Annotated in this window: 54 protein-coding genes and 3 pseudogenes (1 of these 57 only partly in view); 30 read left to right on the forward strand and 27 right to left on the reverse strand. The window is 64.3% G+C overall.

The genetic code is table 11. The features are described from left to right. Positions 1-141, reverse strand: a pseudogene (locus QZY01_RS07320) (electron transfer flavoprotein subunit beta/FixA family protein); the annotation flags it as partial. A 46-nt stretch (positions 142-187) separates the two neighbouring features. Beyond that, entirely contained in the window at positions 188-655 is a 468-nt protein-coding gene (locus tag QZY01_RS07325; RefSeq protein ID WP_294535262.1) for a MaoC family dehydratase, read from the reverse strand. 581 nt (positions 656-1,236) lie between these two features. On the opposite strand from QZY01_RS07325, the gene QZY01_RS07330 reads away from it, so the two are divergent. Then, the gene (locus QZY01_RS07330; RefSeq protein ID WP_294535264.1) at positions 1,237-1,605 is read left to right on the forward strand and encodes a cyclic nucleotide-binding domain-containing protein; all 369 of its coding nucleotides are present in this window, start codon (positions 1,237-1,239) and stop codon (positions 1,603-1,605) included. Between the two features lie 27 nt (positions 1,606-1,632). On the opposite strand, the gene QZY01_RS07335 is transcribed toward QZY01_RS07330, so the two are convergent. Next, on the reverse strand, positions 1,633-2,181 hold the full coding sequence (locus tag QZY01_RS07335) for a cytochrome b (protein ID WP_294535266.1): 549 nt from the start codon (positions 2,179-2,181) through the stop codon (positions 1,633-1,635). Between the two features lie 123 nt (positions 2,182-2,304). On the opposite strand from QZY01_RS07335, the gene QZY01_RS07340 reads away from it, so the two are divergent. Further along, the gene (locus tag QZY01_RS07340) at positions 2,305-2,919 is read left to right on the forward strand and encodes a dienelactone hydrolase family protein (RefSeq protein WP_294535268.1); all 615 of its coding nucleotides are present in this window, start codon (positions 2,305-2,307) and stop codon (positions 2,917-2,919) included. 527 nt (positions 2,920-3,446) lie between these two features. On the opposite strand, the gene QZY01_RS07345 is transcribed toward QZY01_RS07340, so the two are convergent. The 3 genes from QZY01_RS07345 to QZY01_RS07355 form a co-directional block, all read right to left on the reverse strand. Then, positions 3,447-4,025 (reverse strand): hypothetical protein, encoded by a 579-nt coding sequence (locus QZY01_RS07345; RefSeq protein WP_294535270.1) that lies wholly within the window; start codon positions 4,023-4,025, stop codon positions 3,447-3,449. A gap of 335 nt (positions 4,026-4,360) precedes the next feature. Next, positions 4,361-4,594: a hypothetical protein gene (locus QZY01_RS07350; protein WP_294535272.1), complete on the reverse strand. Its 234-nt coding sequence runs from the start codon at positions 4,592-4,594 to the stop codon at positions 4,361-4,363. A gap of 225 nt (positions 4,595-4,819) precedes the next feature. Beyond that, positions 4,820-5,431 carry a hypothetical protein gene (locus QZY01_RS07355; protein ID WP_294535274.1) on the reverse strand — a complete coding sequence of 204 codons (612 nt, stop codon included), beginning with the start codon at positions 5,429-5,431 and terminating at the stop codon, positions 4,820-4,822. Positions 5,432-5,661: 230 nt separating this feature from the next. On the opposite strand from QZY01_RS07355, the gene QZY01_RS07360 reads away from it, so the two are divergent. The 4 genes from QZY01_RS07360 to QZY01_RS07375 all read left to right on the forward strand — a co-directional run bounded on the left by QZY01_RS07360 (position 5,662) and on the right by QZY01_RS07375 (position 13,868). Continuing rightward, complete coding sequence (locus QZY01_RS07360) at positions 5,662-7,644, forward strand: autotransporter assembly complex family protein (RefSeq protein WP_294535276.1); 1,983 nt, start codon at positions 5,662-5,664, stop codon at positions 7,642-7,644. Beyond that, entirely contained in the window at positions 7,644-12,047 is a 4,404-nt protein-coding gene (locus tag QZY01_RS07365; protein WP_294535278.1) for a translocation/assembly module TamB domain-containing protein, read from the forward strand. Before QZY01_RS07360 ends, QZY01_RS07365 begins: the two co-directional genes overlap by 1 nt. Positions 12,048-12,199: 152 nt before the next feature. Further along, positions 12,200-13,012, forward strand: coding sequence for a uridine kinase (locus QZY01_RS07370; protein ID WP_294535280.1), 813 nt, complete (start codon positions 12,200-12,202; stop codon positions 13,010-13,012). A 10-nt stretch (positions 13,013-13,022) separates the two neighbouring features. After that, entirely contained in the window at positions 13,023-13,868 is an 846-nt protein-coding gene (locus QZY01_RS07375; RefSeq protein ID WP_294535281.1) for a molybdenum storage protein subunit alpha, read from the forward strand. Between the two features lie 18 nt (positions 13,869-13,886). On the opposite strand, the gene QZY01_RS07380 is transcribed toward QZY01_RS07375, so the two are convergent. The 9 genes from QZY01_RS07380 to madL are packed head-to-tail and all read right to left on the reverse strand — an operon-like array spanning position 13,887 to position 21,105. Then, on the reverse strand, positions 13,887-14,795 hold the full coding sequence (locus QZY01_RS07380) for an acyltransferase domain-containing protein (RefSeq protein ID WP_294535283.1): 909 nt from the start codon (positions 14,793-14,795) through the stop codon (positions 13,887-13,889). Then, positions 14,792-15,643 (reverse strand): triphosphoribosyl-dephospho-CoA synthase MdcB, encoded by an 852-nt coding sequence (gene mdcB / locus QZY01_RS07385; RefSeq protein WP_294535285.1) that lies wholly within the window; start codon positions 15,641-15,643, stop codon positions 14,792-14,794. Before mdcB ends, QZY01_RS07380 begins: the two co-directional genes overlap by 4 nt. Next, the gene (mdcG, locus tag QZY01_RS07390) at positions 15,640-16,326 is read right to left on the reverse strand and encodes a malonate decarboxylase holo-[acyl-carrier-protein] synthase (RefSeq protein ID WP_294535287.1); all 687 of its coding nucleotides are present in this window, start codon (positions 16,324-16,326) and stop codon (positions 15,640-15,642) included. The genes mdcB and mdcG overlap by 4 nt, the downstream gene beginning before the upstream one ends. Continuing rightward, positions 16,313-17,017, reverse strand: a complete 705-nt coding sequence (mdcE, locus tag QZY01_RS07395; protein ID WP_294535289.1) for a biotin-independent malonate decarboxylase subunit gamma — start codon at positions 17,015-17,017, stop codon at positions 16,313-16,315. The genes mdcG and mdcE overlap by 14 nt, the downstream gene beginning before the upstream one ends. Before the next feature lies 1 nt (position 17,018). Next, positions 17,019-17,894 carry a biotin-independent malonate decarboxylase subunit beta gene (locus QZY01_RS07400; protein WP_294535291.1) on the reverse strand — a complete coding sequence of 292 codons (876 nt, stop codon included), beginning with the start codon at positions 17,892-17,894 and terminating at the stop codon, positions 17,019-17,021. After that, a complete protein-coding gene (gene mdcC, locus QZY01_RS07405; RefSeq protein WP_294535293.1) occupies positions 17,891-18,208 on the reverse strand; it encodes a malonate decarboxylase acyl carrier protein in 318 nt (105 codons plus the stop codon). The genes QZY01_RS07400 and mdcC overlap by 4 nt, the downstream gene beginning before the upstream one ends. Before the next feature lie 7 nt (positions 18,209-18,215). Beyond that, positions 18,216-19,859, reverse strand: a complete 1,644-nt coding sequence (gene mdcA, locus QZY01_RS07410) for a malonate decarboxylase subunit alpha (protein WP_294535294.1) — start codon at positions 19,857-19,859, stop codon at positions 18,216-18,218. Positions 19,860-19,885: 26 nt separating this feature from the next. Next, positions 19,886-20,650: a malonate transporter subunit MadM gene (madM, locus tag QZY01_RS07415; protein ID WP_294535296.1), complete on the reverse strand. Its 765-nt coding sequence runs from the start codon at positions 20,648-20,650 to the stop codon at positions 19,886-19,888. Between the two features lie 11 nt (positions 20,651-20,661). Further along, a complete protein-coding gene (gene madL, locus QZY01_RS07420; RefSeq protein ID WP_294535298.1) occupies positions 20,662-21,105 on the reverse strand; it encodes a malonate transporter subunit MadL in 444 nt (147 codons plus the stop codon). 154 nt (positions 21,106-21,259) lie between these two features. Between madL and QZY01_RS07425 the strand changes: the two genes are divergently transcribed. The 9 genes from QZY01_RS07425 (at position 21,260) to QZY01_RS07465 (ending at position 30,215) form a co-directional block, all read left to right on the forward strand. Next, complete coding sequence (locus QZY01_RS07425) at positions 21,260-21,967, forward strand: GntR family transcriptional regulator (RefSeq protein WP_294535301.1); 708 nt, start codon at positions 21,260-21,262, stop codon at positions 21,965-21,967. 19 nt (positions 21,968-21,986) lie between these two features. Beyond that, positions 21,987-22,736, forward strand: coding sequence for a sulfite exporter TauE/SafE family protein (locus QZY01_RS07430; protein ID WP_294535303.1), 750 nt, complete (start codon positions 21,987-21,989; stop codon positions 22,734-22,736). A gap of 255 nt (positions 22,737-22,991) precedes the next feature. Continuing rightward, a complete protein-coding gene (locus tag QZY01_RS07435) occupies positions 22,992-23,939 on the forward strand; it encodes a family 2A encapsulin nanocompartment shell protein (RefSeq protein ID WP_294535306.1) in 948 nt (315 codons plus the stop codon). 196 nt (positions 23,940-24,135) lie between these two features. Continuing rightward, complete coding sequence (locus tag QZY01_RS07440; RefSeq protein ID WP_342394884.1) at positions 24,136-26,247, forward strand: family 2A encapsulin nanocompartment cargo protein cysteine desulfurase; 2,112 nt, start codon at positions 24,136-24,138, stop codon at positions 26,245-26,247. A 197-nt stretch (positions 26,248-26,444) separates the two neighbouring features. After that, a complete protein-coding gene (locus QZY01_RS07445; protein WP_294535311.1) occupies positions 26,445-26,993 on the forward strand; it encodes a peroxiredoxin in 549 nt (182 codons plus the stop codon). A gap of 120 nt (positions 26,994-27,113) precedes the next feature. Continuing rightward, positions 27,114-27,635 (forward strand): rhodanese-like domain-containing protein, encoded by a 522-nt coding sequence (locus QZY01_RS07450; protein WP_294535313.1) that lies wholly within the window; start codon positions 27,114-27,116, stop codon positions 27,633-27,635. A gap of 32 nt (positions 27,636-27,667) precedes the next feature. Next, positions 27,668-28,588, forward strand: coding sequence for a dienelactone hydrolase family protein (locus QZY01_RS07455; protein ID WP_294535315.1), 921 nt, complete (start codon positions 27,668-27,670; stop codon positions 28,586-28,588). A gap of 75 nt (positions 28,589-28,663) precedes the next feature. Beyond that, a complete protein-coding gene (locus QZY01_RS07460; protein WP_294535317.1) occupies positions 28,664-29,182 on the forward strand; it encodes a cytochrome c in 519 nt (172 codons plus the stop codon). 226 nt (positions 29,183-29,408) lie between these two features. Further along, positions 29,409-30,215 (forward strand): cytochrome b/b6 domain-containing protein, encoded by an 807-nt coding sequence (locus tag QZY01_RS07465; protein ID WP_294535320.1) that lies wholly within the window; start codon positions 29,409-29,411, stop codon positions 30,213-30,215. Between the two features lie 30 nt (positions 30,216-30,245). Here the strand turns inward: QZY01_RS07465 and QZY01_RS07470 are convergent, their stop codons facing one another. The 6 genes from QZY01_RS07470 to QZY01_RS07495 form a co-directional block, all read right to left on the reverse strand. Further along, positions 30,246-30,488 (reverse strand): hypothetical protein, encoded by a 243-nt coding sequence (locus QZY01_RS07470; protein ID WP_294535322.1) that lies wholly within the window; start codon positions 30,486-30,488, stop codon positions 30,246-30,248. Positions 30,489-30,497: 9 nt separating this feature from the next. After that, the gene (locus QZY01_RS07475) at positions 30,498-30,890 is read right to left on the reverse strand and encodes a hypothetical protein (protein WP_294535327.1); all 393 of its coding nucleotides are present in this window, start codon (positions 30,888-30,890) and stop codon (positions 30,498-30,500) included. A 74-nt stretch (positions 30,891-30,964) separates the two neighbouring features. Continuing rightward, a complete protein-coding gene (locus tag QZY01_RS07480) occupies positions 30,965-31,435 on the reverse strand; it encodes an Hsp20 family protein (protein ID WP_294535329.1) in 471 nt (156 codons plus the stop codon). Positions 31,436-31,749: 314 nt separating this feature from the next. Then, complete coding sequence (locus tag QZY01_RS07485; RefSeq protein ID WP_294535332.1) at positions 31,750-32,160, reverse strand: hypothetical protein; 411 nt, start codon at positions 32,158-32,160, stop codon at positions 31,750-31,752. 86 nt (positions 32,161-32,246) lie between these two features. Further along, a complete protein-coding gene (locus QZY01_RS07490) occupies positions 32,247-33,686 on the reverse strand; it encodes a DUF1501 domain-containing protein (protein ID WP_294535335.1) in 1,440 nt (479 codons plus the stop codon). A 30-nt stretch (positions 33,687-33,716) separates the two neighbouring features. Then, entirely contained in the window at positions 33,717-36,449 is a 2,733-nt protein-coding gene (locus QZY01_RS07495) for a DUF1549 and DUF1553 domain-containing protein (RefSeq protein ID WP_294535338.1), read from the reverse strand. 639 nt (positions 36,450-37,088) lie between these two features. On the opposite strand from QZY01_RS07495, the gene QZY01_RS07500 reads away from it, so the two are divergent. From QZY01_RS07500 to QZY01_RS07510, 3 genes are all read left to right on the forward strand, one after another. Next, the gene (locus tag QZY01_RS07500; RefSeq protein ID WP_294535341.1) at positions 37,089-39,686 is read left to right on the forward strand and encodes a TonB-dependent receptor; all 2,598 of its coding nucleotides are present in this window, start codon (positions 37,089-37,091) and stop codon (positions 39,684-39,686) included. A gap of 94 nt (positions 39,687-39,780) precedes the next feature. Continuing rightward, the gene (locus tag QZY01_RS07505) at positions 39,781-40,440 is read left to right on the forward strand and encodes a c-type cytochrome (protein WP_294535345.1); all 660 of its coding nucleotides are present in this window, start codon (positions 39,781-39,783) and stop codon (positions 40,438-40,440) included. A gap of 71 nt (positions 40,441-40,511) precedes the next feature. Continuing rightward, positions 40,512-41,120 carry an XRE family transcriptional regulator gene (locus tag QZY01_RS07510; protein ID WP_294535347.1) on the forward strand — a complete coding sequence of 203 codons (609 nt, stop codon included), beginning with the start codon at positions 40,512-40,514 and terminating at the stop codon, positions 41,118-41,120. Between the two features lie 105 nt (positions 41,121-41,225). Here the strand turns inward: QZY01_RS07510 and tolR are convergent, their stop codons facing one another. The 3 genes from tolR to QZY01_RS07525 all read right to left on the reverse strand — a co-directional run bounded on the left by tolR (position 41,226) and on the right by QZY01_RS07525 (position 43,286). Then, positions 41,226-41,663 (reverse strand): protein TolR, encoded by a 438-nt coding sequence (tolR, locus tag QZY01_RS07515; RefSeq protein ID WP_294535351.1) that lies wholly within the window; start codon positions 41,661-41,663, stop codon positions 41,226-41,228. Continuing rightward, positions 41,644-42,384, reverse strand: a complete 741-nt coding sequence (locus QZY01_RS07520; protein WP_294535353.1) for a MotA/TolQ/ExbB proton channel family protein — start codon at positions 42,382-42,384, stop codon at positions 41,644-41,646. Before QZY01_RS07520 ends, tolR begins: the two co-directional genes overlap by 20 nt. Positions 42,385-42,512: 128 nt before the next feature. After that, entirely contained in the window at positions 42,513-43,286 is a 774-nt protein-coding gene (locus tag QZY01_RS07525; RefSeq protein ID WP_294535355.1) for an energy transducer TonB, read from the reverse strand. A 310-nt stretch (positions 43,287-43,596) separates the two neighbouring features. Here QZY01_RS07525 and QZY01_RS07530 point away from each other — a divergent pair, with 310 nt between their 5' ends. From QZY01_RS07530 to cysE, 4 genes are all read left to right on the forward strand, one after another. Next, positions 43,597-44,031, forward strand: coding sequence for an Rrf2 family transcriptional regulator (locus QZY01_RS07530; RefSeq protein ID WP_294535357.1), 435 nt, complete (start codon positions 43,597-43,599; stop codon positions 44,029-44,031). A 103-nt stretch (positions 44,032-44,134) separates the two neighbouring features. Continuing rightward, positions 44,135-44,626 carry a heme-binding protein gene (locus QZY01_RS07535; protein WP_294535359.1) on the forward strand — a complete coding sequence of 164 codons (492 nt, stop codon included), beginning with the start codon at positions 44,135-44,137 and terminating at the stop codon, positions 44,624-44,626. A gap of 221 nt (positions 44,627-44,847) precedes the next feature. Further along, positions 44,848-45,111 (forward strand): hypothetical protein, encoded by a 264-nt coding sequence (locus QZY01_RS07540; protein WP_294535362.1) that lies wholly within the window; start codon positions 44,848-44,850, stop codon positions 45,109-45,111. Between the two features lie 12 nt (positions 45,112-45,123). Further along, a complete protein-coding gene (cysE, locus tag QZY01_RS07545; RefSeq protein WP_294535365.1) occupies positions 45,124-46,005 on the forward strand; it encodes a serine O-acetyltransferase in 882 nt (293 codons plus the stop codon). A 56-nt stretch (positions 46,006-46,061) separates the two neighbouring features. On the opposite strand, the gene QZY01_RS07550 is transcribed toward cysE, so the two are convergent. Further along, complete coding sequence (locus QZY01_RS07550; RefSeq protein ID WP_294535367.1) at positions 46,062-46,604, reverse strand: Lrp/AsnC family transcriptional regulator; 543 nt, start codon at positions 46,602-46,604, stop codon at positions 46,062-46,064. Positions 46,605-46,786: 182 nt separating this feature from the next. After that, positions 46,787-47,950, reverse strand: coding sequence for an aminotransferase (locus QZY01_RS07555; RefSeq protein WP_294535370.1), 1,164 nt, complete (start codon positions 47,948-47,950; stop codon positions 46,787-46,789). A gap of 312 nt (positions 47,951-48,262) precedes the next feature. Here QZY01_RS07555 and QZY01_RS07560 point away from each other — a divergent pair, with 312 nt between their 5' ends. The 6 genes and pseudogenes from QZY01_RS07560 to QZY01_RS07585 all read left to right on the forward strand — a co-directional run. Beyond that, positions 48,263-49,357 (forward strand): ABC transporter substrate-binding protein, encoded by a 1,095-nt coding sequence (locus QZY01_RS07560; protein WP_294535372.1) that lies wholly within the window; start codon positions 48,263-48,265, stop codon positions 49,355-49,357. 132 nt (positions 49,358-49,489) lie between these two features. Further along, positions 49,490-50,419, forward strand: coding sequence for an ABC transporter permease subunit (locus QZY01_RS07565; RefSeq protein ID WP_294535433.1), 930 nt, complete (start codon positions 49,490-49,492; stop codon positions 50,417-50,419). After that, on the forward strand, positions 50,413-51,207 hold the full coding sequence (locus QZY01_RS07570; RefSeq protein ID WP_294535375.1) for an ABC transporter ATP-binding protein: 795 nt from the start codon (positions 50,413-50,415) through the stop codon (positions 51,205-51,207). Before QZY01_RS07565 ends, QZY01_RS07570 begins: the two co-directional genes overlap by 7 nt. Positions 51,208-51,339: 132 nt before the next feature. After that, entirely contained in the window at positions 51,340-52,125 is a 786-nt protein-coding gene (locus QZY01_RS07575; RefSeq protein WP_294535378.1) for an enoyl-CoA hydratase, read from the forward strand. 80 nt (positions 52,126-52,205) lie between these two features. Next, positions 52,206-52,529: pseudogene (locus QZY01_RS07580) on the forward strand (CoA-binding protein); the annotation flags it as partial. 129 nt (positions 52,530-52,658) lie between these two features. Continuing rightward, positions 52,659-53,948: pseudogene (locus QZY01_RS07585) on the forward strand (O-acetylhomoserine aminocarboxypropyltransferase); the annotation flags it as partial. An 11-nt stretch (positions 53,949-53,959) separates the two neighbouring features. On the opposite strand, the gene QZY01_RS07590 reads toward QZY01_RS07585, so the two are convergent. Further along, entirely contained in the window at positions 53,960-54,655 is a 696-nt protein-coding gene (locus QZY01_RS07590; protein WP_294535380.1) for a VIT family protein, read from the reverse strand. A gap of 261 nt (positions 54,656-54,916) precedes the next feature. Here QZY01_RS07590 and QZY01_RS07595 point away from each other — a divergent pair, with 261 nt between their 5' ends. Both QZY01_RS07595 and QZY01_RS07600 read left to right on the forward strand, forming a co-directional pair. Next, entirely contained in the window at positions 54,917-55,099 is a 183-nt protein-coding gene (locus QZY01_RS07595; RefSeq protein WP_294535383.1) for a CsbD family protein, read from the forward strand. Between the two features lie 341 nt (positions 55,100-55,440). Further along, positions 55,441-55,470, forward strand: the beginning of a protein-coding gene (locus tag QZY01_RS07600; protein ID WP_294535386.1) for a hypothetical protein. It continues 285 nt past the right edge of the window; the window shows 30 of its 315 coding nt (coding positions 1-30); its start codon is at positions 55,441-55,443; its stop codon lies off the right edge, out of view.

The following is a 55,470-nucleotide window of genomic DNA, read 5'->3' on the forward strand; positions in this document are numbered from 1 at the left end:
CAGAGCCTCTTCCACGGCGATTTCGTCGAACGGGTTCATCGACATCTTGACATTGGCCAGTTCGACGCCCGAACCGTCCGTCCTGACCCGGATCTTGACATTGTAATCGACCACCCGTTTCACGGGCACGAGAATTTTCATTTTTTTAGAACTCCATGCCAAGGCGGCGGGAACGCGTTTCGCCGGCTTAAACGCCGGCCGCCGCCAGTTTCTTCTTTTCTTCGCGCTTTTTCGACGAGCCGACCTTGACCCTGGCTTCCCCGGAAATGACGTCCTTGCCGCCGACGCGGCAGATCGTCTCCAATACGACGTGGCCGCGCTCCGCGATGACTTCCTTGACGGTGACCGTGGCGTTGACGGTGTCGCCGGGACGCACGGGCGCGAGGAAGCGCAGTTGCTGCTCCAGATAGATCACGCCGGGACCGGGCAGCTTGTTGGCGATGGTTGCCGAAATCAGGCCGGTGGTCAGAATGCCATGGGCGATGCGGCCGCCGAAAGGCGTGGTCGCGGCATATTCCTCATTGAGGTGCAGCGCGTTGATGTCGCCGGAAATGCCGGCGAACAGTCCAATATCGGATTCCGTGACGGTCTTGCCGAAGGTCGCGGACATGCCCGGTGAAAGATCCTCAATGTCATAGCCGTTCAAATCGTTCATCTTGCTCACTCCCGGTCTATTGTTCTCTGGCGTTCAGCCGGTCTTCGCCTGTCTTGCCGCACCCCGCCTACCGTAAAACCCGGCGCCAACCGGCCCGGAACGAACTCCGGACGCCCTCGCCGCCCTCAGGTCATCGGTGGAAAACGGGCCGGCGCGACTGAGTCCGGCAAGACATACGCCGCGACGCGACGCCTGAAAACCATTTTTCGCGCGAAGGCGTCAAGGCTCCCCGACGTCGGCAAGCGGCGGAGAACCGCCTTGCGCCGACCCTATCATGGCCGCCGCCTGCTGCAAACGGAGGAAGGCGCGTTTCAAAGCGAAGTTTGCCGACGCTGGCCATTGGCCGATTTTCATCGGAATAACCGTCGCGAACGATCCGGCGCCTGTCGGCCCGGCTTGAGCGAAGTTCCAGCCTGGCGGGACGCCGCTTGTTATGACGGTTTGTTGACAGAAGCGACGAAAGCGGCGACGTTTCATCCGAGGGATTCCAAATCGATCCGGCGGAAATCATGCCGGGTGGACCTTGTCCGGGACAGGTCCGGGCGCCATTAAAGGTTGAGGTTTTTTGAGAGGTCGCAAATATGCAACAAGCGGTCGACTTTCGAGAATTTGCCCGCGCGCTCGGCACGGTTGTGCGCTATGGACCCGGCGACATCATCTTTCGCGAGACCGACCCTCCCTCCTGCATGTATATTATCTTGACCGGAAGCGTCGAACTCACCGCGCATGACAAAGTCATCGAAACCTTGAGCGAAAGCAGGGCGATCGGGGTGCTTTCACTGGTGGACGGACAGCCTCGCACCGCCACGGCCCGCGTCACGGAACCGACGGAACTGGCGCTGATGGACGGCAAGAAATTCAGATATATGGTCGAGGAAGTGCCGAACTTCGTCTGGTACGTCATGTCCGAAATGGCGGAACGGCTGCGCGCGACCAACGCCGCGCTGTGAACATGGCGCCCGGCGCGGTCGCGGGTTTCAGCGCCATTTCATCCGCATCAGAATGTCGTCGCGGTCGATGAAATGATGCTTGAGCGCCGCGAGGATGTGGCCGAGGACCATAAGCCCGCAAAACCACGCGGTATAATTGTGAACCAGCCGGGCCGTCGCGACGAGGGCCTTGTCCGGCTCGGTCAGCAGCGGCAGGTGGATGAAACCGGCCAGCAGAATCGGCTTTCCGGCGAAGGAACTCAACAGCCATCCCGAGATCGGCAGCGCGATCAGCGCGACGGCGTAAAGCAGCAGATGGCCGAAATGGGCGAATAGTTGCGTCAGGGGCGACATGGTCGCGGGCAAGGCCGGCGGACTGTGCCCGAACCGCCAGAACAGGCGAAAGACGGTCAGAAAGACGATGGTGCTGGCGACGGATTTATGCAGGAATGTCAGCACAAAATCGGGATTCAGCGCCTTGCCGCCATGCGCCGCCGTGAAGCCGAGCGCCCAGGCGACGATCCACAACAGCGCCATTCCCCAGTGGAAAAACTTCGCAACCGGCGTATAGGCCACGGCGGGCTGAATTTTCGACATGGTTTTGGCGCCCAATATCTGGAGACGACGCCGACTCTATCCCGGTTCCGCCTCGATGGCGGCTGGTCAAAAAGTACAATTCCGCCCGACAATGTCCTGTCCCCCGCCGGCCCCGAGGCGCGCATGAAGCTTTCCCTTGTCATTTTTCTGCATGGCGTCAACGCCGATGGCGCCGACCTCGCCCCGATTGGCGATTTATGGCGCGGCGCCCTGCCCGACGTCGCCTTCGCCGCGCCGGACGCGCCTTTTTCGTCAGGCTATGGCTATCAATGGTTCAGCCTCGACGCGATCACGCCGGAAAACCGGCCCGGCCGCATCGTGGCGGCGCGGGCGCCGTTCGACAAGGTTTTGGCGGATATTTTGACCGCGCACGCACTCGAGGACCATCCCGAATGCGTGGCTTTGGTCGGCTTTTCGCAAGGGTCGATGATGGCGCTCGACGCTCTGGCCTCGGGGCGCTGGCGGTTTGGCGCCATCGTCGCCTTTTCCGGCCGCCTTTCCACGCCGCCGCCGCTGGCGCCGGCATTGACCACGCCGGTCCTGCTCGTCCACGGCGAAGACGATTCGGTGATCCGCAGCGAGGAGAGCCGGACAGCCGCCGTTTTGCTGCGGGATTGCGGCGTCGATGTGGGGCTTCATGTGCTGCCGGGCGTCGATCATTGCATTTCGCCCGAAGGCGCCCGTCTGGCGCGGGACTTTCTCGTGCAAATCGACCGGTCCGGCGACGCTACGGCATGAACGCGGCGCTTGAAGCGCATTCCAGCAAAGCGGAACCTCGGATCGCGTCAAGACCTGCGGGGCCGGGTTGCGAATGCGAAAAAACAACACGCCTTGCCCATCGGGTTATCGTCGACGGCCACTGCATCCGGACTTGGCGGCGTGCCAGGCCGAGACTGACCGATCGACCGCTTTCGGCTGCCTCTGACCTTCCCGATCAGGTCCGCGACCGTCCCGGCGTAAACCGATGGCGGCTATCATGCAGAGCAAAAATCGGCAAATCCAAATCGTCCATTTCGCGCTGAATATCGGGCGATTTTGCCCGATATTCGCGGCGCGCGCCTCGCGTTCCATCGCTTTGTCGGAAACGCCGACTATAGAGGACAGCCGGAGATGTCACCGTTTCGCCCGTTATGAGATGTCATTCCCGGCGCAGGTTTTGGGCGCTTTGCCGGCATGGACGAATGACCGAACCAGACCGAGGGTGGGCAGCGAGTTCAATGACGGCCCCATCCGCAGGAAATGGATGGGTTATTTCCAACGCCGCCTCAGGCGGCGTGAACTGTTTTGTCGCGGCGATAACTGGCGACGCCGAGGCCGCCGAACCCGAGCAGCATGAGCGTCCATGTCGAAGACTCGGGCACGGGGGAACCAATAACAAGCCTGTCCATTCCAGTGGACGTCGCAAGCATATAGGTTCCCGGGTTAAAGGTTGCGTCATAGGGACGTCCGTGGTTCGCGCTCAGGCCGCCGGTGTAAGTGAAGATCGGCGTTCCCGTATCTTCGAAAACGATGTAACCGCCACCGGAGCCGTAAGAGCCCGTTTTGCCGACAAGAATGCCCAGGCCGGTTCCCGCATAGGGCCCCTTGTTCCACCATTCCTTCGTGGTCAAGAGATTAGCCAGGTTCTGGGAATTGGTCGTGGTCAATTTCGAAAAAATCCAGTCGCCCTGACCCGCCGTAAAGACGTTTTCGAGAGTCGAAATCGTGGAGTTCGACTGCCAGGAAATCCCGCTCCCGACATCCTTGCCGGTAATCGTGAAATCGAGAACGGCGGATTGCGCCGCCGAGATCATGGTGAGCGCGGCCACACCGGTAAAAAAGGCAAATTTGCGGAACATTCTCATGGTGCAAGTTCCCAATCCAATAATGCAGAAATTCTTCGACCATCCGTCGCAACAACCGCGCCATCCGGCGAAAATATTGATTGTCCAGAGCATTTGACGGTTATCCGGAATCGGAAAAACGCCCTGACGATCCGCGAAATATCAGATTCTTATCCGAAAAAGTCATTTCATCGGGGAGGTTTTCTAGCTTAAATCATTGAAATTATTGATGGAATTAGCGAGTTGGGGTTATAGCATAATTGCATAATGCAATTCCGCCGCAAATTGGCTTTGCATAATGCAACCGAAATTGACCTGCGCTTTTTTGCAATTCTCCGCCCACGACCGAATTCGGCTCAGGCTTCGAAATCGCGCAGGTTTGGTGAGAACTCGAACGCCTGCTGACCAATCCGGCTTTCTTGGATTTTTCGTCTGTTTTGAGCGTCCGGAAGCCCGACGTTGGCAACAATTTTTTTGGAGTGAGCCTGCTTTCGGCTCAGACGAGGTTTTTTACAATGTTCGCAGCAATTTTGCACCGATCGCTCGGCCAGCCCGATTGGTGGGGTGGGCGGTTCAGAAAACAGGCGCAAGTCTTTGCCAAGGTCCGCAATTTGGCGCCAGGCCGCGCTTGCAGACCGCGCTCGATGCCGCCCACTATCCGCCGATCTCCGCCGTTCCAACGAGCGCAAGCCCCTCGATATGCCGTTGGCTGACCGCTTTAACCGGATAGGCGCGCAAATGGCCCAGATCCCCGATCCGAATCAATCGGATCGGATAAAGGCTCCAGCCGCAATCCGGCGCCACAAGGCCCGGATTCACTGGCCGTCGGCGTGGGCGGGGCGGCGGGTCTTGCGGGCGAGATAGGTGACGATCATGTCTTCGTCCTCGATCCGGACCTCCGGTTGCAGGTGCAGGGCCTTCGACACCGCGTCGCGCGCGCCCGCATCGGCCACGAGTTGGCGGACGAGGCGCATCCGGGCCGGCGGTTCGGCGCCGCTGGACGGCGAAGGGCGGGCGGCGCCGTCCTGGGAAGGGATGCCGACGATTTTCGCGGTCCACAGCACATAGGCGCCGGGGAAATCGCGCCACAGGGCGAGGTCGGGGGCGATCGCCTCCCAATGATCGACATTTTCGCGCAGGATGAACTGATGGAAATCGGCCAGCGCCGCCGTCGCCGCCAGCAGCTCGTGGGCGTCGCGCTTTTTCGAGACGATGTCGAAGGCGTCGGCGCTGCCGGGGTCGCCGGTCACGACCTCGCCCGGCGCGACCAACGACGGAGCCGGCCTGAACTTTTTCCGGAAGGATTTGAGGAAATAGGACGGATCGAGTTTTAAAAAATCGATCAATTCCTGCGCCGAAAAGGATTTCTTCCGCGTGTCGATCAGATGCAGCGGAAACCTGAAGGAGGCGAGCGTTGTCGTCTGCATGACGCGCAATTCCTTGTCTGGCGGGTTTGTCATAAAACACCGGTCCCTTGCAAGACTGGCGCCGCGCGGCCCGTATGGCAAGGCCTCTTCTGCACAACTCCTGCTCCATCCCCGCCGAAATGCCGGGCGCCAAGAAACGGGCGACTTGGCCGCTGGTCTTATGTTAAGGCTTCGATGCAATAATCCGCAAAACTATTGGCTCCATTGGCGCCGATCGCAGAAGTTGGTTGATGGTCCGGTTTCGTGTCGCCTCCGTGATTCTGATTGTGCTGGCGGCGCCGATCTGGGCCGGCCAGGCGCGCGCCGATTGGCTTCGCCCCGATTGGCTGCGCGCCGACTGGCTGTTCGGCCTGTTCGGCGGTTCCGAGCCGGAGCCGAAGCCGCGCCCGGATGCGGCTTCCTACAAGGTCGAAATCGAGGTCGCGAACAAGGATGTGGCGAGCATCCTGCAGGACGCCTCCAATCTCTACCGCCTTCGGCAGGACCCGCCGGAAACCGGCGAAGGCCTCGCCCGCCGCGCCTCCGCCGACCTGCCCCGCCTCGTCGATGCGCTCTGGGCCGAAGGCTATTACGACGCCTCGGCGCGGGCTGTCGTCGCCGGCCAGCCCATCGCCATGGGCGGCGCCGGGCTGGAAGCCGCCGCCAGCGCCGCCGACCGCGACATCGGCCGCCGGGTCGTTCCGGTGCGGCTGGTGGTCGAGACCGGCGTGCAATACAGGATCGGCGAAATCCGCGTCGTCGCGTCGCGCGCGGGCGAGTCGCTCGACGCCGACCTGTTGCGGCCGCATGTGCTGCGGCTGCGGCCTGGCGATCCGGCCCGCGCCAACGCCATTCGCGACATGCAGTCGCGCCTCGTCGACGCCCTGCGCGCGCAATCCTTTCCGCTCGCCAAAATCGCCGAGGCCAAGGCCATCGTGCGCCATCCCGAGTTGCAAGTCGATGTGCTGGTAAGCGTCGATTCCGGCCGGCGCGGCGGCATCGGCCCGGTGACGGTGACCGGAACCCGCAATCTCGACCCCGAAGTCGTGCGCTCGTTCATCTATGTCGAGGAAGGCGATCCCTATTCGCCGCAGAAAATCGCGGCCATGCGCAAGTCCCTGCTGCAACTGGAGGCGATCGGCTCCGTGCGCATTCTCGAAGCCGACCGTTTCGACGCGCAGGGCAACCTGCCGATCACCATCGTGATCGACGAGCGCAAGCAGCATTCGGTCAGCGCCGCCGCGCAATATTCGACGCTCGACGGCCCTTCGCTGCGCGCCGACTGGGTGGACCGCAACATGTTCGGCGGCGGCGAGCGGCTGCGGCTCGGCGCGACGCTCGGCTATTCGTCTGAAAACGGCGGCCAGAACAACAAGGGCGGCTGGTTCCAGCCCGACCGGCTGATCGGACGCGCCAACGCCAATTTCATCAAGCCGGCGCTCTACGGAAGCCGCAACGACTATATCGCCGACGTCACTCTGGCGCGCGAGGTCACCCAGAGCTACAACGCCGAATACGGCAACACCACCCATGTCATCCGCCACCGCTTCGACGAGACTTTTTCGATCCAGGGCGGGCTGGAGCTGGAGCGCGGCGCCTCCAGCGATTATTTCGGCAAGACCAATTATCTGCTGGTCGGCGTCAATGCCGGCCTGCGCTACGACACCACCGACAATGCGCTCGATCCGACCAAGGGTTTTCGCGTGGTGTTCACCGGCGGGGCCTATCCGACCTTTCTCGGCTCCAGCCTCGATCTCTATCAGGGCCTCGTGCTGGCCTCGACCTATTATGCGGTCGACGAGGACAGCAAATATATAATCGCCGGGCGCGTCGGCCTCGGCGCCATGGGCGGAGCGCCGATCCTCGACATTCCCGACAACCGCCGGTTTTTCGCCGGCGGCGGCGGCTCGGTGCGCGGCTACGCCTGGCGCACGCTGGCGCCGCTCGGCGCCAATAACCAGCCGATCGGCGGCGAAAGCCTGTTCGAGGCCTCCATCGAGGCGCGGGTCAAGATCACCGATTCCATCGGCGTTGTCCCCTTCGCCGACGCCGGCACGGCCTTCGCCTCGTCCTTCCCCAATTTCATGCAGGACATGCGCTATTCGGTTGGCCTTGGCCTGCGCTATTATACCGGCTTCGGGCCGATCCGGCTCGACGTCGCGGCGCCTCTGACGCGCGCGCCCGGCACGAATTCGCCGGTGGCGGTCTATATCGGCATAGGGCAGGCATTCTGATGGCGCGCATCACCCGATTTCTGGCCCTTGCGGCGGTGATCCTCGCGGTCCTCCTCGGCGCCGGCTTCGCGGGGCTGGTCTATTACGCCCGCCAGACGGCGCCGACGACGGCGACCGGCGGACAGGCCGGAGCGCCCTCGGCCAAGGGCGAAACCAGCGGCGGCGACGAAAAAGGCGTGCTTGCCGCGATCATCGAGAGGGCCTTGTCCTCGCCCGGCATGCGAGTCAATGTCGGGGCGGTCGATGGCGCGCTGTCATCCGACGCCCTCATTCGCGATGTGACGATCTCCGACGAACAGGGGGTCTGGCTGCGGCTCGACCGGGCGCGGCTGATCTGGAGCCGCTCCGACTTGTTCAGGGGCCAGCTCCTCGTCAACAAGCTCGAAATCGGCCACCTCGAAATCCTGCGCAAACCCGCGCCTTCCGGCTCGGAGCCAACCCCGGAGACGCCGGCGCCGGAAGCCGCGTCCTCAGGCGGCGGGTCAGGTTCGCTGCTGCCGAGCCTGCCGGTCAAGGTCGTCGTCGATGAATTCGCGCTCGCCGACCTGTCGCTCGGCGAGGACGTGGTGGGCGTAGCGGCGCGCCTCAGCGCCACCGGCCACGCCAGTCTTGGCCGCGCCGCCGACGGGCTCGACCTCGCCTTCGACCTGAAAAGGCTCGACGCGCCGGGCGTGATCGATCTGCGCCTCTCCTTCGACCCCAATACCAATGCGCTCAAGATCGGCGCCGCCGCGCATGAGCCGGCGGGCGGCGTGGTCGCCCATGCGGCAAAACTCGACGGCCAGCCGCCGCTCGATTTCGAACTCAACGGCGACGGCACGCTCGACGCGTTTCAGGCCAAACTGGCTTTCGACGCCGGGGCGCTGGCCTCGGTTGCGGGCGGCGCGCGGCTCGACCGGCGCGGGAATGAGCGGGCGCTGTCGCTCGATCTCGCCGGCACGATCGAAAAATTGCTGCCGCCGCTGCTCGGCCCGGTATTTCAAGGCCAGACGACGGTCGGCGGCGCCGCGGCCTTCGGCGACGACGGCGCGTTCGGCCTCGATGGCTTTCACATCGTCGCCCGGCAGGCGCGGCTCGACATCGACGGCAGACTCGGCGCCGATCAGGCGATCGCCGGCCATGTCGATCTGCGCTCGCTCGGTTCGAACGGCCATGGCGCGCGTTCGGGCGACGCGGAGATCGGCGCGCTGGAGCTCAAGATCGACGCCGCCGGCCAATTGCAGGCGCCGAAAATCGACCTGAGCCTGCATGTCGCCGACGCCCGCGCGCCGGCAGGCCGCATTGGCAGGCTCGACGCCAAATTCAACGCCAACCCCAATGGACCCGTCGCCGATCCGGCGACGCGCATTGCGCTTGCCGCCGACGCCAGCGGCGAGGGACTGAGCTTCGCGCAGAAAGGGCTCGCGGAGGCGCTTGGCGGGCGCCTCGATCTGACCTTGCGCGCCAGCGCCGCGCCCGATGGCGAGACCGAGGTCACGCTCGCAAGGCTCAAGTCGGCCAGCGGCGAACTCGGCGCCGCCGGCCTGTTCGGCCCCAATCGGGTCAAGGGAAAAGTCAGTTTCGACCTGCCGGAACTCAAACGCTTTGCCGAACTCGCCGGCGTGGCGCTAAAAGGCGCGGCCAAGGGCGAAGTCGATCTCGCCGGCGACCCGCGCGCGCGCCTCGACGCCAAAATCGATATCGACGCCGACAGGCTGGCGACGGGGATTGAACTCGCCGACGGGTTGATCGGCGGCAAGACCCGGATTTTTGGCGGCGTCGCCAAGCTGCGCGACGGCTACGCCTTTGACGGACTGGCGCTGGCCGCGCGCAATCTGACGGCGCTGCTCGACGGCGAGGCCACCCGCGCCAAGGCCGATGTCCGCTTTTCCGCCGATGCGCCCGATCTGGCGCGCGTAGCGAAGGATCTGGCCGGCAAGGCGCAGGCGCAAGGGCGGCTGACCGGCTCGCTCGTTCATCCCGACGCCGCCTTCACTTTGAACTTTGCCGACGTGCGCTCGATGGGCCGGTCGATCCCGCGTCTGGCGCTCGACATCGTCGCGAAAGATATTGTCGCCGCGCCCGATGCGAAAATCGGCATGGACGGCGTCATTGGCGGCAAGCCGGCTTCCGGCGCGCTGGCGCTGGCCCGCCGCGCCGATGGCGGCTGGGCCTTCAAGTCGGAGGATTTCCGCATCGGCTCGGCGGCGCTCGTCGGCGCGGGGGGCCTCTCGCCGGGCCATCTTCTCGACGGCGCCTTCGATCTCGACGCCGACGATCTCGACGATCTGACGCCGCTGGCCTTGCGGAAGCTCGCCGGGCGGTTGCAGGCCAAAGTCGCTTTCGACGCGGCCGGGGGCAAACAGGCGCTTTCCGCCAAGGTCAAAGCTGCCGGCCTGCGCGCCGCCGGCGCGACGCTCGAAAAGCTCGATATCGACGCCAGCATCGCCGATCTGTTCGGCGCGCTGAAAATCGACGGAAATGCTTCGGTCGAGCGCGCATCTTTCGGCGCGCAGACGATTCCGCGCCTGCGGGCCGTGGCCAAATCCGGCGCCGACGGCAGCGATTTCACCTTGTCCACGGAAGCGCGCGGCATCCAGGTCGAAAGCCGGGGACGGCTTGTCGCCTCGACGCCATTGCGCGTCGATCTCGCCGCATTCGAGGCCAGAGGCAATGGCCAGAGAATCGCTCTGGCCGGACCGGCGCGGCTGGCGTTTCCGCCGCAATCCGTCGAGATCGGCGGACTCGTGCTGGTTTCCGGCGCAGGGCGGCTTTCGGTCGAGGGCAAGGTCGGCGAAAAGCTCGACCTGACCGTTTCGGCCAAGGCCCTGCCGCTGGCGCTCGCCCGCATGGTCGCGCCCGATCTGGCTTTGGGCGGGACGCTCGACGCCTCGGCGAGGCTCGGCGGGTCGGCTTCCGCGCCCACCGGCGACTGGCGCCTCGATGTGTCCAAACTGGCCGCGCCGCAATTGCGGCAAGCGGGCCTGACCTCGCTGGATATTCGCGCCACGGGCCGACTGGAGGGGACCCGCACGACGCTCGACGCCCAGACCACCCTGCCCCGGGGCGGCGCCCTGCGGATCGCGGGAAATGTCCCGCTCGATCCCGAGGGCGCGATGGACCTCGCCGTGCGCGGATCGCTCGACGCGGGACTCGCCAATGTGGCGCTCGCCGACAGCGGTCGCAGCGTCCGTGGCAAGCTCGCTCTCGATCTGCGGGCGCAGGGGTCGTTCAGCAAGCCGCAAGTGTCGGGCACGGCGGCCCTGACCGGCGGCGCCTTCGCCGATCCGCTGGCGGGGATAAAATTCGACCGTATCGACGCGCTTTTGCGCGCGCGAGGGGACCAGGTGACGATCGAGCGTTTCAACGCTTTCACGCGCGGCGACGGGACGGTTGCGCTCGCCGGAAATATCCGCATCGATCCCGCCGACGGCTTCCCGGCCTCGATCCGCATAACTGGCCGCAAGGCGGAACTGGTCTCCAATGATATCGTCACCGCCATCGCCGATCTGGCGCTGGACCTGAGCGGCCCGCTGGCGCAAAGGCCGCGCGTCAACGGCAAGATTTCGTTCCAGTCGATCGACGTCCGCGTGCCCGACCGCATTCCGGCTTCGAGCCGCCCGCTCGCGAACACCGTCCACATCGAGCCGAGCCGCGCGGCGGCGGCGCGGCTGGCGCTGGCGGCGAAGAAAAGCCGGCAGCGCAGGACCGCCCCGCCCCCCTTCAACGCCGATCTCAATGTCGCCATCTCCGCGCCCTCGCGGATTTTCGTGCGCGGACGCGGCATTGACGCCGAACTTGGCGGCGACCTGACGCTGGCCGGCGACCTCGCCCGGCCCGTCGTCAAGGGCGCATTCGCACTGCGGCGCGGCGCCTTTTCCATCGCCGGCAAGAGACTGGATTTCACGCAAGGCAACATCCTGTTCGTCGGCGACGCCATTCCCAATCTCGATTTTCTGGCCCAGACCCAGACCGGCGACGTCACTGCGCAGGTCGCCATTTCCGGCCCGGCGGACCAGCCTTTATTCACCTTCTCCTCGATCCCGGAACTGGCGCAGGACGAGGTGATTTCGCGCCTGCTGTTTTCCAGCGCCTCCGGGAGCCTGACGCCGATCCAGGCGCTGATGCTGGCGCAGACGGTGGCGGAATTGAGCGGCGACGGCGGGCCGGGCGTGCTGGAGAAAATGCGCCGGTCGCTCGGCGTCGATTCGCTTGACGTTCAGCTCGGGCCGGACGGCAGTCCGCGCGTCGGAATGTCGCGCTATATCATGCCCAATGTCAGCGTCGGCGTGCGCACGGGCGCCAAGCCGACCGACAGCGCCGCGACCATGTCGGTGGACGTCACCAAACGCGTGCGCGTCCAGGGCGAGGCCGGCGCCGACGGCAGCGCCACCGCCGGCGTCGCCGTGCAATGGGATTATTGAATTACGGGCAATTCCCCGTTCTCACGATCCTCCGACGCTGCGCCGTCCGGTGAGGAAAAAAACACCTGATATTCCCGGGTTGCGAAGAAAATCCGGACGGTCTATCGCAACAAGCTAACAAGATTTTTCCCGGCACAGACGAAAGGCGCCCAATGGCCAATACGACAGCGGAGCTTGAAGCGCTCCTGATGCAGCGGTCGCTGACCGACGCCCAGCTTCTGAAAGCGGCGGAGGCCTCGGCGGATTTCAGAATTCTGCCGCAGGCGACGGTGCTCAAGATCGGCGGACAGAGCATCATCGACCGTGGCCGCGCCGGTCTTTATCCGCTCCTCGACGAGATCGTCGAAGCCCGCAAGAAGCATCAGCTGCTGATCGGCACCGGCGCCGGCACCCGCGCCCGTCACCTCTATTCGATCGCGGCAGGGCTCAACCTGCCGGCGGGCGTGCTGTCGCAACTCGGCGCCTCGGTTGCCGACCAGAACGCCGCGATGCTCGGCCAGCTTTTGTCGAAATACGGCATTTCGACGGTCAGCGGCGCCGGCATGTCGGCGGTGCCGCTCTATCTCGCCGAGGTCAATGCGGTGATCTTCAGCGGCATGCCGCCTTATGGCCTGTGGACGCGTCCCGCCGCCGAGGGCGTCATCCCGCCCTATCGCACCGACGCCGGATGTTTCCTGCTCGCCGAGCAATTCGGCTGCAAGGCGATGATCTATGTCAAGGACGAGAACGGCCTTTACACCGCCAATCCGAAAACCGCGAAGGACGCCAAATTCATCCCGAAAATCTCGGTGGACGAGATGAAGGCCAAGGGCTTGCAGGACTCGATTCTCGAATTCCCGATGCTCGATCTGCTCAAGGCGGCGCGCCATGTCCACCAGGTGCAGGTCATCAACGGCCTCGTGCCGGGCAACCTGACCCGCGCGCTCGCCGGCGAACACGTCGGCACGATCATCACCGCGAGCTGAAGAGAGCGTCATGACCAAGACTCCCAACACCATCAAGCACGTCGCCTCGCCGCTCGCCCGCCAGACCCTGCTCGACAAGGATCTGACCCGCCCCGTCGCCGGCCGGCGTCCGGTGCGCATCCTGCCCTGGCTTCAGGTCGTCAAGATCGGCGGGCGCTCGATCATGGATCGCGGCCATGAGGCGATCCTGCCGATTGTCGAAGAGATCAGAAAACTGCTGCCCGAGCATCGGCTGCTGATCCTGACCGGCGCCGGCATCCGCGCGCGGCACCTTTATGGCGTCGGCCTCGACCTCGGCCTGCCGGTCGGGTCGCTCGCCCCGCTCGCGGCGAGCGAGGCCGGCCAGAACGGCCATATCCTCGCGTCGCTGCTCGCGCCGGAGGGGGTCTCCTATGTCGAGCACCCGACCATCGCCAGCCAGCTGGCGATCCATCTCTCGGCGGCCCGCGCGGTGGTGGGCAGCGCCTTTCCGCCCTATCACCATCACGAATTCCCGAATTCGCGAATCCCGACCCATCGGGCGGACACGGGCGCCTTCCTGCTCGCCGACGCGCTCGGCGCCGCCGGCCTGACCATCGTCGAGGACGTGGACGGGGTCTATGATAGAGATCCGAACGGCGCCGAGGGCAAGAAGGCCAAGCTGATCGGCGAGACGACCGCCGCCGAACTCGCCAAGAATCTAGCCAAATCCAAGGGCACCTCGCCCTTCGACCCGGCGCTGCTCGAAGTCATGGCGACCGCGCGCCATCTCGAACATGTGCAGATCGTCAATGGCCTGAAAGCCGGACGGCTGACCGCCGCGCTGCGCGGCGAACATGTCGGGACGATCATCCGCACTGGCGCAAGCAAGGCCTGACGCGGCTTTCTCGAAGCCCTATCCAAGTTCGCGCAAAACCCAGTCCCGCGCGCCAACAAGGCTGTTGAATTCGGCGACCGAACGCGCCGGGATGTCTGGCGCCCGGTCCCGCGCCATGCGCGCGAGCCCGGCGCCGGGGCCGAGTTCGAGCAGAACCTTGCAGCCCCTTTCGCGCAAGCCGTCGAGGCAGGCGGCCCAGTCGATGGTTTGCGCCAGTTGCGCGGCGAGGGCCTCGCGCGCCGGCGCGGGCGCGAACACCGGCGCGCCGCTGACGCCCGCCAGCACGGGCGCCGAGGGCTTTCGCCAGACCGCCTGTTCGAGGGCGCGGCGGAATGGTTCGACCGCCGGCCGCATCAGGCTGGTGTGGGAGGGAATGCGGATCGCCAGCGGCGTGGCCTTGGCGCCGCTCGATTGCGCCTCGACGCCGCAGGCCGTGACGGCGTCCGGCGCGCCGCCAACCACGAGGCGGTCGTCGTCGTTGACGATGGCGATTTCGACGCCGTGGCGGGCGCATAGCTTGTCGATTGTCGCGCGGTCGAGGCCGCGCAGGGCCAGCATGGCGCCGCCGCCGGGACATGCCTCGTCCATCAGCACAGCCCTCGCTCGCGCCAACCCGACGACATTGCCCGCGTCGAGCGCGCCCGCGCAACCATAGGCCGCCAATTCGCCGACGCTGTAACCGGCCAGCGCGCGGACCGGCGGCAGTCCGTCGCCAAGGACCGCCCAGACCGCAAGCTGAAAGGCGCAGACCAGCGGCTGCGCAATCGCGTTGACCTGCATCTGTTCCGCCGAGAGCGTGAAAGGATCGCATCCGGTCTCATGCGAAAAGATTTCCCAGACCGGCCTTGCCCTGTTGTCGTCCTTGAGGACGGCGAACATGCCGGGCGTCTGGTCACCCTGGCCGGGGCAAAGAAGGCCGAGGCTCACGGCGACAGCCCGTGGACGAACCAGGCGGCGGCGAGGCAATCGGCGGCGCCGCCGGGGGAGAGATGCAAGGCGACGCAATCACCATGCAGGTCGAGCGCGCGCCGGCGCCAGTCGGGCGCCTCCACGCCGCCGGCTTCGATGAAACGGCGCGCCGCGTTCTGCACGAAGGCGAGCCCTTCCGGCCCTCCGCGATGCAGCAGATTGGTGTCCTGCAAATGCGCCATGATGGCGAACAGGCACTGGATGGCGGCGCGCTCGGCGCAGCCCGTCCGGCGCAACGTCGCGCGCAAAACGGGAACGGCGACGCCGATGAGCGTCGGCAGACCGGCGAGCAGTTCTTCGCGCGCGCCGCGCGCGCCGTGGCGGCGGATCGCGCGCGCGCCATGGGAGTCCGGCGCCTCGCGCGACGCTTGCGCGACGCCCTCCCCCCAAAGATCCAGAATCGTTTGCGCCAGTTTTTCGCCGCGCAGATCGAGCCCGCGCGCCTGCCGCCAGCCGGCGGCGGCGGCCAGAAAGCCGAGACAGAAAATCGCGCCGCGATGGGTGTTGATCCCGCCTGTCGCCGCCAGCATCCGCCGCTCGGCCTCGATCCCCAGACCCTGCAATTCGCCAAATGGCGCGGCGCGCGCGCCGGCCTCGGCGATGGCCGCGAAATAGAAGCGCAGCGCGAGCAGCGAACGCACGAAGGTCGTCAGATTCATGTCGTCATGGGCGCCATTATCGACCGGGCTGACGAGGCCGGGCTTGGGGTGAAGCGCCAGTTCGGCCAGCAGCGCGCGGGTCGCAAGGCGCCCGATCCGGCCCGACGCGCCGCGCAGATCGGGAGGGAAAAAAGTCTGAAGTTTCATGCCGCCCTCGCACGCAGCAGGGCGTCGATATCCTCTATGGGACGCAACGAAACATGATTGGCGCCCTTGACCAGAATTTTTTCCGGGCGCGCGGCGAATTCGCGCCAGGAAATAAAATCGCCGATAAAGTCGCCGTCCGGCAAAACGATCTCGCCATCGAGGCGCGGCGCCGGCCAGCGCAGCTCGAAATCCTGCAGCAAGGCGATCCACGCCGCGCATCGCGCGCTATCTGCCGGCGCGAGCAAAAGGTCGATGTCGGACTCGCGCGTGACATAAATCATCGCCGGGTCGGCGGCGAAAAACTGCCAGGCGAAGGAGCCGAATACGCCCGTGTCGGGCGCGACCCCGGCGAGCGCCGCCGCCAATTCGCGCATGGCGTCGGGCCAGAACGTGGCGCTGCTTTTCACCGCATCGAAAAACAGCGGCGGCGGGCGGCGGCGCGTCACCGCCTCCGCACTCAGGACCAGTCCAACGCGCCGTTTGCCCGGCAAAGCCAGCCCGAGGCGAAGCAGACCGGGCGCATCGTTTTCCCCCCGGCGTGCGACGACGAGCGGCCGGTCTGTTTCAAGCCATTGCGCCAGCGCCTGTTCGTCCGAAGCGGGGATCGGCGCCGCCAGCCATCGGCGCCAGTCGGCTTTCAGAAAAACCCAGTCGTGGCGGCGCAAGGGCTCAAGGCTCCGCATGGCGCACCCGCTCGCTCACCGCGCGCGCCAGCCTGCGCCCGTCGCGCTGCTCGCCCCACTGGCGGCGGCTGTCGGACTCAGTTGGCGCGTCGAGCGCCTCGGCGAGGCGCTGCGCCAGATCGCCTTCCCACAGCGCTTGGATCGCGCCCATTTTGAGATAATTGGCGACGCCGGGCGCGAACACCGGCGAAGACTGGCTCAATTCCTCCAGCCGTTCGAGCGGGATCTTGGTGATCCGCGACATGGCCGGAAGATTCATCACCCGCACCTGCGATTCGGGCAGGGCGTAGCAGTGGTCTGACAGCAGGCTGGACGCGAGAAAGCCGCCGCTGACCGCCTCGGAATAGACGAGGCCGATGATCTTGTGGCCGCGATTGCGCGCAAGCTGGAGGCATTTGGCGAGATGCGCCATATAGCCGTTGATGCCGAGCAATTCGTCGCGCCGGCTCAGCCTTTGGCCCTGGGTGTCGACGAGCAGCAGGATCGGACGGGCGGGATGTTCGCGCACGATTTCGAGCACGTCGGCGGCCATGCGGAAGGCCAGTTCGACGCCGATCGGCGCGGCGTCGACCGAGCCGATTATGGCGACTTTTCCGGACGCGCTTTCACCCGTTCCGTGGAAGAACAGGCCGTCGAAAGCGACGTCGCTGCCGGCGGGAAACAATTTGGCGAGCAGGGTTTTCGCGTCCATGTCAGGCCCTCTTTCCCGCGACCGCCGCGCGAAACGCGTCGGCCTCCAGCAGCGGCAGTTTTTCCGGCGCCGCGATCCCCAGCGCCGACCAGATGTCGAGCGCGTCGCGGCAGGCGCCGAACCGTTCCAGCCGCCCGCCGAGCCGCTCGTGTTCCGCCGTCAGCGCTTCGAGCGAAAGGTCGGGTTTTGTGTCGAGCAGATCGATGGCCGCCTGGCGGAAGGCGGCGGCATCGTCGGCGACCAGCGCGTCGGCCTCGCCGAGCAGATAGCGATGCTTGCCGCCGACCGTGCGCCAGACCAGCGCGCGGTCGCGGGAGTCGAATTCCTCGACGCCGCAGGTGGTCTCGATCACCTCCGGGCCGGAGAGGCCGAGCCGCCCCTCCTCGCTCATCACGATGGCGTCGCACAGGCGCGCGACAATGCCCATGCCTCCGAAACAGCCGAACTGGCCGCCGTCGAGCACGATCACGGGAACCCCGGCGCTGCGCAAGGCCAGCACGGCGCGCATGATTTCGGAGACACCGATCAGCCCGGCATTGGCCTCGTGCAGCCGCACGCCCCCCGATTCGACGAGCAGCAGCACGGCGGCGGGTCTTTCGTCGCGCGCGCGCTCCAACAGGCCGACGAGCTTGGCGCCATGCACCTCGCCGACGGCGCCGCCCATGAACCCGCCTTCCTGCGCCGCCGCCAGAACCGCGCGGCCATCGAGCAGACCCTTGCCGACGATAATGCCGTCGTCGAAAGCGGCGGGCGTGTCGAGTTGCAACAGATGCGGGCTGGCGACGCGCTCGGACGGCGGCAGGAATTCATGGAACGTGCCCGGATCGAGCAGCAGGCGCAGGCGCTCGCGGGCGCTCGCCTCGTAATAGCTGTTCATGACGCGCCTCCCAGAAAGCTTTCGACGGCCTGATCGAGTCGCAGCGACACGACCGCGGGCGTCGCGCCGACGTCATTGATCGAAATGCGCAGGTCGGCGAGTTTGTGGCGGGCGAAGAAATCTTCGAGCACGGCTTTCCAGATGTCGCCGAAACCACGCGCGGCGGTGAGGATTTCGACGACGCAGCGGCCGCCGAGATTTTCCGGTTCGACCAGCACTTCGAGATTTCCCGAGCCGACGACGCCGACGATGGCCGGCCCCTGCGTCGCCTTGACAGGGGCGCCGCCGTCAAATTCATAGATCAGCTTTTCCATGTTCGGCCTACCAGTTGCGGAAACGTTTGGGCGGGTCGTAGAGGCCGCCGGAAGCGCGCACCAGATCCTTGACGGAACGCGCGGCGAGGAGATCACGGGTGGCGTCGCGCTTGTCGATGCCGAGGTCTTCGGGACGCCTTATGATGCCACGGTCGCGCAGATTCTCGACCATGGCCTTGTCGCGGCCAAGACCGACCGGCGTATAGCCGGCGACGCCGCGAATGGCCTGCTCGCGTTCCTCGTCGGTGCGGCACAAAAGCAGATTGGCGATGCCTTCCTCGGTCAGGATATGGCTGACGTCCTCGCCGTAGATCATCACCGGCGGCAGGTCCATGTTGGCGGTTTCGGCCAGTTCCCAGGCGTCGAGCCTTTCGACGAAGGCCGGTTGCATGTGCTCGCGAAAAGTCTCGACCATCTGCACCACCAGTTTCTGGCCGCGCGGAATGAGATTGCGGCCGGCCCGCGCCTCGCGTCCCGCCTTGAGCCAGGCGGGGCTGGCGTGGCGCCTGCCGCGCGCGTCGGCGCCCATGTTCGGCGCGCCGCCGAAACCGGCGATTCGGCCAAGCGTCGCGGTGGAGGAATTGCCGGCGAGATCGATCTGAAGGGTCGAGCCGATGAACAGGTCGCAGGCGTAATGGCCGGCGGCCTGGCACATGGCGCGGTTGGAGCGCATCGACCCGTCGGCGCCTGTGAAGAAAATATCGGGACGGGCGCGGATATAGGCCTCCATGCCAAGTTCCGAGCCGAAGGAATGGACGCTTTCGACAAAGCCGGCTTCGATCGCCGGGATCAATGCAGGGTGCGGATTGAGCGCCCAATGGCGGCAGATCTTGCCCTTGAGCCCGAGCGATTGCGCATAGGTCGGCAGGATCAATTCGATCGCCGCCGTGTCGAAGCCGATCCCATGGTTGAGGCGGTCCACGCCATATTCGGCATAGATTCCCTTGATGGCCATCATCGCCATCAAAACCTGGATTTCCGAAATCTGCGCGGGGTCGCGCGTGAACAGGGGCTCGATGAAATGCGGCTTCGGGCTCTGGACGATAAAGTCCACCCAGCCGCCGGGAATGTCCACACGCGGCAGCGTTTCGACGATTTCGTTGACCTGCGCGATGACGATGCCGCTCTTGAAGGCGGTCGCCTCGACGATGACCGGCGTGTCCTCGGTATTGGGGCCGGTATAGAGATTGCCCGCGCGGTCGGCGGCCTGGGCGCAGACGAGGGCGACGCGCGGCGTCAGATCGACGAAATAGCGCCCGAACAATTCGAGATAAGTGTGGATGGCGCCGATCTTTATGCGATGGGCGCCGACCAGTTTGGCGAGCCGTCCCGCCTGCGGGCCGGAAAAGGAGAAATCGAGCTTCGAGGCGACGCCGCGCTCGAACACGTCGATATGTTCGGGCAGCGCCAGCACGGATTGCACCATGTGCAGGTCATGGATTTTTTCCGGATCGAGATCGGCCAGGGCGCGGGCGAGGAAATCCGCCTGCTTCTGGTTGTTGCCCTCAAGACAGACCCGGTCGCCCGGCTCCAGCACCGCTTCGAGCAGGGCGGCGACGTCGGCGGCCCCGATCTCCTTGCCTTTCGCCAGGCTTGAGGCCCGGGCGAGCCGCGCCTGACGGCTGCGCGCCTGAATGTTCCAGTCTCGCATCGCAATTGCCTTTCGTTGTGGCCTTTTCAGCCGAACAGGGCCTTGACCGCGAGGAACAGGATCGACGGGCCGAGCAGGCAACCGAAGCCGGTGTGGAAGGTCGCCACCAGCGCGCCATAGGGCACGAGCCGGCGGTCGGTCGCCGCTAGGCCGGCGCTGACGCCGCTGACCGTGCCGGCGAGGCCGCCGAACACCATCGCCGCCTGCGGATTGTTGAGGCGCATGAAACGGGCGAGAACCGGAGTGAATACCATCACCAGGATCGCCTTGACGACGCCGGTGGCGATGCTGAGCGCCATGACGTCCGAGGAGGCGCCGATGGCCGCGCCGGTGATCGGCCCGACAATATAGGTGACCGCGCCGGCGCCGATGGTGGTCAGCGTCACCGGATCGCGCAGGCCATAGGCGTAAGCCACGCCGACGCCGACGACGAAGGGCACGATGGTGCCGAGCACGAGGGCGAGAAAGCCGAGCCAGCCGGCTTTTTTCGCCTCATCGACATGAACCTCGCTGGCGGTGGCGACGATGGTGAAATCCCGCATCATCGCGCCGCCCATCAGCGCGAGGCCGCCGAACTGGGCGATATCGGCGAGACCCTTGGCCTTGCCGGTGACGACGCCACCGTAATAGGCGAGCGCGAGGCCGGCGAGCACCGCGATGGCCGAGCCGGCGACGCGGCCCCCGGTCAGATGGCGGGCGAGAAAGTTGGAAATCCAGATCACCGCGCCGACAAAGGCGAAAGCGACGATCAGCGGATTGTCGAGAATGGGCTTTTCAAAAAAGGCGTTCATCTTTGCGGCCCTCAGCGATGGTCGGGAGCGACCGACAGGTCGCTGGCGGGATCGTGGTCGTCCGTTATGGGCGCCAGCGCCGCGCTGGCGATGTGCCGGCGCTCGATGACCCTGTTGATCGCGGAGATGAGGAAGACGCAGGCCGCGAAAGCGCCGGCGGCGCTAAGCAGGGCAATGGGGCCGCTTTTCGCGGCGACAATGACATTTTGCGTCGCGGCCATGGCGATGACGACGGGGATGTACATCATCGCCCAGAAGGTCACGCCCTTGGCGGTATCGACCGCGAACAGACCGTGCTTTTGCAGGAAATGCTGCGCCGCGATCAACAGCAGCATGGCGATGCCGACGCCGCCGACATTGGCCTTGACGCCGATCAGCGCCGCAATTCCCTCGCCCACGGCGACGCCTGCAAGATAGCAGGCGGCCAGCAGCGCTGTGCCGAAAATAACCATCATATCCTCCCAGAGACGGGTCCGGCGTTTGGCCGGACCCAATTGTCGGGAATTTGTATTCCCAATTCATTTTCTGTATACAGAAAATATCAGTCTGGACACCGTGTCAAGCGTTTTGTATGATTCTTTCAGTGTAATTTTCGGGAGCGCCGGCGCCATGGATTCCTTGTTAAGCCCTCCGTCGCCAAATTCATCGTCGCCAAGTCCGCTCGCCGGACAATTGCTCGAAGCGATCGAGGAACGCATCGTCACCGGGGAATATCCGCCGGGCGCGCGCCTCGACGAAGTCGAACTCGCCGAGGCCTTTGGCGTTTCGCGCACGCCGATCCGCGAGGCGCTGATCCGGCTGGCGACGATTCACATGATCGAGAAAATGCCGCGCAAGGGCTGGGCGGTCTCGCCGGTGTCGCCGCGCCGGCTTTGCGAGATGTTCGAATTCATGGGGGAACTGGAAGCGCTGTGCGGCCGTCTGGCGGCGCGCCGCGCCACGCCTTTTCAGTTGCAGAAGCTGCTGGCGGCGCATGAGGCCTGCCGGGGCGTCAAAGACCCCGACGACTATTACCGGCTCAACGAGGTCTTCCATGTCGCGCTCTACGAGGCGAGCGGCAACGAATTCCTCATCGAGCAGACGCTCGAAATGCAGCGCCGCGCGCGGCCCTATCGCCGCCTGCAATTGCGCGTTCCGGCGCGGATCGACAACTCGTTCGCCGAGCATGAGGAGATCGTGGCGGCGATTCGGGCCAATGACGCCGAAGGGGCGGCGGAAAAATTGCGCCAGCACGTCACGGTGCAGGGCGAGCGCTTCGCCCATCTCGTCAAATCCGTCGAAAAATGGCGCGCCGCCGGGATCGATCGGCGCAGCTGAAAGCCAGGCCGGGGGAAACATGCAGGATATGATTTTTGTCGCGGGCGCGGGCCTCTTGGGCGGCGCGATGAACGCCATCGCCGGGGGCGGCTCCTTCGTGACGCTGCCGGCTCTCGTCGCGGTCGGCGTTCCCTCGCTGTTCGCCAACGCCACCTCAACGGTGGCGCTGGTGCCGAGCGCGCTGGCCACGGCCTTCGCCTACCGCCACGATTTCCAGGGTTTCGACGGCGTCAAGCTCTCGACCATGGCGGTGATCAGCGTGATCGGCGGGGCGCTCGGCGCCCTGCTGCTGTTGCACACGTCGCAGAAATTTTTCGACGCGCTGTTTCCGTTCCTGTTGCTGTTCGGCGTGCTGGTCTTCGCTTTCGGGCGGCGGCTCGGCGACGCCTTGCGCCAACGCGTGACCATCCACCCGCGCGCCCTGCCCGTGGCGCAATCCGTGCTCGCGGTTTACGGCGGCTATTTCGGCGGCGCCGTCGGCGTGATGATGCTGGCGGCCTGGAGCGTGCTGACAAAGGCGACGATCAATTCCATGCAGGCGTCGCGTCATCTGCTCAACGCCTCGATGAACGCCACCGCCGCCATCCTGTTCATCTACGGCGGGCTCATCTTCTGGAAGGAAATGGCGGCGCTGCTCGTCTCCTCGACGGTCGGCGGCTATCTGGCCGGGCATTACGGCCGTCGCCTCGACCCCGCCAGGGCGCGACTCTTCATCTCCTGCCTCAATGCGACGATCGTCGCGATCGTGTTCTGGCGCGCCTATCGCTGACGACGGGAGACTTTTTAAGACCGCGTGGCGAGCTGAAGAGCCTTGGCGGCGCCGAATATTGAGTATTTGTATTATTTACATGATTTTTATAGGCTATTCATTTTGCATTTTTGACACTTGCGCTGACCAGTCATAAATTCTATTGCTGGCGAGCGAAACGATACAATCAACGTATCGGGGACTTTTATACTATATATATAGTAAAATAATCTCCGAACCTATCGCCTAACGCAACCCCACTTCTGGAAGGCGCGCATGACCGACGATCCCGAAATCCGCCGCACATTAAGCGAATCCGCCGCAAGGCAACTCGCCAACGCCACCAAAACCCGCGCGCAATGGTCGGGAATCACGCCGCGCTGGCTCGTGTCCTTCCTGCCCTGGACGCCCGTAGAGGCCGGCATCTACCGGCTGAACCGCGTCAAGGAAGGCCAAGTCCTCACCGACGCCGACGTGCAGTGCAGCCCGGCGCGCAATGTCGACGCCGACCTGCCGGAAGCCTTCGTCGATTACGAGGACGCGCCGCGCGAATATTCGCTGAACGCAGTCACCACCGTGCTCGACGTCCAGACCCGCGTTTCCGATCTCTACAGCCACCCCTACGACCAGATTCAGGAGCAGTTGCGCCTGCTGATCGAGAAGGTGAAGGAGAAGCAGGAAAACGAAATCATCAACAACGCGGATTACGGCCTGATCGCCAACGCCACGCCGTCGCAGGTGATCAAGACCCGCTCCGGCCCCCCGACCCCCGATGATTTCGACGAGCTGATCACCAAGGTCTGGAAGGAGCCGGCGTTTTTCCTGGCCCATCCGCTCGCCATCGCGGCGTTCGGACGCGAATGCACCCGTCGCGGCGTGCCGCCGGCGACCGTCACCCTGTTTGGTTCGCCCTTCATCACCTGGCGCGGCATTCCGCTGATTCCGTCCGACAAGCTGCCGATCGACGAGGCGGGCAAGACCAAGATCCTGCTGCTGCGCACCGGCGAAAAGCGTCAGGGCGTGATCGGCCTGTTCCAGCCCGGCATTCCCGGCGAAGTGGCGCCGAGCCTTTCGGTCCGCTTCATGGGCATCAACCGCAAGGCCATCGCCTCCTACCTGATCTCGCTCTATTGCTCGACCGCCGTGCTCACCTTTGACGCGCTGGCCGTGCTGGAGGATGTCGAGATCGGCAAATATCATCAGTATCCGTTCACCTACGAGTGAGCTCTTTCCGCCGGCGTCGCCTTCGCGCCGCCGGTCCCAGTTTATTCCGCCTCCGCACTGCCGACGGAAGGCGATGAATCGATTCAGGACCGCCGATATGCCGATTGGTCTCAACGCGTCAGAAGCTCCCGCGACCGCCCCCCAACCGGGCGCTTCGTCGGCGCCGTCCTTTCCCGACCCTTCCGTGATTGCGCAAATGGCCAATTTCTTTTTCGGGCAACCGCCTCACGGCGCCGTCCCCTCGCTGGCCGATCCGGGCATTCCGGTCGCGCCGCCGAGTCCGGCCTTTTTCCCGGCGCCCAATGTGGCGACCAGCGTCGCGCCCCATCTGCCGGCCAACCCGCTGGTCGGCCCGCCCGACCTGCCGCCTTCGACCATTCCCTCCATCGCGCCGACGCCCAATCTGACGGCGCCGCAGGCGCCCAATCTTTCCGCGCCGCCGTCCGGTTTCGGCGAGCCGCCGATGCCCGGCGCCTCGGCGGGCTCTGTCGGCGCCGCCGAAGCGCCATTCGGACTGGGTGAAACCACGCAACTGGTTCCCGCCGCGCATCTCGCCGATCCGTATCGCGGCCAGACCGGGACGCCCGAGGCGGCGTATTTTCTCGGCGAATCCGCCGCCGACGGCGCTCGGCCCGATCCCTTTGCAGCGCCGGCGCCGACAACCGCCGCGCTGCCCGCCGCCGCTGCGCCGCAGTCCGGGGCGACGCCGGAATCCGCATTAGCGACGGCGCCAACTGCCGCCTCGCTTGGCCCTGCCGCCGCGCCGTTCGCGCCCGGCGCCGGCAGTTTCGCTCCCACGCCCATTCCGTCGCCCGTCCCCGCCGAGCCGGTCGCCAATCCCTTTGACGGCCCGACCCCGGCGCCCGACGCGACCTATTTCCTCGGCGAAGCGGCCCGCTCGGGCGCCCAGCCCAACGCGCCTGCCGCTCCTGTCCCCGCTGTGACGTCCCTCCCCGCCTCGGTCGCGCCGCAGTCCGGGGCCACGGCGCCATCGGCCCCGGCGCCCGCGCCGGTCCCCGCCGCCGCCTTCAGCTTTCTCGAACTGGATCTGCGCCCGCTGGCCGCGCCGACGCGCGGCGCCGTCGGCCATCCGCTCGACCCGGAAGTCGTGCGGCGCGACTTTCCGATCCTGCAGGAGCGGGTCAACGGCGGCAAGAAGCTGATCTGGCTCGACAATGCCGCGACGACGCAAAAGCCGCAGGCGGTGATCGACCGCCTTTCCGAATTCTACCGGCACGAGAACTCCAACATCCACCGCGCCGCCCATGCGCTGGCCGCCCGCGCCACCGACGCCTATGAGGCGGCGCGCGAAAAGACGCGGCGTTTCCTCAACGCGCCGAGCGTCAAGGACATCGTCTTCGTGCGCGGGACGACCGAGGGCATTAATTTCATCGCCCAGTCCTGGGGGCGCGCCAATGTCAAGGCCGGCGACGAAATCCTCATCAGCTGGCTCGAGCATCACGCCAATATCGTGCCCTGGCAGCAGCTCTGCGCCCAGACGGGCGCAAAGCTGCGCGTCGCGCCGGTGGACGACAGCGGCCAGATCATTCTCGAAGCCTATGAGAGGCTGCTCGGGCCGAAAACCAGAATCGTGTCGGTGACCCAGGTCTCCAATGCGCTCGGCACGATCGCGCCGGTGACCGAAATGACCGCGCTGGCCCACAAGCATGGCGCCTGCGTGGTCATCGACGGCGCCCAGGCGGTGTCGCATATGCCGGTGGACGTGCAGGCGATCAACTGCGACTTCTATGTCTTTTCCGGACACAAGGTGTTCGGGCCGACCGGCATCGGCGCGGTCTATGGCCGCGAGGCGGTGTTGGCGCAGACCCCGCCCTGGCAGGGCGGCGGCAACATGATCGCCGATGTGACGTTTGAAAAGACCGTATTCCAAGGCCCGCCCGACCGGTTCGAGGCCGGCACCGGCAATATCGCCGACGCCGTCGGTCTCGGCGCGGCGCTCGATTATGTCGAGCAGCTTGGCATGGCCAATATCGGCGCCTACGAGCACGGCCTGCTCGAATATGCGACGGCGAAAATGCTCGCCGTGCCGCGCCTGCGCCTGATCGGCACGGCGCGCGAAAAGGCCAGCGTGCTGTCCTTCGTCATCGACGGCAAGGAGACGCTGGAAATCGGCAAGGCGCTCGACGCCGAGGGCATCGCGGTGCGCTCGGGCCATCATTGCGCCCAGCCGATTTTGCGCCGTTTCGGCCTGGAGGCCACGGTGCGTCCCTCGCTCGCCTTCTACAATACTTGCGAGGAAGTCGACGCCATGGTGGACGTGCTGTTCAAGCTGGCGGGGCGCAACTGATCGTCGGATCGGAAAAGCCTATGGCGCGGATTTTCCGCGATGGCGGCTCGTCGCGACAAGGAAGACCTGTCGAGACAGGTTTTGGCGATAATTCCTACCTTTTTGATAGTTTTTAATTGACAAGACCGCCCGCCCCCGTTGAAGTGCGCCCCGTTCGAGGCCATATCCACTGCGGCTGAATTTCAATGGGGCGAGTGATGAAACGACTTTTCGCCGGCGCGTTATGCGTCCTGCTTTCGACCGCCGCCTGGGCGGCGCTCAAGGAGGGCGACACCGCCCCCGATTTCACCCTGCAAGCGGCGGTGGGCGGCAAGAGCTTCCCCTTCCAGCTTTCGGAGGCCCTTAAAAAAGGTCCGGTGGTGCTTTATTTCTACCCGAAATCCTTCACCAGGGGCTGCACCATCGAGGCGCATGATTTCGCCGACAACGCAGAGAATTTCGCCGCCGCCGGGGCCACCCTGATCGGTCTCTCGGCGGACACGATCGAAACCCAGATCGACTTTTCCGGCAAGGAATGCCGCGACAAGTTCCCGGTCGCCGCCGACCCCGACGCGGCGGTCATTCGCTCCTACGACGCCTTGCGCACCAAGCCGACCGCTTCCGGCGCCGTGGTCTCCGACCGGATTTCCTTCGTCATCGCGCCCGATGGCAAGATCATTTACGCCTATCAGGATTCCGCCCCGGAAAAGCACATTGACAACACTTTGGCCGCGGTGCGGCAGTGGCGCGAACAGCACAAGCCCTGATCGCCGTGGCGACGCGGCTGCGCTTTTCGCCCCAACGGGGTTGCGCCGCAGTGAAAGTCGCGACATAATACTATCAAGTCGATCGTTTTTATATAAATCAAACCCAACCGGAATCATCCCATGCGCAAGATTCTGCCTCTCCTCCTGCTCTCCGCTACCCTTGCTTCGCCGGTTTTCGCCCAGACCCCGTCGCCGGCGGCGCCGGCGCGGCCCGCGTTCGTCTATAATTTCAAGACGCCGGAACTGCATCGCGCCTCCATCGACGCCCTGCTCGCCGTTCCGAGCCATGTGTTGTTCGTCGATCTGCGCCGCCCCGACGAAATTTCCAAGATCGGCACTTTTCCGGTCTATCTGAACGTGCAGGCCGCCGATCTCGAAAAGAACATCGACTTCATTCCCAAGGACCGCCCGATCGTCACCGTCTCCAACCATGCCGCCCGCGCCGGCAAGGCCGCCGATTACCTCGCGGCCCACGGTTTCCCGGTCGTCGGCGCCGTCGGTTCGCAGGTCTATGAGGAGGAGGGTGGAGCCATCGTGAAGGTCGCCATCCCGACTCCGCGCCCGGTCGCCGCCGCTCCCGCCGCCGTTGCGCCCGCCGTCGCCGCCGCAGCTTCGACCGCCGCCGACTCCCCAAAACCCTGATTGCCGCGCCGACCCGCCCGACGGAGCCCGCCATGAGCGACGACAAGACTTTGACCGTGAAGGCCTTGAGCAAGGCCAGCGACTTCCATCCGGAAGTTTTGCGCCTGTTCGACCGCTATGTGCATGGACTGACCTCCCGGCGCGGCTTTCTGACAAGCGCCTCGACCTATGCCGCGGTAAGCGGCGCCACCGCCGTCGAACTGCTCGACGCGCTCAATCCGCGCTTCGCCGCCGCGCAGAAAATTCCGCCGGCGGATCCCCGGATCAAGATTGAATTTGTCGAGATCGATTCGCCGCAGGGCTATGGCAAGGTGCGCGGACTGCTGGCGCGCCCGGCCCATGCGCAGGGCAAGCTGCCGGTCGTGCTCGTCATCCACGAAAATCGCGGCCTGAATCCGCATATCGAGGATATTGCGCGGCGGCTCGCGGTGGACAATTTCATCGCCTTCGCACCCGACGCGCTGTTTCCGCTCGGCGGCTATCCCGGTGACGAGGATAAGGCGCGCGAGCTTTTCCCGAAGCTCGAACAGCCTAAGACCCGCGAGGACTTCGTCGCCGCCGCGCTTTATGCGCAAAATCTGCCCGACGGCAACGGCAAGGTCGGGGTCGTCGGCTTCTGCTATGGCGGCGGCATCGTCAACTTTCTCGCCACCCGCGTGCCGAGCATTGTCGCCGGCGCGCCCTTTTACGGCGCGCCGCCGCCGCTCGACCAGGTCGGCGCGATCAAGGCCGAGCTGGTCCTGCAATTCGCCGGCAAGGACGAGCGCATCAACGGCGGCTGGCCCGCCTATGAAGCGGCGTTGCAAAAGGCCGGCGTGAAATATCAGGCCTATGTCTATCCGGGCGTCGAACACGGGTTTAACAATGACACCACACCGCGTTTCGATCAGGCCGCCGCCGATCTCGCCTGGGCGCGAACCCTCGAACTGTTCAACCGCACCCTCCGCGGCTGATCGCCGAAGTTTCAGACCCGGCCTGACTTAACCAAGCCTAGCCAAACAAAAAGTCGAATCAGGAGTTTTTGACGCATGATCCCGCAATTTCTTAAAGCCCGCCGCGCCGCCCTCATCGGCCTGACCTTTGCCCTCGGGGCCGGCTGCGCGCTGACGGCTTACGCCCAGAACGCGCCCGCGCCCGCCGCCGCTGGCGGCGCCAATGCCGCACGCGCCGCCGTCGGCGTCCGCAAGGCCATTTTCACGCTTATCGGTTCCAATTTCCGTCCGCTCGGCGCGCTGTTAAAGGATGGCGGTCCCTATGACGCCGCCGATGTCAACAAGCGCATCACCCGCGTCTTGTTTCTGTCCGGCCTGCTCAACGAAGCCTTTCCCGACATTTCCAATGTCGGCGAGCCCGATTCCAAGGCCAAGCCGGAAATCTGGACCAATCGCGCGGATTTCGAGAAGAAGCTCAAGGAATTCCAGGACAATCTGGTCGTGCTGTCCGACGTCAACGCCAGGGAGAAGGGCTATACCGAGTCGGTCAAGGTCGCGCTCGGGGCGGTGGCGCAGAACTGCAAGTCCTGCCACGACGATTACAAGTTGAAATAGAAACCTGTTTCACCGTCGCGCCCTGTTCCTCCTCACAGGGCCGACCGGACAGGCGTGCGTCCTCGCCCTGCGCGCGCCTGTCCGGATGCCTTTCGAGACCCGGGGTCTCTTGCCGCGCCATGGCGTCGTGCTAGGCTTTGAACTTCCCGAATTCAGGGTGTTTTTTAAAAAGAACCCAAGAAACCCGAGCGCGCTTTCGGCGCTGCGCAGCTACAGGCCGCCGACCATGTCCTCTTACGAAGAAGCGATCGGATTTCAGGACAAGACGAAGGAAGTCCAATCCAGGTCGCAGGAAGTTCCGCCCAAGTCGCAGGAAGTCCAACCGGCGCCGCAGGAGGGTATGGAAACCGAGCGGCAGGTATGGGATCTGCCGGTGCGGATCTTCCACTGGAGCCTGGTCCTCGCTGTCGCCGCCGCCTTTGTCACCAACAAACTCGGCGTTCGCTATTTCAAATACCACGTCTGGGCGGGCTATACGGTCATCGTGCTGGTGGCCTTCCGCCTCGTCTGGGGCCTTGTCGGCACGCGGCACGCGCGCTTCTGGAATTTTCTTCGCGGTCCCTCGGAAACACTTACCTATGCGCGCGATCTGGTCGCCGGCAAGGACCGGCATTATCCCGGCCATAATCCGCTCGGCGCGCTGATGGTCATCCTATTGCTCGGCGCGCTGGCCGTTCAAAGCATTATCGGCCTGTTCGGCAATGACGAAATATTCAATTTCGGCCCGCTCTACGGCTATGTCACCAAGGAGTTCAGCCTCGCGTTGACCTCGATCCACAAGAAATTGTTCTACTGGCTGGCCGGCGCCGTGGCGCTGCATGTGCTGGCGGTGGCCGCGCACAAGATTTTCCTGCATGAAAATCTGGTGCGGGCCATGTTTACGGGACGCAAGCCCGTTGACGCGGTGCCGGCGGAAGAAGCGATCCATGCGTCGCGGACCTGGCTGGCGGCGCTGCTGGGCGTGGCGATCGCCATCGCCCTCGCCTATATCGTCACCCACGCCCCGGCGGCGACCGATACCGGCGATTATTGAACGCGAAGCCAAAGGCGACCGCCGCCTCGATCACTCGATGCGTTTGGCTGTCGCTCGCTCGGCGTCTTCGCCTTGCGCGCGGCTAGAATGCAGTCCGCCGAACCAGAATGCCGGACGCCGCAACAGCCGCCTCAAGGCGCGACGAGGCGCGATTCGGGACGCCGCAGCGGGCGGCGGCCCCCTGGGGTCGTTGTCGTTGGCGGGAGTCAAGCGATCTCTCTTGTTTCCGGTTTCCTCCCGGGCGGCCATGGCCAGAAGTTTGGCGATCGGCATGACCGGGCCTCAAGCCGCTGTGGACCCGTGGTTAGGTCCGCCGCCCTCTCCGCCTCGCAGGCCCCGACGCGGCCACCAGAACAGCTCCGGGTCGAAGCGGACAGGCGCCGACCCGGCCGCCTGAGCATCGAGTTGCTTGAGCGCATCCATGACCTCGTCCCAACTTGCAGCCCAGCCGCCGGCGGCCTCGCGTAGCAGCGGGTTCGCCGCCGCAGCGCAGGCGTCCGAGGCCCATGACGCGAGGATCGCCCGTTTTTCGTTCAGCGTCAGGTCGGAGTCTTCGACGACGTCCGACGGACGGTCGAACGCCCGCGCCGGATGAAGAAGGTCGTCGAAGCGCGCCGCGTCTGCACAGCGGCGGGCGGCGTCCCGACGAATGGATTTTCGAAAATCATGATTCATTTTAGTCGCTCCATGTCACGTCGTTCGGGTCCGGACCTCCAGCCCGGACCGTGTTTTTCGCTCAGGCCGCCGGTTCAGGCCGCCTTCTCGTGCTCGATGGTCTTGACGCTTTCTCCGGCGCCGGGTGTCGTGTTGACGCCGACGGCGATGCGGCGTGGCTTCATCGCCTCCGGCACGCGGCGAACAAGGTCGATGTGGAGCAGGCCGTCCTCGAAAGTCGCGCCCAAAACCTCGACATAATCGGCAAGGTTGAAGCGCTTCTCGAACGCCCGCCCGGCGATGCCGCGATAGAGATATTCGGCCTTGTCGCCCTTTTCCGCAGGGCGCGCCGAAACCGTCAGCACGTTCTGGTGCTGGGTGACGCCGATCGAGCCCGGCGCGAAGCCGGCCACCGCGAGGGAGACGCGATAGGAATCCTCGCCGGTGCGCAGGATATTATAGGGGGGATAGCGTCCCTCGGGTTCGAGGGTCTCGTCGATCAGGGCGAACAACCGGTCGAAGCCGATGCTGGTCCGCCGGAACGGGTCGAAGTCGATGTTCCGCATAGCCACATCCTCCAATGAGCAACATGGGTTTGGGCAACGCCGGACGCTGCCGGCGCCGGTTCGGTCGAGCCACGTCAGCGCCCGACAATAATCGAATTAGAAAAGGAAAAAGCCATTTCAAGAGAGGCGTTCAAAATTTTCTTTTCGCGAATAACATGTTGTTTTTCAAGAATTTATGGTCTCGATATGGAATTTGGCGCCGGGCCCCAGGTTGAAGCCATTCGCGCGCATGGCCCGACGGCGGACGTGCGACGGATGACGAGAGGCCAAGACCGGCAACTGGACCGGCGGCCTTCAGGCCGCCCTTGGCTCCCTCAGAATCGCGCCTTGTCGGGCTTGTAGGTGTCATGGCAGTTGCGGCAGGCTTTCGACACTTCGCGCGCGCCTTCCGCCGCCGCCTCGTAATTCTCGGCATCCAGTTCCTTGAGCACGGTGTCGAGCCATTGCAGACCCTGTTTCGATATTTCGACCGCGTCCTGGGTATTGCCCTTCTTCGAGAAATAGTCATGCGTATAGGTGAAGCCCCGGCGCAATTCCGCCGCGTCGTCGCGCGCCGCGTCGGCGTTCTGCCCGGAAATATCCGGCTCGAAATATTTGATCGCCCGTTCGATGTCATGCATCAGATCGTCGTCGTAGTCCTTGAGATCGATGGTGACCCGCTCCGCGAAAACCGGAGCGGCGACCAGAAGGGCGGCCAGGGTCGAAAGCATCGTGAACTTGCGCATCGTGGAGTGGTTTTCCCGATTTTGTCGAACGAACGCCTGGAAGGATGACCTTCCAGGCGTGTTTTCGATATTTCAAAAATGGACGGTCAGGCGATCAGCTCCGGAACCACCTCGCCGTAGACCACGGTGGGACGTTCGCGGCGACCGGCGCGCTGGTAGGTCACCTTGAGATGATCGAGGCCGAGCAGATTGAGCACGGTCGCATGGACGTCATAGGTATCGACGCCCTTGCCGATCGAACGCAGGCCGATTTCGTCGGTCGCGCCATGGGTGTAGCCGGCCTTGGAGCCGCCGCCCGCCAGCCATTGCGTATAGCCCCACGGATTATGGTCGCGTCCGTCGCCGGACTGGCCATAGGAGGTGCGTCCGAATTCCGAGGTCCACACCACCAGCGTCGTTTCGAGCAGGCCGCGATCCTTCAGGTCCTGAAGCAGGGCGCCGATGGGCTTGTCCACGGCCTTGGTATGGCCCGAATGGTTCTTTTCGAGCGACGAATGGGCGTCCCAGTTGCGATCGACGCCGCCGGTGTCGGCGATCGGTCCCGAAACCACCTGGATGAACCGCACGCCGCGCTCCACCAGACGGCGGGCCCGCAAGAGATTCGTGCCATAGCCCTTGGTCGCATTGTCGTTGAGGCCGTAGGCTTCCTTGGTCGCGTCGGTCTCCTTGGACAGGTCGATCGCCTCGGGAGCCGATTTCTCCATGCGATAGGCGAGTTCATAGGAGCGCGAGCGGGCCAGCAACTCGGTGTCTTCGGGACGCAGCGCCGAGCGGTGCTCGTTGAGCGCCTTGAGCAGATTTAGCTCCTCGCGCTGCTGCGGATCGGACACCAGTTCCGGGTGGTCCAGATCGATGATCGGCGAATCGCCGGGGCGGAACGCCGTGCCCTGATAGACCGCCGGCAGGAAGCCCGAGCTCCAGTTCACCGAACCGCCGGTCGGCTCGCGATTGCCGTCATAGAGCACGACATAGGACGGCAGGTCGGGGTTCGCCGAACCGAGCGCATAGGAAACCCAGGCGCCAAGCGACGGACGGCCCGGCTGCACGTCGCCGGTGTTGAGTTTCAGGATCGAAATGTCATGCGTCGCGCCGACCGTCTTGCTGTCCTTGATGAAGGCGATCTTGTCGGCGTGCTTGCCGATGTTCGGCACAAGGTCGGAGAACCAGGCGCCGCTCTCGCCATATTGCTTCCACTCGCGTTTGGAGGCGAACAGCTTGCCGACGCCGCCCTGGGTCGAAGTCTTGATGCCCTGCAGGAAGGAAGCCGGGACTTCCTGTCCGGCGAGGCGGATCAGCTCGGGCTTGTAATCGAACAGGTCGAGCGTCGACGGCGCGCCGTCCATGTGCAGCCAGATCACCGATTTCGCCTTGGCGGCGAAATGGGGGTTTTTGGGGGCCAGCGGATCGGCGAGTTCCGCCGCGCTGGCGGCGAAGATGCCGCCGCCCGGCATCAACGAGCTCAAGGTGAGGCCGCCTGCCCCGAGCGTCGTGCGAAACAGCATCTGGCGTCTTGATTGCAGTGACATGTTATGGGTCCTTCCGTGACGTGCTGAAATTCAGAAGCGATAGACAAAGTCGTTGGAGTTCACGACCGTGTGAACCAGATCGACGAAGGCGGAGAGGCGGATCGGATTGGAGATCTCGTCTTCCTTGAGGGCGATCGGTTCGGCCAGCGTGAACTTGCCGTCGAGGATGCGGCGGGTGAGCACCTTCTGGTGATCGTCGAGGAACCTCGCCAGCGCCGCTCTCTCGAAATCGTCGGGATTGCGGCTGAACAGGATCTGGAACAGACGGGTGAACTGGGCGTTCTCGTCGGGTCCGGCTTCGCGAATGACGCGGCCGGCGATGGCCTGGGTCAGTTGGAACACCTGTTCGTCATTGATCAGGGTCAGCGCCTGCAACGGCGTCGTCGTCACTTCGCGGGTGGCGTGCACCTGCTGGGTGTTGGGCGCGTTGAAGGCTTCGAGCAGCGGATAGGGAACGCTGCGGCGGGTGAAGATGTAGACGCTGCGGCGATACCAGTCCTTCGGGTTCTTCGACACCGGCCAGGCGAGCTGGGCGGCGCCGAGGTTGGCCGGGACCGGCGGGAACACGCTCGGGCCGCCGACGCGATCCTCCAGCTTGCCGGAAGCGACAAGCAGGGCGTCCCGAATTTCCTCGGCTTCCAGACGCTGGCGCGGGAACACCGCGAGCAGCTTGTTGTCCAGATCGGCTTTGGCGACCTCCGGGCGATAATCGGAGGACTGGCGATAGGTGTTCGACAGCAGGATCTGGCGATGCAGCTGCTTCACGCTCCATCCCTTCTGGGCGAAGTTGTCGGCCAGATAATCGAGCAGTTCCTGGTTGGTCGGGCGGTCGCCGGCCTTGCCGAAATCATTGACCGTGCGCACGATGCCGGTCGAGAAATACTGGCTCCAGACGCGGTTGGCGTAAACGCGCGACGTCAGAGGGTTTTCGCGGCTGGCGATCCAGTTCGCCAGAGCCGTGCGGCGGCCCGACGACGTGGCTGTGGGCTTGATCACCGGCTCTTGTTCGGTCAGGTTGGCCGGGAAGGCCGGCAGCACTTCGTCGGTCGGCCGTTCATGATTGCCGCCGGAGAAGATGAACGTCTTCGGCGCGTCGGCATGGCCCAGTTCCTCGACGCCCGTAAAGGTGTCCGAGCCACGCTGCGGCTTCTGAATGTCGAACTTGCGCAGTTCGACGGTGAGCTTCTGATAGTCCTCGAAGTTCTTCTTGGCCTCCGGTCCGTGGCCGGGCGCTTCCTTGTCGTCGGCGATATAGCGCAGGTAGCCGCCGCCGATGATGTCGTCATTGGTGACGTTCTTGTTCACCAGACGGTGGTTCACCCAACGGTCCTGAGGGGTCCAGTCCTTTTCCGGCTTGAAGATCGCCTCGCGCGAATCGGTGAGATAGCGCTCCTTGTGATAGGTGAGCGCGGCCTGCTTGTAGGGCGCCAGCAGGGCGGTGCGCTTGTCCTCGAGTTCCTTGATCGAATCCAGATATTTCTGGAGGTTCTTCGCATAGGCTTCCTCGGCAGGGCCTTTCTTGGCCGGGAAATCCTCGGTCGTCGAGGTGTTGGCGAAGAAGGCCTGTAGCGAATAATAGTCCTTCATCGTGAACTTGTCGGTCTTGTGGTTGTGGCAGCGCGCGCAGCCAACCGTCGAACCGAGAATCGAAGAGCCCACCGTATCGACCATGTCGGTGGTGATCTGGAACTTCCTCTGCACCAGATCGCGCGAATTCGGATTATCCGGATAGCCGGTCAGGAATCCGGTGGCGATGTGGGCGTTCTGGTCGCCGGGGAAAAGCTCGTCGCCGGCGATCTGCTCCTTGATGAACAAATCATAGGGCTTGTCGGCGTTGAAGGCGTCGATGACATAATCGCGGTAGCGGTAATAGTTCTGGCGCGTGGCGTCGCCCTGGAAGCCGGCGCTGTCGGCGTAGCGCGCGAGATCGAGCCAGCGGCGCGCCTGACGCTCGCCATAATGCGGCGAGGCGAGCAGACGATCGGCGAGTTTCTCGTAAGCGTCCGGCGACGCATCGTTGACGAAGGCGGCGACTTCTTCCGGCGAGGGAATGAGGCCCCAGACGTCCAGCGTGGCGCGACGAATATAGGCGGCGCGGTCGGCGTCCGGCGAAGGCTTCAGGCCCTTGGCCTCGATCTTGGCAAGAACGAAGGCGTCGATCGGATTGCGAACCCAATCCTTCTGCGCGACCTGCGGCAAGGCGGGCGCGACCACGGGGAGGGTCGACCAGTGCGGCGGCGATGCGGCGGCGACCGCCGCCGCGTCAGGCGCGGGCGCCGAAGCGGAGGCGACCGCGGCCGGCGCCGGCGCGGCGGCGGCGGGAGCGGCGGCGATAGGAGCCGGAGCGGGCGCAGCAACCGCGGGAGCGGCGGCGACCGGAGCGGGAGCAGGCGCCGCGGCGGCGCTCCCTCTCGAAGCGGCCAGCAAGGCGGCGGCCGCAGACTCCTGCGCGGCGGCGGCCTTCGGAGCGGCGGCGGCCTTCGGAGCGGCGGCGGCCTGGGCGGCCGGTGGCGCGGTCGCCGGGGCGGCGGGCGCGGGCAGCGCGGCCAGCGCCTTGGCGAGGGCGTTCAGCGCTTCTACGGAAGCAGCGAGCGCCTTGAGGGATGCCGCCCGCGCGTCGGCGGCGACCTGTTCGGGCGTCGCGGCGGCAGTCTGCGGCGACGCGGACTGGGCATAAGCCGCTCTTTCGACCGCGTTGAGGGCGGCGAAAGAAGTGAAACTGAGCAGAACGGCGCCCAGGGCCTTCGATCTATTGGTTGTCATCGCCAGTTTCTCACCTCTTCGATTGTCCCGTTTTTTCGACTGTCCGGTTTTCGGCCGTCAGGTTCCGCAGACGCTTGCCTTGGCCAATTCCGGACCGGCCGCATGCCCTCCGCGCCCCTGAAAACTAAAGGGGACGGCGGCGCGAGGCGCGCGAACCGGTGAACGGGAGGGGGCGGGAAATTCCGCTCCTAAAACCTATTCAACTGATAGGAATAAAGGGATTCTTGCGGCTTGACAATAGATTTTCGGCGCAAGAAGCGCGATTTTTGCATTGCCCCGGGGCGGTCCGGCGCCGCGAGAGACAAACTTTTCGCGGCTTCGGAAAAATTTATTCCGACCCCTCGGCTTTTCAGGGACGGCGAATTTTTAGATAGGGTTTTTCGGAAAAAATGCGGCTTATTAGGGCCTTTGGCACGAAGGATTTGCCGCGGCTACGGGATGGCCGGATTGTGTTCTTTTTGCAACGCGGCATTTGTTAATCGAATATTCAGGTTGGTTTTTTGCGACCGTCAGTTGACTCAAAGCCAAGTCCAAAATCATACTAAATTGATAGGATAAATATCCAATGGGTAAAGGGGTCGCGCAACACCCTGAAAACGCCGGCGGATCGAACGAAACTTGTCACTCAGAGGTCACATTATGAGTTCATCTCTCGCCCAGCGTCGGCAGGCGCTGTTGTCCAGCGTCCGGGCCCTGCCCATCGCGTTGATCGGCGGCGCCGTCGCGCTGCCCGCTCTCGGGCTTGTCTCCCCGGTTTTGGCGCAACAGACCAGGCCGGCGGCGCCCGCCGCAGCCGCCCCGGCGGCGGCCGCCGCGCCCGCCTCGGCCACCTCAGCCGTGATCGAGGAAGTCACGATCACCGCGCGCGACCGCGCCGAAAAGGACCAGGACGTCCCGCTGCCGATTTCGGCGATCGGCGAAAAGAGGATCGAACAGCAGCATATCGAGAAATGGTCGGACGTCGTCCAGCGCGTTCCGAGCTTCACGCCCAGCGTCACCAATCCGCGCACCAGCGCCAACGGACTTCGCGGCATCACCGGCATTTCGGGCGGCGCCGACGGCTCGGAAGGCGACGTCGGCCTGATTGTCGACAATGTGTTCTATTCCTATATCGGCTTCTCGTGGCTGCGCCTCTACGACATCAATTCGGTGCAGATCGCGCGCGGTCCGCAAGGCACGCTGTTGGGCAAGAACACGACCACCGGCGCGGTGATCGTCAACACCAACCTGCCGAGCTTCACGCCGCAGACGACGACCGAAACGACGTTCGGCACCCGCAGGCTGGTCGAGGAAACCTTCACCAACACTGGCACGCTGATCCCTGACACCATCGCCTATCGCGTTTCGCTGTTCGGCGCCAAACAGGACGGCTGGCTGCCCAATCTCTACTACCCGTCTGCTCCCAAGGGGCAGGACACCGATCGCTGGGGCTTCCGCGGGCAATTGCTCGGCACTTTCGGCGACATCACCGATCGCTTCAAATACGAACATGACGCCACCAACGAAACCAACAACAGCAATGGCACCTGGCAAGACCAATATGCCTATTATTTCAACGGAACGGCGCGCTCCATCTCCGTGACCAATCCGCAAGGGCTCAAAGCGACATTCAACAATCCGAATCAGGCGCTCGGCTTTCTCTACCCGCAATATGCGAACCGCATCGTCGCGCAGCCCGAGGCCATCGTCTCCACCAATATCGGCAGCCTCATTACCCACACGAACTCCGTGTCGAACGAGCTGAACTGGAATATCGGCAATCTCTTGCTGACCTCGGTCTCGGCTTTCGCGCATTTCGATTTCCATCCCAACAACAGCAACGGCAATTACGGCATTCAGACGATCCAGAACAACATCAGCGGCTACGACGTCGGCGTAAACCAATATTCGCAGGAGACGCGCCTGTCCTCGGCGACCGGCGAGAAATTCGAATGGACGGCCGGAACCTACTTCCTGCGCAACCTGATCACGACGAACAACCGGTCTCAGTATGGTGTGGACGCCGTCGGCTCGCAGCAGAGGAACACCACCGGAACAGGCGTCAACGCCTCGAATATTCTCAACGGCGTCGAATCCGATCTCTATGGCCAGGCAGGAATCACGACGCTCGCGGCCTTCGGCCAGGGCACCTATCACTACGACGAACACGCCGCGCTTACCCTGGGTCTGCGCGACTCGTTCGAAGACCGCACGGCTTCCGACCATGGCTATTATTTCGGCGGCGCGCCTCTCTCTCCGAGCCTGAGCATTTTGCGCACCAATTACGTGATCTCGGCGGCCGGCGGCACGAATTTCTTCCAAGCCGGTGAGCAGAAGACCAATTCCATTTCCTTCCTGATCAACCCGTCCTACAGGTTCAACGACAATATCACCGCCTATGTGAACGTGGCGCGCGGCGTCAAATCCGGCGCCGCCAATACGACAGCGGTGCCGGTTTATTACACGGGTTCGGCCATCAACAACCAAAAAGAGGTCTATCCCGTCGTCGGCTCCCTGCCGATCATCACCGAGCCCGAAATCTCGATCGATTATGAAACCGGCTTCAAGTCGAACTGGCTCGACAACCACCTTATCCTCAACGCCAACGCCTATCTGAACACCATTACCAACTTCCAGGCGACGCTGGCGCGCTACTACACCTATACCGATACTTCCGGCAACCTGAACGTCATCAACAAGAGCTTCCTCGGCAATATCCCGTCGGTGCGGCTGGCGGGCTTCGAACTCGAAGGACGCTATTCGCCGATCGACAACCTCTGGATCAATGTCGCCGCCGCCTATAATGGCGCCTGGTACTGGAGTTTCCCGAATGCCGCCCCGGCGGCGGACTTCGCCCAAGTCTATCCGAGCGCGCAGGTCAACCTATCCCACCAGAAAATTTCCAACGTCACGCCTTACACGTTCATCATCGGCGCCAATTACGAGCATCACCTCGGCGAATATTTCGGCACGAACCTGAAAGGCTATGTTTACGTCAACGAAGCCTTCAAGAGCGCGACGCTGTTCTCGCCGCCCAGCTATACGCTTTACACCCTCCGGCAGGGCGCCTACTCGCTCCTCAGCGCCGGCTTCGGCGTGAAGACGCCGGACGACCGCTATGACGTAGCGATCTGGGCAAAGAACCTGGGCAATGTGCGCGCGATGACGACGCAGTCGCTCTCCAGCAACATCGCTCTCGGCGGCATCAGCTACGTCGATCCGCTGACGATCGGCGCCACCTTGCGCACCAAGTTCTGACGTCTTCGCTCGAAAACGCTTCATACGCGCAAGTGCCATTTCCGGCGCCGGGTTTCCCGGCGCCGGTTTCTTTTCCTCGCTGGAAGGCCTCGCCTTGCAAAGCAAACGATTTCGCACCGGTCGTGTTTATGCGGCGCTCGGTCTGTTGTTCGCGGCCTTGTCGTTGGCGCCTTCGCTTCATGCGGCGTCAGGCATGGGCGATGCGGCAAATGGCAAGATCCGCTCCCAAGCGGAGCAATGCCAGGAATGTCACGGCGAGGCGGGGCTTGGAACCGCTGAACATTACCCCAAGCTCGCCGGCCAATGGGCCGGCTATATCCGCAAGCAGCTCGGCGATTTCCAGTCGGGCGCGCGGAAAAGCGAGATCATGAACGCGATGGCGTCCGACTTGTCGCCGCGCGACATTGCCGACATCGCCGCCTATTTTTCATCCGCGCCGCGCTGGAGCGGCGAAGAAGACAATTTCAGCGCCGCCGGAAGGGCGCTTTATCTCAATGGCGATCCGTCGCGCGCCTTGCCCGCCTGCGCTTCCTGTCATGGCGAGAAGGGCGCGGGCGCGGATACGGGAGCCGGGCCGATCCCGGCGCTCGCCGGTCAGCGCGAATCCTATCTGATCAACCAGCTCAACGCTTTCAAGGCGGACGACCGGGCGAACAGCCCCGGCGCCGTGATGAACGAGATCGCCCATCGCCTCTCGATAAGCGAAATCGCCGCCCTCGCCCACTATGTATCGGGGCCGCGGGCGATGGAATAGCAGGCGGCGGCGCTTGACGAATTTAGAATATTAATTCTATATATTTTATAATATATACGGAGTTTTTGGCGATGAATGCGAAACATGTCGTGGGTCCGCCGGTGACGGAGCAGGATCTGACCCTGGTGATATCCGCCCGGCTGCGCGCGCAAATCCGGCAGGACGGCGTCACGCTCGAAAAGCTCGCCGATTTCACCGGCGCCGAACCCGAGCTGCTCACCGCCGTGGCCAACGGCGAGCGCGCGCCGAGCATTGACGTGCTGTGGAAAATCGCCAATGCGCTCGGCGTATCCTTCGGCAGCCTGATCGCCACGCCGCGGCGCGGCGGCGCCGCCATCATCCGCAAGAGCGACGCCAATGTGCTGGCTTCGAGCGAAGGCGCCTTCCGCTCGCGCGCGCTGACGGCCTTCGGTTTCAAACCGAGGGTGGAAATCTACGAACTCACCATCGCGCCGGGCCATCTCGAAAATTCCCAGGCCCATGCGCCTGGCACGTCGGAAAATATTCTGGTCGTGAGCGGCGAACTGGAGATCGTCTCCGGCCGCGAGCCCGCCTATCGGCTCTCGCCCGGCGACGCTATCCACTTCGACGCCGACGTGCCGCACTCCTATCGCAGTCTCGGCGCGCAAGAGGTCGTCGCGCATCTCGTCCTCGCCTATGAAGACATTCGCGACGCCTGACCGCTTTTTCAAAGTTCGGCTTTTTCAAATTCGGCCGCAAAAACAGGAAAAGCCGGAGGACCCCCGACCTCCGGCTTCCCTGCGCTTTTCGCCCCCCGGAGCAAATCACTTGCTCGCGGATTGCCCCGGGGCTTCCGCGACCAGCGCAACCTTGGTGAATCCGGCGCCGTTGATGAGGCCCATGACCTCCATCACCCTGCCGTAAGCGATCGTCCGGTCGCCGCGCACATGGATGCGGCGCTCCTTGTCGTTTTCGCTGTTCGACGACAGGGTCGGCAGCAGTTGATCGCTGTCGATCGCCGTCTGGTCGATGAAATAGGCGCCGGTCGAATCGATGCTGACGACGATCGGCGGCTTCTGATCGTTGAGCTGTTTGGCCTGAACCTTCGGCAGATCGACCGGAACGCCGACCGCCATCAGCGGCGCTGCGACCATGAAGACGATCAGCAGGACCAGCATCACGTCGACGAGCGGCGTCACATTGATGTCCGCCATCGGCGGAACGTCGGACCCGGAGTCCTGATTACGCAACGCGAAGGCCATTACGCTCTCCCTTCCTGGACAATTGGCGCGACAATTCGATTTCGAAAACGCCGATGAAGCTCGCGACCTTCTTGCCGTAATTGGTGATTTCGGTTCCGATGCGGTTATAGAAAATCACCGCCGGGATCGCCGCGACCAGTCCGAGCGCGGTGGCGAACAAGGCCTCGGCGATACCGGGCGCAACCACCGCAAGACTGGTGTTGTTCGACGCGGCAATGCCCTGAAACGAGGTCATGATGCCCCAGACCGTGCCGAACAGGCCGACGAAGGGCGAGACCGCGCCGATGGTCGCCAGACTCCCGAGCCGCGATTGCAGGTGGCCGATCGCCGAGGCGCTGGCGAGGTTGGCCGCGCGATGCACCCGCTCCTGCACGGCGTCGCGTTGCGCCTCGGTGGAGATCAGGTCGGACGAGCGGGTATATTCGTCGGCGGCGGCCTGGTAGACCTGCACCAGCGGATCGCTGGCTGTGGTCTGAACGAACTCGGGCGCCAGATGGGTCAGCGGAAAGTCGTTCTGGATGCTGGCGATCAGTTTGGCGGCGCGCGAATTCAGCGCCTTCAGGCGGATTTCCTTGTCGAGGATCACCGCCCAGCCCCAGGCCGAAGCCAGCACCAGCAGAGTCATCACCACTTTGACGACCGTATCGGACTGAAGAAACAAATCTACCGGGGACAGGCTATGCGCGGCGCCGGCGGCGGCGTTGACTATCTGATCGCTCATTTCGCTTCCTTGGTTTCAAAGGTTGGATTTGGGTTTCAAAAGTTGGATTTGGGTTTTGGAGGTTGGATTTGAAGTTTGAAATTGCGCTTCCTACAGGATCTGAAAGCGACCCCGGCACGACGATGACGTCACCGATAGGCGAAGCTGATCACGCCCGAGAGCGAGGCGGCGCGACCGGGCGCGTCGACCGTGCCGATTCTTCCGCCCAGCCGCGAGGCGACGGAGTCGAAGGCGGCGTTGCCTGAGGGCGAGATGCTGAACGAAGTGATATGGCCCGAGGCGTCGACCGACACCCGATAGGAAATGCGCGCCGAGCGCGGCTTCTGCGACTCCGGATAGGCATTGGCCGCCGCGCGCATCAGCCGCGCATGAATCTGGTTGGCGATCGCCGAAGGCGTGGCGCCGGGCGGAGGCGGCGCGGTGCGGACCGGCGCGGCAATGGTGGGCCGGCGTTCCGGCGCTCTGGAGACCGGCCTCGGCTCAACTTTCTCGACCGGCTTTACATGCTTGACGACCGGCTTGGGGATCGGCTTGGGTTTCGGCGGCTCGATCGGGGCGACGGCCTTCTCGACCACCGGCGGCGGCGGCGGCTCCTCGACCTGCGGCTCGGGCGGCTGCACAGCCTGCGGCTCCGGCGGCTTGGGCTCTTCGACCGGCGGCGGCGGGGCCTCCATCACCAGTTCCAGCGGCTCTTCCGGCGGCGCAGCCTGCGGCTGGACCTGATAATTCAGCGCGGCGGCCAGGATCAGCGCATAGACGCCGATCGCGACGGCTTCCGCGAAATAGTGCTGGCGGGCGCTTTTGAGCGTCAACAGATTCTGGGCGCCGGCGAGCGCCGCAAGAACGCCTTGTTCGGATGGAGCGGAATCGACCAGATCTGCTGGCGCGAAAGCTGAAGTCATCGCTGGGCCTATCGTTAAGACTGACGTGTCAATACTCTATATATTCGATAGGATTTAAAGGCAAGGTTTTTTGCCGGCGGTTTTCCGGCGGCTTGGCTGAATGGGGCAGAATGCCCGGCATTTGGCGCGCAAAAAGCGCTCCCTTGACAAAAAATCCGCAAAACATGGCAAAATTTTCCAACTTCACAGGAAAATTTGGAAAAACCGGCGGCCCGCCGCTACACTCCGGCGCGAATGTCCTGTAAACAGGCTCCACACCTTGCGGGCGCGGAGACTCGGCGCAAACCCGCCAACCCCTATCTGGAATCTCATGTTATCGAATAAAGCGAAATATGGGCTGAAGGCGCTGATCCATCTCGCCGGCCATGAGGGCGTCAGCCTCGCAGCGACGATCGCCGAGGACAACACGATTCCGCGCAAATTTCTCGACGCGATCCTGCTCGAACTGACCAAGGCGGGCATTCTCGCCAGCAAGAAGGGCAAGGGCGGCGGCTACCAGCTGGCGCGTCCGGCCGACGCCATCACCGCCGGCCAGATCATCCGCATTCTCGACGGACCGCTCGCGCCGATCGCCTGCGCCAGCCGCACGGCCTACCGTCCCTGTGCAGACTGTCCGGACGAAAACGCCTGCGCGGTGCGCGACATCATGCTCGACGTGCGCGATTCGATCGCGCTGATTCTCGACCGCACCTCCATCGCCGCGATGCGGGCGCGCACCCAGAGGGGCGACACGCCCCTCCGCTGAGCGCGGCGGTCATTTTTCGATAATTCCTATCTTTATTATATTTTTATCCCTTTTATAATGCGCGCCGGAGCCCAAAGGCTTTTCCTTGTGAAGGACGGCGCGAATGAAACCCAGCACCCGCTTTTTCGCCCTCGCCGCGCTGGCGACGGCCTATGCCCTGCCCGCCGCGGCCGAACTTCCCGCCCGGAAATTCCTGCCGGCGTCGCTGGCGGCGACCATCGCCCAGACCGCCTATGAGACCTGTGCGCAGCAGGGCTACCATGTCTCCGTCCACGTGGTCGGGAGCGAAGGCCAGTCCATCGCCTCCTTGCGCGGCGACGGGACTCCGCCCCACACTTTCGAGAACAGCCTGCGCAAGGCCTATACTTCGCGCACCTTCAGCGCGCCTTCCGGCGAATTCGCGCAACGGGTGAAAGACAACCCGACCACCGGCGCGGTGCATCTGGCCGGCGTCATCGCGGCGCAGGGCGCGCTGCCGATCCGAATTGGCGACGAAGTGATCGGCGCGGTCGGCGTTTCCGGCGCGCCGGGCGGCGACAAGGACGAGGCCTGCGCCAGGGCCGGGATCGACAAGGTCGCCAACCTGCTCAACTGACCCGTTCAGGGACGGCCGAATTGTCGGGCGTCCCATTTGGGGCGGGTGCTGGGACTGGGCTCCTTCGGTCGGGCCCAGGCTTTCTTGTCTTGCGCCGAAAGGCAAATTCGCCGAAGCTTTTAGTTGACTATTTCAATAGACAATATATTTCTCTCTCCGGCTAAAACATTTGCCTCCAAAAAAGGGAACGGCCCCGGACAAAGGGCGCCGCGAAGCGGACCATGGCCCACGCCTACATCATTCAGATCGCCGGACGAACCGCCGGCATCGTGGCCCGCGACCACGCGGGGCAGGCTTTCCATTTCTTCGCCTCGCAACAGCTGTTCCAGCCACTCGAAGGCGTCGCCTTTGCCGGGCCGCATTTTGCCGAACGCGCGGCGCGTGAAATTCAGAAGCGGGGTTTTTTCAGCCTGACCGGAGAGGCGGACCCGTCCGGCGCCGCCGAACAAACCGACCGCAACCGTTCCGCCGCGCGCGGCTTTTGAGGGGCGCCTCGAATGTCGTCGAAACCCCGCCATCTCACCTTGATCGCCGCCACGCGAAAATCGGCGGGCGACCTCCATCCGAATCTTGGAAAAGATCCGCTCTGGCGAAAATTGCGCGAAGAGGCCGAGGATTCCTTCGCGCGCGAGCCCAATCTCGCCCGGCTTCTGCGCGCGACGATTCTCGAGCGCGACAGTCTCGAGGACGCCATCGTCCATCGGGTCGCCGGGCGACTGGCCAACGATCACGTCTCAGCCGCACAGATCGTCGCCGTTTTCGAGCGCGCGCTGGCGAGGGACCCGGAAATCGTGGCGGGATTTCGCGCCGACATCGCCGCCGTCATCGACCGCGACCCGGCCTGCGACCGTTTCATCGAGCCCTTCCTCTATTTCAAGGGCTATCACGCGATCCAGACCCATAGACTGGCGCATTTTCTATGGCGCGAACAAAGGACCGACTTGGCGCTTTATCTGCAAAGCCGGTCGTCGGACCTGTTCCAGACCGACATTCATCCGGCGGCGCGCATCGGCAAGGGCGTGTTTCTCGACCACGCCACCGGCTTTGTCGTCGGCGCCACCGCCACCATCGACGACGATGTGTCGATTCTGCAGAATGTCACGCTCGGCGGCACAGGCAAGGAAACCGGCGACCGCCATCCGAAGGTGCGGCGCGGCGTGATGATCGGCGCCGGCGCCAAAATCCTCGGCAATATCGAGATCGGAGAATTTTCGCGCGTCGCGGCGGGATCGGTGGTGCTGCAACGGGTTCCCGCCCATACCACGGTGGCCGGCGTCCCGGCGAAAGTCGTCAGCGCCGCGCAAAAGAACGAACCCTATCGCGACATGGACCAGATTCTGGGCCAGCTCGCCTATGATTCATTCACCTATTCGATTTAGCGGGCGTTTTTTCAAAAAAACCGCCGCGCCGCCGGCGTCGGCGCGCCGCGGGCAAATCAGAGCGTACGCAGGGCGACGACCCGCCGAGGCGCCGCCCCGCGTTCGCCGCTAAAACCTTTGCTGGAATTATCCTCCTCCGCGCGGGAGAGGCCGAGCGGCAACGCCGTGGTCGACTTGATCTTCTGCAACACGAAATGCGAGGAGACGCTGCGGAGCGGCACGATGGCGGTCAGCCGCTTGTAGAAGGCGTCATAGGCGGCGATGTCGGGCGCGACCACGCGCAGCACATAGTCGATCTCCCCGGCCAGCCGGCTGAACTCCATCACTTCCGGCATGGCGGAGACGGCGCGCACGAAACTTTCGAGCGAATCCGCCGAATGGTCTCCGGCCTGGATGGCGATATGCACGCTCAGGCCAATGCCAACCTTTTGCGGCGCGACAATCGCCACGCGCTTCTGCACCACGCCCGTCGCTTCGAGCTTTTGAATCCGCTTCCAGCACGGGGTCGGCGAGAGCCCGACGCGCCCGGCGATGTCGGCCACAGTCGCGGAAGCATCCTCTTGAAGGATTTGGAGAATATGCAGATCGATCCGGTCCATCAATGGCTTCCCTGGGCTTCCCTGTCGGCGCCGCCCCCGGCGGGACGAAATCCCGCTGGAGCGGCGAGCGTCCAATTTAGTCTATAAATTAAATCAACTATGTCAAATGACTTTTGCCGTTTTTGCAGAATTTTTTTCTCCCGCTTGTTTTGCAACAGCGCGCGCCGATCTCCTTCAGCCGCTCAAAATCCGCCCCGGTCGCGCCAGGCGGCGAGCCGCGCCGTCGCCTGTTCCAAAGTCGGCCGGGTCTTGGCGAAGCAGAAGCGGATATAGCCTTGCAGATCGCGCCCCGAGAAAAAGGCCGACAGCGGCACGGCGGCGACGCCGGCTTCGACGGTCATGCGGCGGCAGAAGGCGAGGTCGTCGCCGTCCTTGTCGAGGAGGCCCGTTTTGGCGATGGTGAAATAGGCCCCGGACGCCGGCCGCGCCTCGAAGCCAAGGCCGCGCAAGCTGGCGACAAGAAAATCGCGGCGCGCTTCGAGCGTGGTTTTGAGCCCCGAGAAATAGGCGTCGGGCATCCCGAGCCCGAAGGCGACCGCCGTCTGCAGCGCGGGCGGCGTGGTGAAAGTAATGAATTGATGCGCGCGGGCGATTGGGGTCAGAAGCTCGGCCTGCGCCATGACATAGCCGATTTTCCACCCCGTCACCGAAAAGGTCTTGCCCGCCGAGCCGATCCGCACGACCCGATCGCGCACGTCGGCAAAAGCGAACAGGCTGAGATGGCTGACCCCATCGAACACCAGATGTTCATAGACTTCGTCGCAGACCGCGACGAGGTCATGAGCCAGCAGGCAGTCCGCCAGAAACCGCAATTCGGCGGCGTCGAAAACCTTGCCGATCGGATTCATCGGGGTGTTGACGACGATGGCTTTGGTGCGCGGCGTGATCGCCGCGCGAATTTGCTCGCGCGGCAATCGCCATTCGGGCGGCTCCAGCCGCACCGCCACCGGAATCGCGCCGGCGCGGCGGATGATTGGCCCATAGCTGTCGTAGACCGGCTCGAACAGGATTACCTCGTCGCCGGGATCGAGCAGCCCGAGAAACGCGTCGCATAAAGCCTCGGTGGCGCCGGATGTGACCAGAATTTCCCGCTCCCAGTCGGCCTCGATGGCGAAAAAGCGCTTCGCGTTTTCGGCGATCGCCCGCCGCAGCGCCGGCAGGCCCATCATCGACGGATATTGATGCGGCCCATTTTGCAAAGCCGCGACGCCCGCTTCGATCAACTCCGCCGGCTCCAGACCCTCGGGAAACCCCTGGCCCAGATTGATCGCGGCATGCGCCTCGGCAAGGCGCGACATGATTTCGAAAATCGTGGTTTCGCAGGCGGCGAAAACTTTGTTGGCCATATCGGAGACTCATGGTTTCAGGCTGTGAGCGATCCTGAAGCCTTTCATCAAAGGCTTCAACCGCCGGCAACGAAGGGCCGGCCAAAGAAGCTCGCGGCTCTATCGCATCGATCCAGAGGCTCAGCTAGCAAAATTATCTTGTCTACAGAATTAATCAACTATATGATTATTGCATTGCAGCGAAGGTGCGCCGCCCAGGCGGTTCAACGCGGCATCGAATTCGACGGCAAACCGGCAAGCCAGATTCAGCGGCGCCAAGATCGGCAGCGCAAGGCTGCGCCTGAACGCCTCGACGGCAAAAGGAACAGTACAATGACGGACAGGGACCCCTCCCAAAACCCAGGTTCGCGCCGCGCCTTTCTTGCCGGCGCCGCCGCTCTCGGCGTCGCCGCGCCGATCGGCCTCGCCGCAGGACGCGTTTTCGCCACCCCGCGCATCGCTGCGCCACCCGCGCCGAACCTGCCGATCTGCCGGGCCGCCGTCACCGACGCGGCCGCCGCCGCCGGCCCGCTGAAAAAAATCACCTTCGCCTGGAACGCCGGCGCTCCCTGCCTCGTCGGCGTCACCGTCGCCAAGGAAAAGGGCTTTTTCGCCAAGCACGGTCTGGACGTCGATCTGATCAATTATTCCGGATCGACCGACCAATTGCTGGAAACGCTGGCGACCGGCAAGGCCGACGCCGCCGCCGGCATGGCCTTGCGTTGGCTCAAGCCTTTGGAGCAAGGTTTCGACGTCAAGATCGTCTCCAGCACCCATGGCGGCTGCCTGCGCCTGCTGGTTCCCTCCAATGCCAATTTTTCGAGCCTCGCCGATCTCAAGGGCAAGACCATTGCCGTCAGCGACATGAATTCGCCCGGCAAGAATTTCTTCTCGATCCGGCTCAAAAAGGCCGGACTGGATCCCAACAGCGACGTCGAATTCAAACAGTTTCCTGGTCCGCTGCTGCGCGCGGCGGTGGAAAAGGGCGAAGCCCAGGCCCTCGCGGACAATGACCCGAACACGTTCACCTGGCAGAAGGACGGGGCCTTCAAGGAACTCTCTTCCAACCTCTCCGACGAATATGCCCGGCGCGTCTGCTGCATCGTCGGCGTGCGCGGCAGCCTGATCCGGGAAAATCGCCCGGTCGCCGCCAGCATCGCCCTCGCCCTGCTCGAAGCCTCGGAATTCGCCGCGCTTAATCCGGCCGAGGCGGCGGCGACCTATGTTCCTTACGCGCCCGGCAAGATCGAACTCGCCGATCTGGTCACGCTGGCGAAATACCATACCCATCATCACCATCCGACCGGCGCCGCCCTCAAGAAGGAGCTGGCGCTCTACGCCGATGAGCTGAAACTCATTTCGATCTTCAAGCCCACGACCGACGTCGCCAAATACGCCGAGCGCATTTACGCCGATGTATTGAGCTGAGGACGGCAAGCCGTGACCTCGGTTTCTCCCGCGACGGAGCGCCTGTCGTCGCAAGCGGCGGAGCGACAGCCGGCGCAAGACGACGCAGGGCGCGCGGGCGCCCCGGCGAGGGGTTGGGTCTCGGACTCCGTCTTGTCGGTCCTGGCGGGGTCGAGCTGGCTGCTGTTCGCCTTCATCACCCTGCATTGGCCCGATCTCAACGATTGGGGACGCGGAAGCGAATTCAGCCATGCCGCGATCCTGTTCGGCGCCGCCCTGATCCTGGCCGCCGGACTTGGCGCGGTCTCGGAGCGCGGCGCGGCGCGCTTGCGCCGGTCCACGCCCTGGCTCTTGGCGCTCGGCCTGTTCTTTTCGCTCTGGCAGGCGGCGACGGCCAAATTCGGGTTGCTGCCGCAACCTTTCTTTCCGCCGCCGCACGCCATTCTCGAAGTCTTCCTCGACGATTACCCCAAGCTCGTCGAAAGCGTCATCGCCTCGATCAAGCTGGAGCTGTTCGGCTTTTCCCTCGGCGCTTGCGCCGGGTTCGTCGTCGGCGTGCTGCTCGGATGGTCTCGCGGCTTCGGCTATTGGGCGCATCCGATCATGCGCTTCATCGGCCCGCTGCCCTCGATCGCCTGGCTGCCGATCGCCTTTTTCGCCTTTCCGTCGAGCTGGAGCGCCTCAATCTTCCTGATCGCCCTGACGACTGGTTTTCCGGTGGCGGTGCTGACCTGGTCCGGCGTGGCGAGCGTCAATTCCGCCTATTACGATGTCGCGCGCACGCTCGGAGCCAGCCCGGCCTTTCTGGTGTTCAAGGTCGCCATCCCCGCAGCCCTGCCGCAGGTCTTCGTCGGCCTGTTCATGGGGCTGGGCGCCTCCTTCGCCGTTCTGGTCACGGCGGAAATGATGGGCGTCAAGGCGGGTCTCGGCTTCTACCTGCAATGGGCGCAGGGCTGGGCCTCCTATGCCAACATGTATGCGGCGCTGATCGTCATGTCGGTGATGTGTTCGAGCATGATCACTCTGCTGTTCAAGGCGCGCGACCGCGTGCTCTCGTACAAGAAGGCCGAAGTGCAATGGTGAGGGCGGCGCGCGCAGCGCTCGACCCTGGCGGGCCGGGAAGCGAGATAACGCTGCGCGATGTCAGCCACCGCTTCGACCTCGACGGCGCGCCGTTGCCGGTGCTCGACCATATCGACCTGCACGTGGCGCGCGGCGAATTCGTCGCCTTGCTCGGCCCCTCGGGCTGCGGCAAGTCCACTTTGCTGCGCCTTGTCGCCGGATTGGAAAAACCGTCGAGCGGCGAGATTTTCGCCGACGGCGCGCCCATCGCCGGCCCGCATCCCTCGCGCGTCGTGGTGTTTCAGGACCCGACCCTGTTTCCATGGCGCCATGTGTTCGACAATGTCGCGCTCGGGCTCGAAGCGCAGGGCTTGTTGAAAAGCCGGCGCGGGCGGGTAGATCAAACCTTGCGCCTGGTTGGCCTCGACAATTTCGCCAAGGCTTTTCCGCATCAGCTCTCGGGCGGCATGTCGCAGCGCGTCGCCCTCGCCCGCGCGCTGGTCAACGATCCGGCAGTGCTGATCCTCGATGAGCCGCTGGGCAAGCTCGATTCCCTGACCCGCATGACGATGCAGGGCGAGATCGTCAATCTCTGGCGGCGCGCCGGCTTCACCGTGCTTCTGGTCACCCACGACATCGAGGAAGCCCTGCTGATGGCGACGCGGCTGATCGTGCTGAGCGACCGCCCCGCCATGGTGAAGGCCGATATCAGGGTGGACAAGCCCTACCCCCGTCATCGCGGCGATCCGGACCTCGTGTCGAGGCGGCGCGAGATTCTCGGGCTGCTCGGGCTTGAAGCCTCCTGGTGAAAGTTCGCGCCGGACGAATATCCTGGTTGTGGCAAAGTACCTCCCATCGCCGCCGAACAACTGGCCAATTCGCAACGCTTCGATCAAACTGGCGTCTGCGGAAGCCTTGACGCGCGAACAGGAGCGAAATCCATGACCGAGCCCCCCTTCGTGCTGCGCGACGACGACGAGGGCGTCGCCACCTTGACCCTCAACCGCCCGCAAACGCGCAACAGCCTGTCGCTCGGCATGTTGCGGGCGCTTGGCGCGGCGCTGGCCGGGATCGCCGCCGACGACACCATTCGCGTGGTCATTCTCGCAGGCGCCGGCCCGGCCTTCTGCGCCGGCCACGATCTGAAGGAACTGCGCGCCAGCGGCTATGACCCCGCCTATGTCGAAACTCTGTTCGCCGCATGCGCCGAGGTCATGCTGGCCCTCGTTGGCCTGCCCAAGCCGGTGATCGCGCGGGTTCACGGCGTCGCCACCGCCGCCGGGGCGCAGCTGGTCGCCAGCGCCGACCTCGCCTTCGCAACCGAAGACGCCCGCTTCGCCACGCCGGGAGTCAATATCGGCCTGTTCTGCTCGACGCCGATGGTCGCGCTGTCGCGCAATGTCGCGCCCAAACAGGCGATGCAGATGCTGCTGTCAGGCGATCCGATCGACGCCGAAACGGCGCTGCGTTTCGGCCTGATCAATGAAATCGCGCCCCCTCACGAACTGGAAGAACGCGCGCTGGCATTCGCCCGCAAACTGGCGTCGAAATCGCCGCTGACGCTGGCGCTCGGCAAGCAGGCCTTCTATCGTCAGGCCGAACTGCCGCCTGGCGAAGCCTATGCCTATGCGAGCAAGGTGATGGCGAAAAACCTCCAGGCCGAGGATGCGCGGGAAGGCATCGACGCTTTCCTTAACAAGCGCCAGCCGGTCTGGCGCGGGCGCTGAACATGGCCGAAATACCGACACAACGGACCTATCCCGACGCGCTGATCGCGCGGATCTTGCGGACGGTCAACACCATCGCCATGGTCGGCGCCAGCACCAACTGGAATCGCCCCAGCTTTTTCGTGATGAAATATCTTCAGGGCAAGGGCTATCGCGTCATTCCGGTCAATCCGGGAGCGGCGGGACAGGTTCTGCTCGGCGAAACCGTGCGCGCCAGCCTGTCGGAAATTGCCGAACCCTTGGACATGGTGCAGATTTTTCGCAAATCCGAGGCGGTGGCGCCGATTGTCGACGAGGCCATCGCGCTGCGCATTCCGGTGGTGTGGATGCAGCTCGGCGTGCGCAGCGACGCGGCGGCGGCCAAGGCCGAGGCGGCGGGACTGACGGTAATCATGGACCGCTGTCCGAAAATCGAATTCGGACGCCTCGGCGGCGAATTGTCGTGGTCCGGCGTCAATTCGCAAATCGTCTCGGCAAAACGCCGGCAGGCGCCCCGTCCGCCAGCCAGAAAGCGCGGCGACGACGAGCGCCCGCGCGAAAATCCCGCCTTCGGCTTCGAGACCCGCTCGGTCCATGCCGGCGCCGCGCCCGACCCGGTCACCGGCGCGCGCATCACGCCGATCTTCCAGACGGCTTCCTATGTGTTCGACGACGCCGATCAGGCCGCCTCGCTGTTCAACCTGCACAGCTTCGGCCATGTCTACAGCCGGCTGTCCAATCCGACCGTCGCGGTGCTCGAGGAGCGCGTCGCCAATCTGGAGGGCGGACGCGCGGGCGTCGCCGCCGCTTCCGGCCACGCCGCGCAATTCTTGACCTTCTTCACGCTATTGGAGCCCGGCGACGATTTTCTTGCCTCGCGCAATCTCTACGGCGGCACGCTGACGCAATTCGGGCTGAGTTTCAAACGTCTCGGCTGGCATTGCGCTTTCGTCGATCCCTCCGATCCGGACAATTTCCGCAAGGCGCTGACGCCGAGGACCAAGGCGATCTTTGTCGAGAGCCTCGCCAACCCGGGCGGGATCGTCGTCGATCTCGAAGCCGTGGCCAAAGTCGCCCATGAGGCGGGCATTCCACTCGTCGTCGATAATACTCTGGCGACGCCTTATCTGTGCCAGCCGATCGGCTGGGGCGCCGACATCGTCTGCCACTCGACGACAAAATTTCTTGCCGGACACGGCAATTCGCTCGGCGGCGTGGTGGTGGAATCGGGCAAATTCGACTGGGCGCGGTCGGGCAAATTCCCGTCGATGACCGAGCCGGAGCCGGCCTATCACGGCTTGAGCTTTCACGAGACTTTTGGGGACTTCGGCTTCACCACCAAGGCCCGCGCCGTGGCGCTGCGCGATTTCGGTCCCGCGCTCGCGCCGATGAACGCCTTCCTGACCCTGACCGGAATCGAAACCCTGGCCCTGCGCATGGAGCGCCATGTCGCCAATGCCAGCAAGGTGGCGCAATTTCTCGCCGACCACCCGAAAGTCGCCTGGGTTTCCTATGCCGGCCTTCGGTCGAGCCCCTGGCATGAACTGGCGCGCAAATATCTGCCGAAAGGGCCGGGAGCGGTGTTCACCTTCGGCGTCAAGGGCGGCTATGAGGCCGGCCTGAAAGTGGTCGAGCGGGTGAACCTGTTTTCCCATCTCGCCAATATCGGCGACACCCGCAGCCTGATTCTGCATCCGGCCAGCACGACGCACCGGCAATTGACCGACGAGCAAAGGCTGGCGGCGGGCGCCGGACCCGACGTGGTGCGGCTATCGGTCGGCCTGGAAACCGTCGAAGACCTGATGAGGGACCTCGACCAGGCCTTGCGCTTCGGCGCCGCTTGAACATCCGGGCGTTAGACAACGGTCCCGAAAAAGGCCCCGACGCCGGCCGTCACCGCCATCGCCAGCGCTCCCCAGAAGGTGACGCGAAATGCCCCGGCGGCCACTTTCGCGCCGCCCGCGCGCGCCGCCAACGCGCCGAGCACGGCAAGGCAGACCAGAGACGCGCCGGTCACGAGGCCAATCGTCCAGACGTCCGGCGACAGCGCGGCGACGAACAGCGGCATCGCCGCTCCTGCGGCGAAGGCCGCCGCCGAAGACAGCGCCGCCTGAATCGGCCGCGCCTTGAGCGTTTCGGAGATGCCAAGCTCATCGCGTGCGTGGGCGCCGACCGCGTCATGCGCCATCAATTGTTCGGCGACGGCCTTGGCGAGGTCCGGATCAAGTCCGCGTTCGACATAGATCGCCGCGAGTTCGCGGTGCTCGCCCTTGCTGTCGGCCTCGATCTCTCGACGCTCGCGTTCGATGTCGGCATTTTCGGCGTCGGCCTGCGAATTGACCGACACATATTCTCCGGCCGCCATCGACATCGACCCGGCGACGAGGCCCGCGACGCCGGCGACCAGAATAGCGTCATGCGTTCCATGCGCTGCCGCAACGCCCAGCACCAGACTGGCGGTCGAAAGCAGGCCGTCGTTGGCGCCCAGCACCGCCGCGCGCAGCCAGCCGATATTTGCCGTCCGGTGCCGTTCCCTGTGCTGTGCGCGCATTTTCGATGTTTCCCCTTGGCTTGCGGTCGGCGCGGCACGAATGGCCCCGGCGCGTCCGCCGCAGCTTGTACGCCTAACACGGGCGGGAGCAAATGAACGTCTCAAGGCGGCTTTTTCGCCGTGAGTACATTCCGATTCTGCCCCGCAGCGCGCCGCTCGATTTAGATGGCGTTACGACAGGGGTGCGTCGCCGACGAAAATCCAGTCGCGGGCCAGACGCATTTTTTCTTGCGCAAACATCGACAAACAGGAGCAATCGACATGAACAAGGATCGTATCGCCGGCGCCGCCAAACAGGCTGCGGGCGCCATCGAGGAAGCCGCCGGCAAGACCCTTGGCGACGCCAAGCTTGTCGTCGAAGGCAAGAACAAGAAAGCCGAAGGCAAGATTCAGAACGCCGTCGGCGGCGCCAGGGACGTGCTGGAAGAAGCTTCGAAGTCTTAAATTCCAAGAAAACTACGGCCCTGGCGCCGTCAGGCTGTTCAAAGCAAAAGGCAGCCGGCTTTCGGACCGGATCAGCGCCGGCAAGGACTCGTTGAAGGCGCTTCCCGCGTTCAAATACGCGATCTGAACCCCTTTCGCGAGGCAGGGGCGGCGGCCTTGACAGTTGTCGCCGCCGCCGGCCCCGCGTCGGGCTTTTCGTCGCCGCCAGCGCCTTTGGCCGGAAACTTGTCCTGCTGGCTTTGTCGTTCGTCGGCGGTTCGAATCTCGTCCAGCCCGGCGCGCGCCGACAGGGCGGCTTGCGCGCCTGCCAAAAATGGCGACCCTTTTCACAGGAGAACGATATGAGCGACAATATTGCAGGCGCCAGAGCG

Source organism: uncultured Rhodoblastus sp. (assembly GCF_903903185.1).
Classification (GTDB): domain Bacteria; phylum Pseudomonadota; class Alphaproteobacteria; order Rhizobiales; family Beijerinckiaceae; genus Rhodoblastus.

What these genes read in the sequence shown, in the direction of transcription:
- QZY01_RS07325 (WP_294535262.1), bottom strand. Translation starts at nt 655, where the DNA reads ATGAACGATTTGAACGGCTATGACATTGAGGATCTTTCACCGGGCATG.
- QZY01_RS07330 (WP_294535264.1), top strand. Translation starts at nt 1,237, where the DNA reads ATGCAACAAGCGGTCGACTTTCGAGAATTTGCCCGCGCGCTCGGCACG.
- QZY01_RS07335 (WP_294535266.1), bottom strand. Translation starts at nt 2,181, where the DNA reads ATGTCGAAAATTCAGCCCGCCGTGGCCTATACGCCGGTTGCGAAGTTT.
- QZY01_RS07340 (WP_294535268.1), top strand. Translation starts at nt 2,305, where the DNA reads ATGAAGCTTTCCCTTGTCATTTTTCTGCATGGCGTCAACGCCGATGGC.
- QZY01_RS07345 (WP_294535270.1), bottom strand. Translation starts at nt 4,025, where the DNA reads ATGAGAATGTTCCGCAAATTTGCCTTTTTTACCGGTGTGGCCGCGCTC.
- QZY01_RS07355 (WP_294535274.1), bottom strand. Translation starts at nt 5,431, where the DNA reads ATGCAGACGACAACGCTCGCCTCCTTCAGGTTTCCGCTGCATCTGATC.
- QZY01_RS07360 (WP_294535276.1), top strand. Translation starts at nt 5,662, where the DNA reads ATGGTCCGGTTTCGTGTCGCCTCCGTGATTCTGATTGTGCTGGCGGCG.
- QZY01_RS07365 (WP_294535278.1), top strand. Translation starts at nt 7,644, where the DNA reads ATGGCGCGCATCACCCGATTTCTGGCCCTTGCGGCGGTGATCCTCGCG.
- QZY01_RS07370 (WP_294535280.1), top strand. Translation starts at nt 12,200, where the DNA reads ATGGCCAATACGACAGCGGAGCTTGAAGCGCTCCTGATGCAGCGGTCG.
- QZY01_RS07375 (WP_294535281.1), top strand. Translation starts at nt 13,023, where the DNA reads ATGACCAAGACTCCCAACACCATCAAGCACGTCGCCTCGCCGCTCGCC.
- mdcB (WP_294535285.1), bottom strand. Translation starts at nt 15,643, where the DNA reads ATGAAACTTCAGACTTTTTTCCCTCCCGATCTGCGCGGCGCGTCGGGC.
- mdcG (WP_294535287.1), bottom strand. Translation starts at nt 16,326, where the DNA reads ATGCGGAGCCTTGAGCCCTTGCGCCGCCACGACTGGGTTTTTCTGAAA.
- mdcE (WP_294535289.1), bottom strand. Translation starts at nt 17,017, where the DNA reads ATGGACGCGAAAACCCTGCTCGCCAAATTGTTTCCCGCCGGCAGCGAC.
- QZY01_RS07400 (WP_294535291.1), bottom strand. Translation starts at nt 17,894, where the DNA reads ATGAACAGCTATTACGAGGCGAGCGCCCGCGAGCGCCTGCGCCTGCTG.
- mdcC (WP_294535293.1), bottom strand. Translation starts at nt 18,208, where the DNA reads ATGGAAAAGCTGATCTATGAATTTGACGGCGGCGCCCCTGTCAAGGCG.
- mdcA (WP_294535294.1), bottom strand. Translation starts at nt 19,859, where the DNA reads ATGCGAGACTGGAACATTCAGGCGCGCAGCCGTCAGGCGCGGCTCGCC.
- madM (WP_294535296.1), bottom strand. Translation starts at nt 20,650, where the DNA reads ATGAACGCCTTTTTTGAAAAGCCCATTCTCGACAATCCGCTGATCGTC.
- madL (WP_294535298.1), bottom strand. Translation starts at nt 21,105, where the DNA reads ATGATGGTTATTTTCGGCACAGCGCTGCTGGCCGCCTGCTATCTTGCA.
- QZY01_RS07425 (WP_294535301.1), top strand. Translation starts at nt 21,260, where the DNA reads ATGGATTCCTTGTTAAGCCCTCCGTCGCCAAATTCATCGTCGCCAAGT.
- QZY01_RS07430 (WP_294535303.1), top strand. Translation starts at nt 21,987, where the DNA reads ATGCAGGATATGATTTTTGTCGCGGGCGCGGGCCTCTTGGGCGGCGCG.
- QZY01_RS07435 (WP_294535306.1), top strand. Translation starts at nt 22,992, where the DNA reads ATGACCGACGATCCCGAAATCCGCCGCACATTAAGCGAATCCGCCGCA.
- QZY01_RS07440 (WP_342394884.1), top strand. Translation starts at nt 24,136, where the DNA reads ATGGCCAATTTCTTTTTCGGGCAACCGCCTCACGGCGCCGTCCCCTCG.
- QZY01_RS07445 (WP_294535311.1), top strand. Translation starts at nt 26,445, where the DNA reads ATGAAACGACTTTTCGCCGGCGCGTTATGCGTCCTGCTTTCGACCGCC.
- QZY01_RS07450 (WP_294535313.1), top strand. Translation starts at nt 27,114, where the DNA reads ATGCGCAAGATTCTGCCTCTCCTCCTGCTCTCCGCTACCCTTGCTTCG.
- QZY01_RS07455 (WP_294535315.1), top strand. Translation starts at nt 27,668, where the DNA reads ATGAGCGACGACAAGACTTTGACCGTGAAGGCCTTGAGCAAGGCCAGC.
- QZY01_RS07460 (WP_294535317.1), top strand. Translation starts at nt 28,664, where the DNA reads ATGATCCCGCAATTTCTTAAAGCCCGCCGCGCCGCCCTCATCGGCCTG.
- QZY01_RS07465 (WP_294535320.1), top strand. Translation starts at nt 29,409, where the DNA reads ATGTCCTCTTACGAAGAAGCGATCGGATTTCAGGACAAGACGAAGGAA.
- QZY01_RS07470 (WP_294535322.1), bottom strand. Translation starts at nt 30,488, where the DNA reads ATGCCGATCGCCAAACTTCTGGCCATGGCCGCCCGGGAGGAAACCGGA.
- QZY01_RS07475 (WP_294535327.1), bottom strand. Translation starts at nt 30,890, where the DNA reads ATGAATCATGATTTTCGAAAATCCATTCGTCGGGACGCCGCCCGCCGC.
- QZY01_RS07480 (WP_294535329.1), bottom strand. Translation starts at nt 31,435, where the DNA reads ATGCGGAACATCGACTTCGACCCGTTCCGGCGGACCAGCATCGGCTTC.
- QZY01_RS07485 (WP_294535332.1), bottom strand. Translation starts at nt 32,160, where the DNA reads ATGCGCAAGTTCACGATGCTTTCGACCCTGGCCGCCCTTCTGGTCGCC.
- QZY01_RS07490 (WP_294535335.1), bottom strand. Translation starts at nt 33,686, where the DNA reads ATGTCACTGCAATCAAGACGCCAGATGCTGTTTCGCACGACGCTCGGG.
- QZY01_RS07495 (WP_294535338.1), bottom strand. Translation starts at nt 36,449, where the DNA reads ATGACAACCAATAGATCGAAGGCCCTGGGCGCCGTTCTGCTCAGTTTC.
- QZY01_RS07500 (WP_294535341.1), top strand. Translation starts at nt 37,089, where the DNA reads ATGAGTTCATCTCTCGCCCAGCGTCGGCAGGCGCTGTTGTCCAGCGTC.
- QZY01_RS07510 (WP_294535347.1), top strand. Translation starts at nt 40,512, where the DNA reads ATGAATGCGAAACATGTCGTGGGTCCGCCGGTGACGGAGCAGGATCTG.
- tolR (WP_294535351.1), bottom strand. Translation starts at nt 41,663, where the DNA reads ATGGCCTTCGCGTTGCGTAATCAGGACTCCGGGTCCGACGTTCCGCCG.
- QZY01_RS07520 (WP_294535353.1), bottom strand. Translation starts at nt 42,384, where the DNA reads ATGAGCGATCAGATAGTCAACGCCGCCGCCGGCGCCGCGCATAGCCTG.
- QZY01_RS07525 (WP_294535355.1), bottom strand. Translation starts at nt 43,286, where the DNA reads ATGACTTCAGCTTTCGCGCCAGCAGATCTGGTCGATTCCGCTCCATCC.
- QZY01_RS07530 (WP_294535357.1), top strand. Translation starts at nt 43,597, where the DNA reads ATGTTATCGAATAAAGCGAAATATGGGCTGAAGGCGCTGATCCATCTC.
- QZY01_RS07535 (WP_294535359.1), top strand. Translation starts at nt 44,135, where the DNA reads ATGAAACCCAGCACCCGCTTTTTCGCCCTCGCCGCGCTGGCGACGGCC.
- QZY01_RS07540 (WP_294535362.1), top strand. Translation starts at nt 44,848, where the DNA reads ATGGCCCACGCCTACATCATTCAGATCGCCGGACGAACCGCCGGCATC.
- cysE (WP_294535365.1), top strand. Translation starts at nt 45,124, where the DNA reads ATGTCGTCGAAACCCCGCCATCTCACCTTGATCGCCGCCACGCGAAAA.
- QZY01_RS07550 (WP_294535367.1), bottom strand. Translation starts at nt 46,604, where the DNA reads ATGGACCGGATCGATCTGCATATTCTCCAAATCCTTCAAGAGGATGCT.
- QZY01_RS07555 (WP_294535370.1), bottom strand. Translation starts at nt 47,950, where the DNA reads ATGGCCAACAAAGTTTTCGCCGCCTGCGAAACCACGATTTTCGAAATC.
- QZY01_RS07560 (WP_294535372.1), top strand. Translation starts at nt 48,263, where the DNA reads ATGACGGACAGGGACCCCTCCCAAAACCCAGGTTCGCGCCGCGCCTTT.
- QZY01_RS07570 (WP_294535375.1), top strand. Translation starts at nt 50,413, where the DNA reads ATGGTGAGGGCGGCGCGCGCAGCGCTCGACCCTGGCGGGCCGGGAAGC.
- QZY01_RS07575 (WP_294535378.1), top strand. Translation starts at nt 51,340, where the DNA reads ATGACCGAGCCCCCCTTCGTGCTGCGCGACGACGACGAGGGCGTCGCC.
- QZY01_RS07590 (WP_294535380.1), bottom strand. Translation starts at nt 54,655, where the DNA reads ATGCGCGCACAGCACAGGGAACGGCACCGGACGGCAAATATCGGCTGG.
- QZY01_RS07595 (WP_294535383.1), top strand. Translation starts at nt 54,917, where the DNA reads ATGAACAAGGATCGTATCGCCGGCGCCGCCAAACAGGCTGCGGGCGCC.